The sequence below is a fragment of the Pseudomonas sp. KK4 genome (genome assembly GCF_001984065.1).
Classification (GTDB): Bacteria; Pseudomonadota; Gammaproteobacteria; order Pseudomonadales; family Pseudomonadaceae; genus Aquipseudomonas.
In genome coordinates, this window is record NZ_LYVP01000027.1 from 1 (window position 1) to 57,671 (window position 57,671).

The 57,671-nt window shown below is 52.7% G+C and carries 44 protein-coding genes (1 of these 44 running past the window's edge); 38 read left to right on the plus strand and 6 right to left on the minus strand.

Annotated features, from left to right (window positions below):
- Positions 1–773 precede the first annotated feature (773 nt).
- The 32 genes from B0W55_RS11955 to fabF all read left to right on the plus strand — a co-directional run bounded on the left by B0W55_RS11955 (position 774) and on the right by fabF (position 43,804).
- Positions 774–2,216 carry a mannose-1-phosphate guanylyltransferase/mannose-6-phosphate isomerase gene (locus tag B0W55_RS11955; RefSeq protein WP_077046205.1) on the plus strand — a complete coding sequence of 481 codons (1,443 nt, stop codon included), beginning with the start codon at positions 774–776 and terminating at the stop codon, positions 2,214–2,216.
- A 149-nt stretch (positions 2,217–2,365) separates the two neighbouring features.
- Positions 2,366–3,739: a phosphomannomutase gene (locus B0W55_RS11960; RefSeq protein ID WP_077046206.1), complete on the plus strand. Its 1,374-nt coding sequence runs from the start codon at positions 2,366–2,368 to the stop codon at positions 3,737–3,739.
- Positions 3,740–3,841: 102 nt separating this feature from the next.
- The gene (gene gmd, locus B0W55_RS11965) at positions 3,842–4,936 is read left to right on the plus strand and encodes a GDP-mannose 4,6-dehydratase (protein ID WP_077046207.1); all 1,095 of its coding nucleotides are present in this window, start codon (positions 3,842–3,844) and stop codon (positions 4,934–4,936) included.
- 10 nt (positions 4,937–4,946) lie between these two features.
- Positions 4,947–6,032, plus strand: a complete 1,086-nt coding sequence (locus tag B0W55_RS11970; RefSeq protein ID WP_077046208.1) for a DegT/DnrJ/EryC1/StrS aminotransferase family protein — start codon at positions 4,947–4,949, stop codon at positions 6,030–6,032.
- A gap of 101 nt (positions 6,033–6,133) precedes the next feature.
- Positions 6,134–6,916, plus strand: a complete 783-nt coding sequence (locus tag B0W55_RS11975; protein ID WP_077046209.1) for an ABC transporter permease — start codon at positions 6,134–6,136, stop codon at positions 6,914–6,916.
- Positions 6,913–7,683, plus strand: a complete 771-nt coding sequence (locus B0W55_RS11980; RefSeq protein WP_077046210.1) for an ABC transporter ATP-binding protein — start codon at positions 6,913–6,915, stop codon at positions 7,681–7,683. The genes B0W55_RS11975 and B0W55_RS11980 overlap by 4 nt, the downstream gene beginning before the upstream one ends.
- On the plus strand, positions 7,673–9,958 hold the full coding sequence (locus B0W55_RS11985; protein ID WP_077046211.1) for a glycosytransferase: 2,286 nt from the start codon (positions 7,673–7,675) through the stop codon (positions 9,956–9,958). The genes B0W55_RS11980 and B0W55_RS11985 overlap by 11 nt, the downstream gene beginning before the upstream one ends.
- Entirely contained in the window at positions 9,949–11,604 is a 1,656-nt protein-coding gene (locus B0W55_RS11990; RefSeq protein WP_256576276.1) for a glycosyltransferase, read from the plus strand. Before B0W55_RS11985 ends, B0W55_RS11990 begins: the two co-directional genes overlap by 10 nt.
- The gene (locus B0W55_RS11995; protein ID WP_077046213.1) at positions 11,601–12,230 is read left to right on the plus strand and encodes an acetyltransferase; all 630 of its coding nucleotides are present in this window, start codon (positions 11,601–11,603) and stop codon (positions 12,228–12,230) included. The genes B0W55_RS11990 and B0W55_RS11995 overlap by 4 nt, the downstream gene beginning before the upstream one ends.
- The gene (locus B0W55_RS12000; RefSeq protein ID WP_083743179.1) at positions 12,227–13,336 is read left to right on the plus strand and encodes a glycosyltransferase family 4 protein; all 1,110 of its coding nucleotides are present in this window, start codon (positions 12,227–12,229) and stop codon (positions 13,334–13,336) included. Before B0W55_RS11995 ends, B0W55_RS12000 begins: the two co-directional genes overlap by 4 nt.
- Before the next feature lie 201 nt (positions 13,337–13,537).
- Positions 13,538–14,671: an acyltransferase gene (locus tag B0W55_RS12005; RefSeq protein WP_083743180.1), complete on the plus strand. Its 1,134-nt coding sequence runs from the start codon at positions 13,538–13,540 to the stop codon at positions 14,669–14,671.
- Between the two features lie 45 nt (positions 14,672–14,716).
- Positions 14,717–15,853, plus strand: coding sequence for an acyltransferase (locus B0W55_RS12010; protein ID WP_083743181.1), 1,137 nt, complete (start codon positions 14,717–14,719; stop codon positions 15,851–15,853).
- A gap of 328 nt (positions 15,854–16,181) precedes the next feature.
- The gene (locus B0W55_RS29925; protein WP_139340901.1) at positions 16,182–17,708 is read left to right on the plus strand and encodes a hypothetical protein; all 1,527 of its coding nucleotides are present in this window, start codon (positions 16,182–16,184) and stop codon (positions 17,706–17,708) included.
- Positions 17,709–17,818: 110 nt separating this feature from the next.
- Positions 17,819–18,817, plus strand: a complete 999-nt coding sequence (locus B0W55_RS12015; protein WP_305882510.1) for an NAD-dependent 4,6-dehydratase LegB — start codon at positions 17,819–17,821, stop codon at positions 18,815–18,817.
- Positions 18,818–18,824: 7 nt separating this feature from the next.
- Complete coding sequence (locus B0W55_RS12020) at positions 18,825–19,532, plus strand: sugar phosphate nucleotidyltransferase (RefSeq protein WP_077046216.1); 708 nt, start codon at positions 18,825–18,827, stop codon at positions 19,530–19,532.
- The gene (locus B0W55_RS12025) at positions 19,474–20,388 is read left to right on the plus strand and encodes an NAD-dependent epimerase/dehydratase family protein (protein ID WP_083743182.1); all 915 of its coding nucleotides are present in this window, start codon (positions 19,474–19,476) and stop codon (positions 20,386–20,388) included. The genes B0W55_RS12020 and B0W55_RS12025 overlap by 59 nt, the downstream gene beginning before the upstream one ends.
- Before the next feature lie 3 nt (positions 20,389–20,391).
- Complete coding sequence (locus tag B0W55_RS12030; protein ID WP_077046218.1) at positions 20,392–21,339, plus strand: glycosyltransferase family 2 protein; 948 nt, start codon at positions 20,392–20,394, stop codon at positions 21,337–21,339.
- A 132-nt stretch (positions 21,340–21,471) separates the two neighbouring features.
- On the plus strand, positions 21,472–21,846 hold the full coding sequence (locus tag B0W55_RS31535) for a GtrA family protein (RefSeq protein WP_077046219.1): 375 nt from the start codon (positions 21,472–21,474) through the stop codon (positions 21,844–21,846).
- A gap of 119 nt (positions 21,847–21,965) precedes the next feature.
- Positions 21,966–22,931, plus strand: coding sequence for an SDR family oxidoreductase (locus B0W55_RS12040; protein ID WP_077046220.1), 966 nt, complete (start codon positions 21,966–21,968; stop codon positions 22,929–22,931).
- Complete coding sequence (locus tag B0W55_RS12045) at positions 22,928–23,956, plus strand: glycosyltransferase family 4 protein (RefSeq protein ID WP_077046221.1); 1,029 nt, start codon at positions 22,928–22,930, stop codon at positions 23,954–23,956. The genes B0W55_RS12040 and B0W55_RS12045 overlap by 4 nt, the downstream gene beginning before the upstream one ends.
- Positions 23,957–24,061: 105 nt before the next feature.
- Positions 24,062–26,056 (plus strand): nucleoside-diphosphate sugar epimerase/dehydratase, encoded by a 1,995-nt coding sequence (locus B0W55_RS12050; RefSeq protein WP_077046247.1) that lies wholly within the window; start codon positions 24,062–24,064, stop codon positions 26,054–26,056.
- 577 nt (positions 26,057–26,633) lie between these two features.
- Entirely contained in the window at positions 26,634–27,788 is a 1,155-nt protein-coding gene (gene wecB / locus B0W55_RS12055) for a non-hydrolyzing UDP-N-acetylglucosamine 2-epimerase (protein ID WP_077046248.1), read from the plus strand.
- Positions 27,785–29,047, plus strand: a complete 1,263-nt coding sequence (gene wecC / locus B0W55_RS12060; protein ID WP_077046222.1) for a UDP-N-acetyl-D-mannosamine dehydrogenase — start codon at positions 27,785–27,787, stop codon at positions 29,045–29,047. Before wecB ends, wecC begins: the two co-directional genes overlap by 4 nt.
- A 14-nt stretch (positions 29,048–29,061) precedes the next feature.
- Complete coding sequence (locus B0W55_RS12065) at positions 29,062–34,221, plus strand: methyltransferase domain-containing protein (protein WP_077046223.1); 5,160 nt, start codon at positions 29,062–29,064, stop codon at positions 34,219–34,221.
- Positions 34,218–36,329 carry a DUF6270 domain-containing protein gene (locus tag B0W55_RS12070; protein ID WP_077046224.1) on the plus strand — a complete coding sequence of 704 codons (2,112 nt, stop codon included), beginning with the start codon at positions 34,218–34,220 and terminating at the stop codon, positions 36,327–36,329. Before B0W55_RS12065 ends, B0W55_RS12070 begins: the two co-directional genes overlap by 4 nt.
- A gap of 85 nt (positions 36,330–36,414) precedes the next feature.
- Positions 36,415–36,798 carry a hypothetical protein gene (locus B0W55_RS12075; RefSeq protein ID WP_077046225.1) on the plus strand — a complete coding sequence of 128 codons (384 nt, stop codon included), beginning with the start codon at positions 36,415–36,417 and terminating at the stop codon, positions 36,796–36,798.
- Between the two features lie 76 nt (positions 36,799–36,874).
- The gene (locus tag B0W55_RS12080) at positions 36,875–38,605 is read left to right on the plus strand and encodes a hypothetical protein (protein ID WP_139340903.1); all 1,731 of its coding nucleotides are present in this window, start codon (positions 36,875–36,877) and stop codon (positions 38,603–38,605) included.
- Positions 38,606–38,618: 13 nt separating this feature from the next.
- A complete protein-coding gene (locus tag B0W55_RS12085; RefSeq protein WP_077046227.1) occupies positions 38,619–39,851 on the plus strand; it encodes a glycosyltransferase family 4 protein in 1,233 nt (410 codons plus the stop codon).
- Positions 39,851–41,035: a glycosyltransferase family 4 protein gene (locus B0W55_RS12090; protein ID WP_077046228.1), complete on the plus strand. Its 1,185-nt coding sequence runs from the start codon at positions 39,851–39,853 to the stop codon at positions 41,033–41,035. Before B0W55_RS12085 ends, B0W55_RS12090 begins: the two co-directional genes overlap by 1 nt.
- Positions 41,036–41,156: 121 nt before the next feature.
- Positions 41,157–41,492: a helix-hairpin-helix domain-containing protein gene (locus B0W55_RS12095; protein WP_077046229.1), complete on the plus strand. Its 336-nt coding sequence runs from the start codon at positions 41,157–41,159 to the stop codon at positions 41,490–41,492.
- A 210-nt stretch (positions 41,493–41,702) separates the two neighbouring features.
- Positions 41,703–42,497, plus strand: a complete 795-nt coding sequence (locus tag B0W55_RS12100; protein WP_077046230.1) for an SDR family oxidoreductase — start codon at positions 41,703–41,705, stop codon at positions 42,495–42,497.
- Positions 42,498–42,529: 32 nt separating this feature from the next.
- Positions 42,530–43,804, plus strand: a complete 1,275-nt coding sequence (gene fabF / locus B0W55_RS12105) for a beta-ketoacyl-ACP synthase II (protein ID WP_077046231.1) — start codon at positions 42,530–42,532, stop codon at positions 43,802–43,804.
- Here the strand turns inward: fabF and B0W55_RS12110 are convergent.
- Positions 43,801–44,358, minus strand: a complete 558-nt coding sequence (locus B0W55_RS12110; protein WP_077046232.1) for a TetR/AcrR family transcriptional regulator — start codon at positions 44,356–44,358, stop codon at positions 43,801–43,803. The genes fabF and B0W55_RS12110 overlap by 4 nt on opposite strands.
- A gap of 177 nt (positions 44,359–44,535) precedes the next feature.
- On the opposite strand from B0W55_RS12110, the gene B0W55_RS12115 reads away from it, so the two are divergent.
- Entirely contained in the window at positions 44,536–45,384 is an 849-nt protein-coding gene (locus tag B0W55_RS12115; RefSeq protein WP_077046233.1) for a DUF1989 domain-containing protein, read from the plus strand.
- Between the two features lie 155 nt (positions 45,385–45,539).
- On the opposite strand, the gene B0W55_RS12120 is transcribed toward B0W55_RS12115, so the two are convergent.
- From B0W55_RS12120 to rfbB, 5 genes are all read right to left on the minus strand, one after another.
- The gene (locus B0W55_RS12120) at positions 45,540–45,707 is read right to left on the minus strand and encodes a DUF2897 family protein (RefSeq protein WP_077046234.1); all 168 of its coding nucleotides are present in this window, start codon (positions 45,705–45,707) and stop codon (positions 45,540–45,542) included.
- 117 nt (positions 45,708–45,824) lie between these two features.
- Positions 45,825–47,189 (minus strand): ethanolamine permease, encoded by a 1,365-nt coding sequence (gene eat / locus B0W55_RS12125; protein ID WP_077046235.1) that lies wholly within the window; start codon positions 47,187–47,189, stop codon positions 45,825–45,827.
- A gap of 188 nt (positions 47,190–47,377) precedes the next feature.
- On the minus strand, positions 47,378–48,244 hold the full coding sequence (gene rfbD / locus B0W55_RS12130) for a dTDP-4-dehydrorhamnose reductase (RefSeq protein ID WP_077046236.1): 867 nt from the start codon (positions 48,242–48,244) through the stop codon (positions 47,378–47,380).
- A complete protein-coding gene (rfbA, locus tag B0W55_RS12135; RefSeq protein ID WP_077046237.1) occupies positions 48,241–49,119 on the minus strand; it encodes a glucose-1-phosphate thymidylyltransferase RfbA in 879 nt (292 codons plus the stop codon). Before rfbA ends, rfbD begins: the two co-directional genes overlap by 4 nt.
- A complete protein-coding gene (gene rfbB / locus B0W55_RS12140; protein ID WP_077046238.1) occupies positions 49,116–50,198 on the minus strand; it encodes a dTDP-glucose 4,6-dehydratase in 1,083 nt (360 codons plus the stop codon). The genes rfbA and rfbB overlap by 4 nt, the downstream gene beginning before the upstream one ends.
- A gap of 352 nt (positions 50,199–50,550) precedes the next feature.
- Between rfbB and kdpF the strand changes: the two genes are divergently transcribed.
- The 5 genes from kdpF to B0W55_RS12165 all read left to right on the plus strand — a co-directional run.
- Complete coding sequence (kdpF, locus tag B0W55_RS12145) at positions 50,551–50,640, plus strand: K(+)-transporting ATPase subunit F (RefSeq protein WP_007899818.1); 90 nt, start codon at positions 50,551–50,553, stop codon at positions 50,638–50,640.
- A gap of 8 nt (positions 50,641–50,648) precedes the next feature.
- Entirely contained in the window at positions 50,649–52,343 is a 1,695-nt protein-coding gene (gene kdpA, locus B0W55_RS12150) for a potassium-transporting ATPase subunit KdpA (protein WP_077046239.1), read from the plus strand.
- A 10-nt stretch (positions 52,344–52,353) separates the two neighbouring features.
- Entirely contained in the window at positions 52,354–54,411 is a 2,058-nt protein-coding gene (kdpB, locus tag B0W55_RS12155) for a potassium-transporting ATPase subunit KdpB (protein WP_077046240.1), read from the plus strand.
- A 195-nt stretch (positions 54,412–54,606) separates the two neighbouring features.
- Complete coding sequence (kdpC, locus tag B0W55_RS12160; RefSeq protein ID WP_077046241.1) at positions 54,607–55,152, plus strand: potassium-transporting ATPase subunit KdpC; 546 nt, start codon at positions 54,607–54,609, stop codon at positions 55,150–55,152.
- Between the two features lie 138 nt (positions 55,153–55,290).
- Positions 55,291–57,671, plus strand: the 5' portion of a protein-coding gene (locus tag B0W55_RS12165; RefSeq protein ID WP_077046242.1) for a sensor histidine kinase KdpD. It continues 271 nt past the right edge of the window; the window shows 2,381 of its 2,652 coding nt (coding positions 1–2,381); its start codon is at positions 55,291–55,293; its stop codon lies beyond the right edge, outside the window.

The following is a 57,671-nucleotide window of genomic DNA, read 5'->3' on the forward strand; positions in this document are numbered from 1 at the left end:
GGGTGGGGGGGCTCGAGTTTCGTTCAGGTGATCGGACTGTGCTTATTTGCAAAAAGTATGTTCAACATCAAGCAGTCTGCAAAGTAGAAGTGATCGGCGCTGAATCAATCTTGCCTGCCTTAAGCGGAAACCTGCCCAGCTAGAGGATAAGGTTTAGTAGCTGACCCGATTGCGTCCGGTTGCGCGTTCTTTTCGTTGACAAGGCGCCGGAATCCCAACGTAGCAAGCCTTGATGGGGCTACGACAGCCGGGTGGTTGCCTCCAGCGAATGGGCTGCAGGCACCAATCTCCTGTTGAGAAGGCTCATACATGGATGCTCAAGCACCTGGGCTACAGATTGATGGTCGGGAATGGTTGATGTTACTTTGATGGCTCAAGGATAAAGCACCCGATTGTTTTGCAAATGATTTTTTTGTCTCTCGTCGGCGCATGAGTTATTAATTCCGGATACTCCCTGTAGAATGGCTGGCACAATATCTCACCGTATTCGGCAGTGCGTCCTGTTCTAATCTGACCTTGCATTTCTTCCAAAAAAGGTCTTTCTTTGCCAGCTGTTCCAATGGTGGAGGCTGAGAAAGCAGTGCCCGATTGGGGCGGCTGCACATTGAGGAGGCACGTTGGGGCGGGGTCGATAAACATGGATGGGGATTGAGCTGAATCTTTGCATCCGCTTTAAGCAAAATCGCGCTGATTACGATGCCAAACGACTGGATACATAACTGAGCCTCACTTGCTGGCCCATCTGCCAGAAGGGGGGGATTAAGGAATAGAGCATGGAACTGATTCCCGTAATTTTGTCTGGTGGAGTGGGTAGCCGGTTATGGCCGGTATCTCGAGAGGCCCATCCGAAGCCGTTCATGGAGCTGCCAGATGGCCAGAATCTGATCCAGAAAACCTTCCTTCGCGCAGCGCGCCTGGAAGGTGTCGTAGAGATTCTTACGGTGACCAATCGCGAGCTCCTGTTCAAGACTGAAGACGAATACAGTGCAGTCAACAAGGCCAAGCTTGCTCAAGGTTTTATTCTAGAGCCTTTCGGTCGCAATACTGCGGCCGCCGTCGCCGCCGCAGCGCTTCAGTTGGAAGCCACCCATGGCCCTGACGCCCAAATGCTGGTGTTAGCTGCCGATCATCTGATTAAAGATGAAGAAGCTTTTGCCGCCGCGGTCGCTAACGCCATGGCGCTGGCCGCCGAAGGTTGGCTGGTCACGTTCGGCATTCAGCCAACCTACGCAGAAACCGGTTTTGGGTACATTGAGGCGCAAAAAGCCGCACCATTGAAAGGTGGGCTCAAAGTGGCCCGTTTCGTCGAAAAGCCGGATCTTGATACCGCTCAGGCCTATGTCAGTGCCGGTAATTATTACTGGAACTCCGGTATGTTCTGCTTCCGCGTGGGCACAGTTCTCGACGAACTGCGCGAACATGCTCCGGACGTCGTAGCCGCCGTGAGCAAGACCATCGAGCAATCACGGCAGACATCATCTTCCAAGTATCGTTGCCTCACGCTCAATGCCGATGCATTTGGCGAGGTACCCGATATTTCCATCGACTATGCGTTGATGGAGCGTTCGAGCAAAGTTGCCACCATTCCTTGTGATATTGGATGGAGCGATATTGGCTCTTGGAATGCAGTCAGTGAATTGACTGATCCTGACGAGAACGGCAACCGATTTGAAGGCGAAGTGCTTTCTCATGGATCTCGTAACAACTATGTAAACAGCGAAGGTCGTCTGACGGCTTTGGTGGGTGTTGAAGATCTGTTGGTGATCGATACGCCCGACGCGGTGATGATTGCTCACAAAGATCATGCTCAAGACGTCAAACACATTGTCAACCAGTTAAAAGCATGTAGCCATACAGTCCATCTGCTGCATCGTACCGTGCATCGCCCATGGGGCACTTACACCACGCTTGAGAACGGCGAGCGATTCAAAATCAAGCGCATTGTGGTGAAACCAAAGGCCTCCTTGTCCCTGCAGATGCACCATCATCGTAGTGAGCATTGGATTGTCGTCAGTGGAACGGCAGTTGTCATCAACGACAAGCAGGAGCTGATGCTTCACACCAACGAGTCAACTTTCATACGTGCTGGTCATCAGCACCGCCTGATGAACCCAGGGGTCATAGATCTGGTGCTCATCGAGGTGCAAAGTGGCGACTACCTGGGCGAGGACGACATCGTGCGTTTTGAAGATAATTACGGTCGAACAGACGCGTAACAGCTTCTTGGTCATCGCGAGACAGTTAGGTGAATATCACTGAGCTGGCTTTTCTGTATTTTGCTCAAGCTTGATTAATTTCCATCCTTAAGCGTCGTCGGAGGTGTCTTTCGGCTTCGACGGCGCACATACCTCAGCAAGAGAGCGGTATGCACACCCCTATCAAAACCCAGTGTTTCAAAGCTTATGACATTCGTGGCCAGGTACCTTCGGATCTGAACGAAGATGTTGCGTACAGGATAGGTCGGGCGATGGTTGTTGAGTTGCAGGCCAGGAACATTGTGCTCGGGCGGGATATGAGACTCGAAAGCCCCATGCTGGCGGAGTCGATGGCTCGCGGACTGCGTGAGGCCGGTGCGAATGTCATCGATATTGGGTTATGTGGCACTGAAGAAGTCTATTTCGCAACAAGTGATCTGAAAGCGGATGGTGGTGTGATGATCACCGCGAGTCACAATCCCAAGGGCTACAACGGGATGAAGCTTGTCAAGGCGGAGTCCCGGCCTATCAGTGGCGATACCGGGCTCAATGCCATTCGCGATCGCGTGGAAAGTGGTGATCTGGGGGCTCTGGCACCCACTGTCGGTGAGGTTCGATTTGAACAGGATAAGACCAGGTACATCGCTCATCTGCTCACCTACGTCAATGTTGCTGATTTGAAACCCCTGAAAATTCTTGCGGACCCGGGCAATGGCGCGGCCGGTCCTGTGTTACAAGCATTGATTCCGATGCTGCCATTTGAATGGGTAGTGATCAATGCCGAACCAGACGGAAACTTTCCAAAGGGAGTGCCCAATCCGCTTCTTCCAGAAAACCGCAATCTTACTCGGCAAGCGCTGCTGGAAAATGACTGTGACCTCGGGTTGGCTTGGGATGGTGATTTCGATCGTTGCTTCTTTTTTGATCAGCATGGGCGCTTTATCGAGGGGTATTATTTGGTGGGGCTGCTGGCCGAAATGTTGCTCCTGCAGAACCCAGGCTCCCGAATCATCCATGACCCTCGCTTGACCTGGAACACCATAGATCAGGTTCGATTGGCGGGTGGGGTTTCAGTACAATGCAAAACAGGACACGCCTTCATAAAAGAACGCATGCGTCTGGAAGATGCAATCTACGGTGGCGAGATGAGTGCTCATCATTATTTCCGCGATTTCGCCTATTGCGACAGCGGCATGATTCCCTGGTTACTGGTAACTGCACTGATGTCTGTCTCTGGGAAACAGCTATCGCAACTGGTTGATGAGCGCATTGCCGCCTACCCATGCAGTGGCGAGATCAACTATCGGGTGAGCGACGTAGCTGCAGCGCTGGATGGAGTCTTGGAGCATTTTCTACCGCATGCGCCTCAGGTTGATAAAACAGATGGGATCGGGCTGGACTTTCCTGACTGGCGGTTCAATCTCCGGGGCTCCAACACTGAGCCTTTGTTGCGGTTGAATGTGGAGAGCAGAAGAGATCCAACGCTGGTCGCGTTGAAAGTCAAAGAAATTGAGGGACTGCTGAACAGTAAATTTATGGAATGAAAAAAACGGGTTTCACCTCCAGATGGAGAGTGAGGGGCAGCAACAAGTTGACTCTCTTATAGAGACTTACTGTTCGATTGATTAATTTAAATTGGTGAAAAAATGAGCGACAAGAAAGTAGCGTTGATTACGGGTATTACGGGTCAGGATGGTGCGTACCTTGCTGAGTTTCTGCTTAAAAAAGGTTACTCGGTGCACGGCATCAAGCGTCGCGCTTCCCTGTTCAATACTCATCGTATTGACCATCTCTACCATGACCCGCACAACCAAGGCTATGATCTGAAGCTGCATTATGGCGACCTCACCGATTCGAGCAGCCTGATCCGCATCGTGCAGGAAGTACAACCAGACGAGGTCTACAACCTCGGCGCGCAGAGCCACGTTGCCGTTTCCTTCGAATCACCAGAATATACGGCCGACACTGATGCGATGGGTACCTTGCGCATCCTTGAAGCAATCCGCATCGCTGGTCTTGAGAAAAAGACCAAGTTCTATCAGGCTTCCACATCCGAACTGTACGGCTTGGTTCAGGAAATTCCTCAGAAAGAATCCACGCCTTTCTATCCGCGCTCGCCTTATGCTGTTGCCAAGATGTACGCCTACTGGATCACCGTGAACTATCGCGAGTCCTATGGCATGTATGCCTGCAACGGCATTCTCTTTAACCACGAATCGCCGATCCGCGGTGAAACCTTCGTTACCCGCAAGATCACCCGCGCCTTGGCACGAATTAATGTTGGTCTGCAAGATTGCCTGTACCTCGGGAACATGGATGCCCTGCGTGACTGGGGCCATGCCCGTGATTACGTCGAAATGCAATGGCTCATGCTGCAACAGGACACACCAGAAGATTTCGTGATTGCCACCGGCGAACAGCATTCCGTTCGAGAATTTGTAGAAGTTGCAGCAAATGAAGCCGGTATCAAGATTCGTTGGGAAGGTACGGGTGTAGACGAAAAAGGCTACGACGTCGAAACCAACAAATGTATCGTCGCTGTCGACCCTCGTTACTTCCGTCCGGCCGAAGTTGAAACGTTGTTGGGTGACCCAAGCAAAGCCAAAGCAAAATTGGGCTGGGAGCCAACTACTTCTTTTACCGAACTGGTAGAAGAAATGATGCGTGAAGACATGAGTGAAGCCAAACGCGACAAACTGGTCGCTGAGCACGGCTTTAAATACTTCAAAGGCCAAGAGTAAGGGGGCGCGGATGATTCCGGTATATCAGCCCTTCTTGGGCGGCCGCGAAAAGGAATACGTAAACCAGTGTCTTGATTCGACCTGGATTTCCTCTCGTGGTGAGTTTATTTCCCGTTTTGAGAGCGAGTTCGCCAACTATATTGGGGCAGAACACGCTACCACTGTGAGCAACGGCACCGTCGCACTACACCTGGCAATGGCGGCATTGGGTCTAGGGCCTGGTGACGAAGTGATTGTTCCGACGCTGACCTACGTCGCGTCGGTCAACACCATCATGCAGACTGGTGCGAGCGTCGTTTACGCAGAATCCCTAGCCGATACCTGGAACGTCAGCGTTTCGGATATTCGTAGCCGTATCACGCCGAAAACCAAGGCAATCATGGTCGTGCATTTATACGGCTTGAGTTGCGATATGGATGAGGTCGTCGCACTTTGCAAAGAGCACAACCTACTACTGATTGAAGACTGTGCGGAGGCTTTTGGCTCCCTGTACAAAGATCAGCATGTTGGAACTTTTGGTGATGTCGCTACCTTCAGTTTCTTTGGCAACAAAACCATTACTACCGGTGAGGGTGGGATGGTAGTTTGCAAGAACAAGGAAATTCACGATCGAGCCTGCCACCTGAAAAGCCAAGGCGTGTCCAAGACCCGTGAGTACTGGCATGACGAGTTGGCGTACAACTACCGAATGACCAACATCTGTGCCGCCATTGGCCTCGCTCAATTGGAACGTGCTGACGAGATCATCGCACTCAAGCGGCAGGTCGCAGACTGGTACCGTGAAGCACTCGAAGGGCTTCCATTGCAGATGCACGCAGAGCAGCCAGGAACCCGTCACTCCTATTGGATGTGCTCGGTGGTGCTGGATGACGCGAGCCAGCGTCAGGCATTGCGTGATCATTTGAAGAGCAAGGGCGTCGAAACACGTCCGCTATTTGCTCCAGCTAACACCATGCCACATTGCAAGACGGATGAAACCTTTCCGGTCGCGCAGGACCTTAGCTCTCGAGGGATGAACCTTCCGAGCTATCCGACGCTGACTCGTGAACAGGTACAGCAAGTAGTAGACGAAATTCGATCTTACTTTGCCAGCTGATGTTGCTTTGGAATTGAGGTTGGAGACAGCCTCAATTCTCATAAAATTCAAAGAGGACAATTAATGTCCAGGCTTTCGAATTTAATTATTCAGGGGAAGTAATGTTTTCGTATTTTTCTCGCGTTTGGGCTGCCCGATATTTTTGGGTGCATCTGGCTTTAGCCGATTTGCGCTCCCGCTGGCGCAGATCGTTCATGGGGGTGACCTGGTCAATTATTCAGCCCCTGGGTATGACGTTACTCCTGACACTGGTATTCAGCCGACTGTTCAATACCGATGTCTTGACCTACGCTCCCTATGTTCTCTCCGGAATTATTGTATGGGAGTTCATTTCCGCTAATACAATCGGCGGCTCACTGTCTTTCGTTCAAGCAGATGCCTACATTAAGCAATGTAATCATCCCTTGGCTATTTATACCCTGCGAACTGTGCTTGGTAGTTCGATTGTGCTCATGCTCGCCAGCGTTTCCCTCTTTGTGTGGGTTGCGATCATGATGCCGCAGAATTTCGGATGGAGTTGGCTAGCGACTTTGACAATATTTCCTGTCGTCGCATTGATAGCATGGCCTGTGTCCACACTTCTGTCCTATATCAGTACTCGCTTTCGTGATGTGCCCCATGCACTTGGACTTGTAATGCAATCATTATGGTTCGTATCCCCCGTCTACTTTGAAGCGAAAATGTTTCAAAACGGTGGGCTCCACGCCTTGGTCGACTACAACCCGATTTACCACATTCTTCAGTTGTTCAGGGCACCGCTGCTGCAGGGCGAATGGCCGACGCTTGCCAATTACACGTTTAGTTTGGGCACCGCTTTGTTCTTTGGGCTGATCACGATGTACGTGGGCTACAAAGCCGAGCGGAAGGTGATTTTTTACCTATGAGAACGAACAAAATCAATCAGATCAATGTCAAGAACGTCAATCTTCATTATGCATCTGCGGCTTATAAAGAGCGTTCACTGAAGTCATTGATGGCAAATATGTTCTCGAAAAAGCAAGCTACCCAGCATGTAGCCGATATTCACGCGCTCAAGAACATAAACGTTCGAATCGTAAGCGGGGAGAGGGTCGGGTTACTGGGGCACAATGGCGCAGGGAAAAGTACGTTCCTGAAGACTGTGGCCGGTTTGTACCCCATCTCCAGTGGCGAACTGGTAGTAGAGGGGCAGGTTCGTTCTTTGTTTGACTTGAGCCTGGGTTTCGAACCAGATGCGACGGGGCGTGAGAATATTCTTTATCGCGGCTTGTTATTGGGCCTGTCCCCAAAGTTCATGCGAGAAAAAATTGATGAAATAGTAGCCTTCGCCGATCTTGGCGAGTTCATCGATTACCCGATAAAAACCTACTCGGCCGGGATGCAAGTACGCCTGGCGTTTGCAATTTCAACCACTGTCGGCGGAGATATTTTGCTGCTGGACGAAGTGATCGGTGCGGGTGATGCAAATTTCATGGCGAAGGCCAAAGTACGCATTACCAGCCTGATTGAGAAAGCTGAAATTCTCGTGTTGGCATCTCATGACTTTGGAGCTTTGCAATCCATTTGTACTCGTGGATTGGTGTTCCACCATGGTGAACTGTTGTATGACGGTGACATATCTAGCGCTATAGCTGAATACAAAAAGATAAATGGACTAGCTGATGCGAACTAAACCGTTTCGTGTGATGTGGCTGCTGAACCATGGTGCGGCTCGTAAGTTTGAACTTGAGATGCTCAGGTCTTTAGGTGTTGAAGAGTTTTTTCTACCTAAGTCATTTCCACAGGAAATCGGTTTTCGTTCGGCGAGCATCGATTATTCGGAGGATGCGAACCTTACTATCCCTATTGAAGATCTAGAGGTTCTGAATCAGCAGAACTGGTACGTGGCGCCATCTAAAGAAGCCTGGGATATAGCCAATAAATATTTTGATGTCTGTTTTTTTATCTGTCATTCGAAAGGTTTCATGAGTGAGGTCTCACGGTCATTCACCGGCGCCGCCATTTGGCGTGCATATGGTCTCGATAAATCACTAAGTTACTCAGAGGTCGTGAAGGTCTTAACGTTAGGTACGCAGTCGGTAAAGAAACTCGGACGGCGTCTTTGGTTAGGTATCGCTTATGATCACCTCGCCGATTCAGAGCCCATGTACCTGCAAAAGAGAAAAGCTTTTTTGCCTCTCGGCCTCAATAACTGTGCGATCAACGACATTTGGGACGGTAAACAGAAGCATATTTTTTTCGTATGTCCGGATATTGGTTTTAGTAGCTATTATAAAAAAGTATACGAAGACTTTATATCGGACATGCAAGGCTTGCCCTATAAAATTGGCGGTTCGCAGCCAATAGTGGTGGATGATCCAAATGTGTTGGGGTTTGTCACACACGAAGAACATGAACGCAATATGAGAGAGTCGCGAGTAATGTTTTATCATTCGAGCGAACCCAATCATATTCATTATCATCCGTTCGAAGCCATTCGCGTCGGCATGCCATTGATTTTCATGGGTGGCGGCATTCTGGATCGCATGGGGGGAGCGACCCTTCCAGGCCGATGTGAGTCTGTCAAAGAGGCGAGAGAGAAAATTCGTCGCATTTTGAATGGTGATTCGAAGTTTATCGAGCAGGTTCGTAAAAGCCAGACAGTTTTGCTTGAGCCGATGCGAGCAGAAAACTGTGAAGCCGCGTGGATACGTAGCTTTAAGGAAATCTTGCAAGAACTGGAAGTCAGTCGCTTGGAACAACGACAGCGACCAGTCAAGCGCAAAAAAATAGCGGTTGTAGTCCCTGTCGAATATCGAGGGGGAAGCCTTCGTGGGGCTCATTTGCTAGCGGAAGCTTTGCATGTAGGTAGCAGGCAGTGGGGGGAGGATGTCGACGTTGTTCTCCTGCATTTGAAGTCTACTGATGATGAAGCGGGAGATCTGCTCCATCAGGATGAGAGAATTCAACTGCGTAGTTTTCATTGGAAAACCCTCGATGCGCAAACCGCACGCAGGGCCATGCGATATGCAGGCCACGACGGTTGGGAACCCGACTCTGTAAGATATGTTGTTCCGGATGATGGAATTAAACAGCTTTTGGACTGCGATGCGTGGATCGTAGTTTCTGATCGCGTACAGGCCCCTCTGGTGCCTCTACGACCCTGCATATTCATGGTGTATGACTACTTGCAGCGCTATGAGAAGGTACTTTCGAAAAGCGGGGACGAACAATTTATTAGCGCTGTGCGTAGGGCGCAGAAACTTCTTGTAACGACGGAGTTTACGAAGCAGGATGCCATTCAGTACGCAGGTGTTGAACTAAATCGAATCGCAAAAGTGCCGATGCTTGCTCCTGACTTTTCAAAAAATGGACCTGGGATTTTGTCGAAACCGGAGCATCCATATTTCTTGTGGACAACTAATGCCGGTGCGCATAAGAATCATGTGAATGCTCTGAAGGCGCTTAAATTTTACTATGAAACTCTAGGAGGCCAATTCTCCTGTCATGTCACCGGTGTGAATACTGACAATATGCTAGAAAGCACTGAGGCTCACCTTAAGTCTCTTTCAGTATTAGTCAATGCGAGCGACGCTTTAAGAGAAAAAGTTAAGTGGCTTGGCGAACTCCCTGAATTTGAATATCGTTGCACCTTAGCCAACGCAACGTTTCTTTGGCATGCAGGCAAAATCGACAACGGGTCATTTAGCGTAGTTGAAGCCGCCAGTTTAGGTGTGCCGTCATTAAGTAGTGATTATCCCGCTATGCGTGAAATGGATGCTCAGTTTTCGTTGCAACTGTCGTGGATGAATGCCTCCGACTATAAAGAGATGGCGCACCAGTTAAAAGATATGGAGTTGACTTACTTGTCCAAGAAGGCCCTGCTTCCATCGCCTGAGGTTTTGGCAGAACAAGGCGTTGAGAAGTTGGCGGCACAATATTGGGGAGTCATACGCGAGTGTCTATAAGTAAATATGGTATTTACCTGGCCTACGCGCCAGGATTGGATTTGCGCCATGAAGGATTGGGTAGATACCTCGCTGCCTTTCTGAAAGGCGCAAGTGATCGTCATGACGTAGGTTTTGTGCTTGTGTGCCCAAGTTGGTCGAAAGAAGGTCTTGAAGATCTATTTCGCAGCGAAGGTGTCTCACAAGAGCGCTTTGAAGTTTTTTCCCCCTCGAAAAAACCGATGGTTTTACGCATTTATGAAGCCTACATAGCTCGAAAAAAACGTAAGCGGAAGCCTGGTCTTTTAAAAAGAATTTCCAAGGGCGTGTCGGTGATCAAAAAAGCAGCCATTGATCACGTTGAGCAGCAATTAGTGACAACTAACTCCTATTTTGGATTGATGTTGTTGATTATAGAAGGTGTCTTCCTTGCTGGGCTTGCTCTTTTAATTAGCCCAATCATTATCTTGGCTTTGGTGGTTATTTTTTTTGTAAAATTCAAGTTTGTGTTTAAGCGATTTGCACGACCTTTTCGGCGCTACTTATCTCGCGCACAAGTAGCTGTTGGGCAGCCAAAGGACGATGCTTTTATTTTTCGACTTTATAAGCGAATGGAGCGAATTGAGTCGGAACGTATGCTTGACTTGATTCATTCCCTACCTGATGTAAAAGCTTGGTACAGTCCTACAGCGTTTTGGCCGGCTTTCAATAAAATAGATCGTCCACGTCTGATGTGTGTTCCCGATGTGGTGCTATCGGACTTCCCAGTTGGTTTCTCAAGTGTGGGAGGTGAGCGTTTTTTACAAACTTATGAGGATGTTCGTCGATCGATTCAGAATGGACAGCATTACGTTACATACAGCAATGCGATCAAGTGGGACACATTGGTTGAGCAATATTCGATACGCGCCTCTAATGTATCGGTTATCCACCATGCTCCAAACATGCTGAACCAGTGGGTCACAACTAGAGGGTTTGCGGACCTGGAGGCTACGTCGCTCCATTACTCACAAACGCTTCTAGGTAGTGCGATGCGTAAATCTTCCAACAAAAACTATACAGTAGGTTTTTCGAATAGCTCGTTCAAATTTTTATTCTATGCTAGCCAGTTCAGGCCGAACAAAAACCTCTTGGTTCTATTGCGCGCTTATGAATTTCTCCTCAGGAAAAAGTATATTAGTCACAAACTGGTATTGACTGGTGATCCCGATCGTTTTCCGTCGGTTCAAAAGTTTATTGAAGACCATAATTTAGAAAACGATGTTCTATGTTTGCATGGTTTGACAGTTCAAGAACTTGCAGCATGTTACAAATTGGCGGATTTGGCGGTAAATCCTAGCTTGAGCGAAGGTGGTTGCCCATTTACCTTCACCGAGGCGCTATCTGTTGATACCCCCGTGGTTATGGCACGAATTCCAGTTACCGAGGAAATTCTCCATCACCCACAACTTCAAGACACTACTTTCTTTGACCCATATGATTGGGAGGATATGGTACGCCGCATCGAATGGGCTCTTTCGCATAGAGACGCGCTACTAGAAGTACAGAAAAAAATCTATCAGGGATTGGTTCAGCGTACTTGGACGGATGTTGTGAACGAACATATTTCAGTACTTGAAACCATTTCCGCAGGTGGTAGTAGCAATGCTGCAGAGGCATATCTATGAGTTCTATAAAAGGAATGCTTATCTTGGGGTTTGGAGGTCATGCTCGCAGTGTGGCTGACGTAGCACTCGCTTCGGGTATAAAGCAACTTTACTTTCTCGACAACAACGCTAAACCTCATGAATCATTTGCATCTTTTCCAGTTAAATCGACTATGGATTTTGAACTGCCTATGGATTGGGTTGTATTTCCGGCTGCCGGAGACAACAAGAAACGGTCGGAACAGTGTGATTGGGCTATCGAACAGGGCTTGCGTTTGGGCACTCTCATCTCGCCTACCGCAACATTAGGGATCGGCGCCCAAGTTGGTGAAGGAAGTTTTATTGCGCATCACGCACATCTGGGACCGATGGCTTTAGTAGAGCGCGGTTGTATTATTAATACCGGAGCCGTTGTCGAACATGAGTGTTTTGTTGGCCAATTCAGTCATGTTTCCATCGGTGCTTTGGTTGCGGGTCGTAGTCGTATTGGCGCTCGCTGTTTTTTGGGGGCCGGTTCAACAGTAATTGACGGCCTTCGGTTAGCGGAAGAAGTCACGCTAGGCGCAGGTGCATGTGCACATCGTAATCTCGACTTGTCCGGGACGTACGTGGGAGTTCCCGCGAGATTTTTAGGTAGCAAAGATTGAAAATTCTACATTTTTTTAAGACGTACTACCCAGATACTATGGGTGGAGTGGAACAGGTTATCTTTCAGCTAAGTGAGGGAGGCATCCGTCACGGTATTGAGTCTGAGGTTTTGTATCTCAGTCCCCGTGGCGCAATGCGCGATGAAAAACTATCGGACCATTTTACGCATCGTTCTTATGAGAATTTTCAGTTTGCTTCCACCGGATTTTCGATTGGAGCGTTCAGGGATTTTGCCCAGTTGGCCGCGAAAGCCGACATTATTCACTACCATTTTCCTTGGCCCTTTATGGATTTAGTGCATTTTCTAACGCGGGTTAAAAAGCCAACGGTAGTTACGTACCACTCGGATATTGTCAAGCAGAAGTGGTTGTTAAAACTGTATAATCCTTTACTTCATGCTTTTCTGAGAGATGTAGACATCATTGTTGCTTCTTCTCCTAATTATGTCGCAAGCAGCGGCGTATTAGGAGCATATGTCGATAAAGTTAAAGTAATTCCAATCGGAATAGATCGCAGCACATACCCTGAAGTGAGCGAGACATTGCTGGCGCAATGGAGGGGAACTATAGGTTCTCGGTTTTTTCTTTTCGTAGGCGCGCTTCGTTATTATAAGGGATTAGAATTTCTTCTAGAGGCCGCTCAGCAGACAAAGTTGCCAATTGTGATCATGGGTAAAGGCCCGATGGAAATGTCTCTGAAACAAAGAGCGAAGGACGAAAACCTAGAGAATGTGTATTTTGTCGGGGCATTATCCGATAGTGATAAATCAGCACTCATGAGTCTATGTTTTGCATTAGTTTTTCCATCACATTTGAGATCCGAGGCGTTTGGTATATCTCTATTAGAAGGTGCGATGTATGGAAAGCCGCTCATTTCATGTGAAATTGGCACAGGTACGACGTATATAAATATAGATGATGAAACCGGCTATGTAGTAGCGCCTGGCGATAGTGCGTCTCTATCCCACGCAATGCAGAAGTTATGGGACAACCCGGAGAGAGCGAGTGAAATGGGAGCAGCCTCTTTACGTCGATACAATGAAAAATTTACAGGTCAAGATATGGTTAAATCTTATGCTGAAATTTATAAGTCGTTATTGGACTAGTTTAAGCCTGCTAAAAAATAGCGTGGCGACACAGAATATGTAAAACTATTATCGAATATGCTTCGAACTTTTTTTGCCTCAGAGGGGAAGGATGTTTGAATATTTAGATGCTGCCCATTAAATCAAGATTGGGAGGGGGCATAATTTGTAAAATGACTGATCTAATAAAAATCACTATTCGAATATAAGGTAGAAATAGTAGTGTCGCAGTCCACGAAAATTGAGTTTGCGAATACGCTCCGAGGGATCGCAGCGCTTATGGTGATGTTTGGTCATTATTACTTAATTTTTTGGCAGCATAGGGATATTGCGACAAACTTACCAAATGCTATGCCCTTGCCAACCAGTATTGTTACTCCATCATATATTTATACCCTTAATTTTCTTGAGCCATTCAGTTTTGGGATTTTCGGTGTTGCAATTTTTTTTCTAATAAGTGGTTTTGTAATTCCATTTTCCTTTGACAAAACAAGTTGGAAAGGTTTTTTGATTGGGCGAGCTATGAGGATTTACCCGACATATGCTGCTGGACTAACTTTTTCCATTTTAGTAATTGTTGTTTGTGGTATTCATTATGGTCGACCGTTTCCTTTTGAATCTCATGTAGTCCTTATTAACTATTTTCCAGGGATACGTGACGTGATATGGGTGGCTGGTATTGATGGAATAATTTGGACGCTTGATATTGAGATTAAATTCTATATCGTATGTGCTTTAGCTTCTCGGCTGATATTAAATAGCCGAACATCCGTTTTTATAATTCCATTGGCTCTTTCTATACCGGCATACCTCTTAGCTCCTAGTGTAGATGAGGCAATGAAGTCAGGCGCATTGTTCTCTGGGCAGTTATACACTTTTTGTGCATCAATCCAATATCTTAACTTCATGTTCATTGGCGTCGCATTCAATTATCTTTATAGGAACGTAATAAAGGCGGACATTTTTTTAGTTGTCGTCGTGGCGCTGTTTATGTTGATGGCTGCAATTTGCTGGAGGGCTAAAACTGTTCCGATAACACTTGTTTGGACGTATGGTTTCGCGGTTCTTGTGTTTGCATTAGCTTTTACTTTCCCAAAAATTCTTAAAGCGCGAGCCATTACAGATTTTTTTGCAGATATTAGTTTTCCGTTGTATATAATCCACGGTGTTTTTGGTTACGCGCTTCAGCGCGTCCTGGCTGGAATGTATGTGCCCGCATGGCTATGTATCCTGCTTGCGATGGCAGCATCCGTATTGATCGCGACGATAATGCATAGCACTATAGAATCAAAGGCTCACTCGTTAGGTCGCGCTATGGCGCGCCACTTTACTATAGCGCATCGTATAACAACTTAATTTAGAATTATAATAATTTAATTTAGGCGTTCTAAGGGGAAGCCGGTGATATCAAAAAATACAGCATATCTTTCGCGCCTTGATCATTTGCGTTTTTTTGCCGCTCTACTTGTAGCGGCATACCATTTTCATGGAGGACCAGCTCTGGTCGCTTCACTCAATCCATTAACGGTATTCGTAAAAGAGGGAGAAACAGGCGTCAGCTTATTTATGGTTCTAAGCGGTTTTATTCTTACAGTTATTGCTTCTGGTAAAGAGCTTGATTACAAAAAATTTGTTTATAATCGTTTTATCAGGATTTACCCTCTATATTTAACGATGATTTTTTTGGCCGCTTATGCCAGTAATAGAACCGTTGATTTTTTACAGTTTTTACAGTTGATTTCTCCGGTTGCGAATGTTGGTCATTTTATGGGGTCGACTAAGTTTCCGCATTTGTGGACTATAGCTGTTGAATTTCAATTTTATTTAATATTTCCTTTTTTTGTTGGATTTTTGGCTAAGTATGGTGCGCGTTACATCTTCGGCGTGGTTTTATTGGCGTTGTCTGTCAGAACGATGCTGTTTATTCGCGATACTACAGTAATTGACGCGGCCTATTCGACCATCGTTGGTCGCATAGATCAGTTTTGTGTTGGTATGATGATGGCGCTGATTTTCAGAACCAGGAGTCGTTTGTTTTCATCACCTATTGCATTAATAATCTCATTAGTTGGGGCCTATTTGTGGTTTGTATTTTTTTCCAAAATTACTCTTGGTGGTTATTATGGTGAGGCATCGGCATACAACCCAATATGGATTATCTCGCCAACGATAGAGGCTTTAGTATGGGCAGGCGTCGCTCTCGCCTACTTGCAACAGAAATGGCAAATGCCCCGTTTCCTTGATACTAGTTTGTGCTATTTGGGAGGTATTAGTTTTTCTATGTATGCATGGCACTTTCCTATCGTTCAGCTTTTTGGCAGGCTTACTCCTGAACTAAGCGTGTCTTGGTATTGGAGTTTTCTGTTTGTAGTATTACCAGCAATCATTGCTGTTAGCAGTCTTTCTTATTACATAATTGAGAAGCCATTTTTTAGCCTTCGGACGTCCTATGTAAAAAAGCCTAGCCAATCCTTGAATGGTTTGTTTGTAGAAAATAACTCTTTAGAAGTATCTAAGCAGGAATCGGCGCAGAATTAGCCAAAAAATTGCCAGACTCGTGCTGCCGAAAATGCTGCGCAGATTCTAAGTGGCACTCTTATTTTTGACTTCGTGAGGTTGTTGGCAGGTGATTAGGAACATGTACACGTTCTGTTCTTCGGCAGCGCACTCAAGCGTCTCAAAGCCCTGCGAGGTTGAGCGGAGCGCCCTACATTTGGCGGATTTGTGCCCTAGATCGGCTGCGGATCGATTGAATGAGGGATGAAAAATGTGACATCGCTTCCCTTGTATATTAAAGTGATTCAGCTATGCGCAACCGCGTGGCCCTACGCCCCCTTAAGGGTAATTGATTTTAAAAGGATTTCGAATGATCGATGTTGCAGCTAAACCGGAAAAATTGATACCGGTGCCATCGCCTTTTGAAGCTGTGAACAAGCGGAATCTGATAGTTATCGAATTCTTGACTATTCTGATTTTGGTGACATTGACCTTTTGGTCTGTAGGTCCATTGATTGAAGAATGGGGCCTATTCCGCGCTTTTAATGAAAACGGTCTTGCCTACTTTCAAACTTTTGCACCATCTATTCCGATGCGACCGCTCCACTTGGTTGCATACGCGTTCCAATGGATGATTGGTTGGGGGCATCCGGTTGGAGTTGCACTTGGCACTGCATCTTTAATGATAATTCGTTATTTCGTTGCAAGGTGGGCCGTGTCGCCCTTTATTGGGGGATATAAGCGCTGGTTGTTAGCTGTATTGGCGGCGACACTTGTGTTTTGGCCCGGCGCCTGGATGGGGCGTTACGGGTCTGCTCAATTATCCGCCATCCTGTTTTTTGTCTCGCTCGGATTCTCAATACGCTTATACGGCGAATGGTCCATCAAATGGGTTGTTGGAAGCGCAGTAAGCGTCGCGTTGTTGCTGTCTATCTATCAGGGTTTAACTCTATGTCTGTTTGCTATTCCGGTTCTAGCGATATTCTGGAAGCACGAAAGTTCCTCAGGTGTGTTTATAAATAAAGCGAGATTTCTTAGTGTAACTCGTATATCTTTCGCTATTGGTGCTGGCTTTTTGATTTATGGTTTATATTGGATAATTGTTTCCAGTAAGTTTGGGAATTCAGGTTATGAAGGGGCGTTGGCTTCGGATAGCGCTCGATTGCTGACGGTAGTAGGATTAACTGCACATATTAAATCGGCCTACATAACCGCATTTGGACAAGAGACTTATCTACTACCGTTTTTACTTGCGCTGGCTTTTTTTATGTCATGGGGCGCGCTGCAAAATTTTGAAACGTTGGGTGAAAAAATTTCGGGCGCCACACTGATTTTTCTTTTTGTGACTCTTCTACCAATCTTGTCGATGATTTACGTCAATGTATTGCATATAAGAGATTTGGATAGAGTGCTATACCCTGTTTCTGTGGGGTTCGTTCTTGTCTGCATATCATTGCTAGCAAGGTTTCGTGAGCATGGTTCTTTTAAAAGTGATTTACTGAACTCATCGGTAGTGGTGGTAGTTGTATTGACTTCAAGTGTCGTGGTTGCTCATGGCGTCCGGCACTATGTCCAGTTACAAAGAAGTGTGATAAGTCAAATGTGGGCAGCTCTAGAAACCCACGATGCAAGCACAGTACTAGTCCGTGATTACACTGGTACCCTCGGCGATGTGTACACTTTTTTGAGTACAACTCTTGGAGATGCTAGCACTGTTCTAGGCCGAAAACTGGTCGCTGATATTTGTACGCCAGCGGCGGTAGATCGAATACATCCGGTTGCGCAGAGATTTCCAATTACGACTACCCCGCGTTGTGAAGATTTGCCGGTAATTCCCGAAACCACACTCGTACTGACCGCGCGGTGGCTCAACGGAGTACTCGTTGTTACACCGTGACTTGAGCCTGGGCGGTGGTTGGTAATAGAGATTAATTGAGGTTTAGCGGGGATTGTGCGTGAGCCTGCTGTGAACATTATTAACAGTTCATTTTTACAAAGGTGAATCAATTGAATCTTATAGGAAAGAAAGTACTGGTGACGGGTGCCGATGGATTCATCGGCAGTCATCTTGTCGAAGCATTACTTGCGCACGGATGCGATGTGCGCTCTTTCGTGTTCTACAACTCTTTTAACAGTTGGGGGTGGTTGGATTCGTTACCTCTGGACATTGTGAAAGGACTTGATGTTTTTGCAGGTGACATACGGGATCCCAATGGCGTCGAACAAGCTATGCAAGGGTGCGACGTTGTATTCCATTTAGCAGCACTTATTGCGATCCCTTTCTCCTATCATTCACCAGACTCTTATGTCGATACGAATATCAAGGGCACGCTAAACGTTTTGCAAGCCGCGAAGAAATTGAACGTTGAACGTGTTTTAGTGACTTCTACGTCTGAAGTGTATGGTACTGCGCGATACGCTCCCATTGATGAAAAGCACCCGTTCCAAGGACAGTCTCCGTACAGCGCAACTAAAATTGGAGCTGACCGACTTGCGGAATCATTTTATCGCTCGTTCCAGACACCTGTTACGACTGTGCGTCCTTTCAACACCTACGGACCGCGGCAGTCTGCTCGTGCAGTGATCCCTACGATTATTACTCAGCTTCTCCTAGGTACGACAGAATTAAAGTTAGGCAGTTTGGCGCCAACTCGTGACTTTAACTATGTCAAAGATACAGTACAAGGTTTTATCGCCTTAGCTACTTGCGATGAGGCTGTTGGACAAGAAGTAAACATTGCGACTAATTCTGAAGTTTCCGTTGGTGATATAGCACAAGTTTTGATTGACGAACTTAATCCTAGTGCCAAAATTGTCACTGAGGATGATCGCCTGCGTCCGGATGCATCTGAAGTTTTTAGATTGATTGGTGATAATACTCTTATTAAGTCTCTGACTGATTGGACACCTAAATACGACTTGCGTCTTGGATTGCAAGATACCGTTCAGTGGTTTAAGAACCCCGAAAACCTGGCTCGCTACAAAGCTTGGCTTTACAATATTTGAGGTGGATATGAGAGCGATAATTCTAGCAGGCGGTAAAGGAACACGGCTTCGTCCCTATACTACTTTGATTCCGAAGCCACTCGTTCCATTGGGTGGAAAATATTCGATTCTAGAAATAATTATTTTGCAACTCCGCAAAGGTGGATTTACGCACATTACCTTAGCAGTTAATCATCTTTCACATCTGATTATGGCCTATTTTGGGGACGGGTCTAGATTTGGACTGAAGATAGATTACTCTATAGAGGAAACAGAATTAAGTACAATAGGGCCACTTACCTTAATTCCTGATCTACCAGATAATTTTCTAGTAATGAATGGCGATATCCTATCAGATTTGGACTATCGTAAGTTTTTTGACGTTCACGTACAGACTGAGAGCAAGGTTTCAGTTTCTGCATATCGCCGCAATGTGAAAGTTGATTTCGGGGTGCTCCAATATGATGAGAATGGCAGTCTGACGGCATTTGTTGAGAAGCCTGTATATGATTTTGATGTAAGCATGGGTATCTACTGCATTCATAAATCGGTGATTGATTCTCTAGTCAAGGGGCAGTCGTACGGTTTCGACCATCTTATGATTGATGGACTGGCGGCAAATAAGCCAGCAACTATTCGCCCTTTCTCAGGTTATTGGCTTGATATCGGCCGGCCTGATGACTATCAATACGCTGATGAAAATTTCGAAGAGCTATCAGTTAAACTGGGGCTTTGACCGGATGACGACCGTACTATTAACAGGTGGTGGTGGTGCACTCGGAAAGCAGGTTGCGGAGCGTTTTCGTTCTTGCGGTTATAGTGTTGTTTGTGGGTCGCGGCGTACTGCTAAATCCGATTATGAATGCATTTTAGACGTTACTGATGCGGATAGCGTGGTTGATGCCTTGTTGTCAGTAAAGCCTACGTTGATTGTTCATCTGGCTGCCACTTTTGTTAATAATTACGATCTCGCATACTCCACAAATGTTCTCGGTGCAAAAAATATACTTACGGCAGTACAGAAGTCGGGGCAGCCAGTACGCGTAGTTCTGGCTGGCTCGGCTGCCGAGTACGGATTGGTTGCTCCAGAAGAGAATCCAATTTCAGAGGATCGAATCCTTCGTCCAGTATCGATCTATGGGATGACAAAATCTTGGCAAAACAGTTATGGACTAATGTGTTCTTATCAAGGTATGGACGTCGTTGTTGCCAGGATTTTTAACCTTGATGGTGAAGGTGTATCCAGTAGTCTTTTTGTAGGTCGAATCAACGAACAAATTAAAGAAGTTCTAGCTGGTTTGAGAAAACGTATTGAAGTCGGCTCGCTTTCTGCTATTCGAGATTACATTTCAATGAAGGATGCTGCATTGCAGCTCGTAGCTATAAGCCAACGGGGCCAATCTGGTCAGATTTACCATGTGGCAAGTGGGCTCCCAATTTCAATGCGCGATTTTTTGAAGAAGCGGCTTAGTCGAGCTGGGTTAGATTTCAGTATTGTGGATGAAGCCCCTGCGCTCAGCTTTCGTAGTGGCTATGATGTCCCAGTTATCTACGCAAATATCAGCCGAACCATTGCGCTCCTGGATGAGTAAAAAATGACTGTAACAAAACTTACTATTGTTGCTCCAGTCTTCAATGAAGAGGCTGTTATAGCTCAATTTCACGCTAGAGTGTCCGACACGTTATCTGTGTTGGAAAGTGTAGATTCTCAGATTATTTATGTTGTTGATAAATGCACTGACAATACGCTAAACGTACTTCGCGGTATCGCCGAAGGTGACCAGCGCGTAAAAGTTTTGGCGATGTCCTCTCGTTTCGGGCATCAAATGTCTTTGCTTGCCGGAATAGAGCAATCGCTGGATGCGGACGCTATCATAATGATGGATAGCGATTTGCAGCATCCACCGGAGTTAATTCCCGTTTTACTGAAAAATTTTCATGAGGGCGCAGATGTTGTTTATACCGTGCGCACGGATACTGAAAATGTTAATCCTATACGAAAGGCGATGGGAAACTTGTTTTACAAGTTTCTAAATCGACTCTCTGATGTTGCGATAAATCCTAACGCTGCTGACTTTCGACTTATTTCCAAGCGCGTAGCAAAGATACTTGCGGAGGGTTTTGCAGAACGCAATATGTTTCTTAGAGGCTTGTTTTCATGGATTGGCTTCAAGCAGGTCGGCGTTGAGTATATAGCTGAAAAACGTGCGGCAGGCGTTTCTAAATATTCTTTGTCACGTATGGTTCAATTGGCAATTTCAGGAATTCTTTCCTTTAGTACAAAACCTTTGCAGATCGGGATATTTATTGGAGTATCTTTTTCAGTAGTGGCGTGTTTACTGATGATTCTTACTCTTTTTACTTTCTTGTTTGATCGTTCGTTGCCTAGCGGCTGGACGACAATTGTAATGCTTCTCTTGCTTTTTAATGGCATCCAACTTTTTGTAATTGGGGTCTTAGGTGTGTATTTGGGGGGGATTTATGAAGAGGTGAAGTCCCGTCCAAGGTATATCCTTGAAGAAGAGATTTCACATCGTAAGTAAATTCTCGCGGTTTTGAGTATAGAGCTGAGTCGAGAGATAAGGCTCTTTTCTCGTTTTGCGTTAATTTGCTGGTGAGAATTTTGTTGTCGATGTTCAAATGGTTTTGGCGATATTGTATGGTGTGTATAACAAATGAAGCAGCTAATAAAATTTGTGATAGTTGGTGTGTTAAATACGATATTGGGTTATTCAGTAATTTTTGGTTGTATGTACATATTGGGTATGGATCCAGTAATTAGTAATGTGGTTGGCTATTTGATTGGTCTTATGCTGTCGTACACTTTGAATCGCAAAGTTACTTTTCAGAGCACCTCAAAGTCCAAATCAGAAGTAGTTCGATTTTTAATTGTTTTTTTGATTGCCTATTTTGCTAATTTGGCAGTTCTTATGATTTTGATTAATGTTGGTGTTTTTCATGAGGTCGTTAATCAGATCGTCGCTGGCGCAGTTTATGTGGTTTTCTCGTTTTTCTTGAATAAGTATTATGTTTTTTATCGGTCTTCATAATGACGGCGAATTCCTTTGGCGATTGGTGGGCTTCTATATTGTGTCTCCATATAGCTTTTTGGTTTGCGACATTTTTCGTAATAAATAATTCTAGATCTGTGTTTTAAGGGCAGTTTTAGATGTCAAAGAAGATATTGGTTACCGGAGCGACAGGGTTTCTTGGGCACGCGCTGTTACAGCGAATTTGTGCTATGCCGGATTCTAAAGTTGTAGCACCGATTAGAAATATTAAATGTAATTTCCCAGGATCGGTGGAGACGTTACACATAGGTAATATTGATCATGCTACCGATTGGAGTACGGCTCTCGATGGTGTTGATACAGTTGTCCATGCAGCGGCGCGTGTGCATGTAATGCACGAAAACGCGGAATCGATTGAAAAATTCAGAGCAGTTAACGTCAAAGGAACTCTGCGGCTTGCTAACCAAGCCGTTGAGGCCGGAGTGAAAAGGTTCATATTTATTAGCTCCATAAAAGTAAACGGCGAATGTACTCCGCCGGGCAAACCCTTCCACGCCGACGATAATCCGTTACCGTTGGATGCTTATGGAGTGTCTAAATATGAGGCAGAACAACAATTACTCAGTATGGCTGATCAAGGACTTATTGAGGTTGTGATTATTCGTCCGGTGCTTATTTATGGCCCTGGCGTAGGTGCGAATTTCCAGCAAATGATGCGATGGCTTTCAACGGGGATTCCACTGCCATTTGGTGGTGTGGATAATAAACGAAGTCTTGTATCTTTGGATAACGTCGTCGATTTAGTTGTTACCTGTATCGATCATCCTCGCGCGGCGAATCAAATATTTTTGGTAAGCGATGGCGAGGATGTTTCAACAACTCAATTGATGAACTGTCTTGTCACCTATCTGGGGGCGAATACTTGGCTTTTCCCTATTTCAACCAAAATCCTAATTTTATTTGCACAGTTGACTGGCCGCAGATCTGTTGCGCAGCGTCTCTTTAGCTCGTTACAGGTCGACATCAAAAAAAATGAGGAGTTGCTCGGCTGGCGGCCGCCTGTGCGGTTGGCTGATGGACTAAAGTCAACTGCAACGTTTTTTCTGAGGTCTCGTAAGCAATGAGTTTCGTGTGGTTCATTCCGGCAGCCTTTTGCATTTCCTATTTGCTGACTGCGGCATTGCGACGGTATGCCATATCACGAAGCATGATCGATGTGCCCAACGCACGTAGCTCTCATACGGTTGCGACACCGCGTGGAGGCGGTGTCGCAATTGTCACGTCATTCTTTATATCGTTGATTTTTCTTTACGCCGCTGGTCTTACGGGCACTGCTTTTTTTGTCGCCAATGCGGGCGCTGGATTCGCGATTGCTTTGATCGGTTTCATGGATGACCACGGTCATATTGACGCACGTTGGCGTTTGTTGGGGCATTTCGTGGCGGCGACGTGGTTGCTGAGCTTGACCGGGGGGCTTCCCCCCATAGTGGTTTTTAGCATTTCTATCAACTTAGGTTGGTTGGGTCATGGCATTGCAACTCTTTATCTGGTGTGGTTGCTCAATCTCTACAACTTTATGGACGGTATTGATGGCATCGCCAGTGTTGAGGCTATTTCAACCTGCCTAGGGGCCAGTCTGCTGTATTGGTTTTCCGGTCTAGACAGTTTGATCTGGGGGCCACTCCTGCTGGCCTCTTCCGTGGCCGGTTTCCTTTGCTGGAATTTCCCTCCGGCACGGATATTCATGGGCGACGCCGGAAGTGGCTTCCTTGGTATCGTTTTGGGCGGGCTATCCCTACAGGCCGCCGCGGTGAACCCATCTCTGCTTTGGGCATGGTTGATTTTGCTTGGTGTGTTCATCGTCGATGCAACATTCACGCTCTTTCGTCGCTTGCTTCGCGGAGACAGAATCTATGAAGCACATCGCAGCCATGCGTACCAGTTCGCATCACGCCGTTTCGGCAAGCATTTGCCTGTAACGCTTGCGGTGTGCTTGATCAATTTTCTTTGGCTATTGCCGATAGCGGTTTGCGTTACACGTTTTGGTCTGGACGGCGTCTTGGGACTGATTATGGCGTACGGACCTCTGATCGCGTTGGCGATCAAGTTCCACGCCGGGGAGCTGGAAGTGCCGGTCGCCAAGAACTAAGCAGTCACCAGTATGTCATTTAGGTTTAGAGTGACGTGAGTGCCCTAGAGCTTTCATTTCGGCGAGAGGGCGCTGGACGGAGCGATTAAGGTGTTTGAGGACTTTATGGATAAAATCAGAGGGTATCTGGTAGGGCTCCCCCGACGCCGAAAAAGGCTGATTCAGGTTGCCACTGATATTGTGCTGGTATGGGCTGCATTGTGGTTGGCCTTTATTGTCCGCTTGGGGCTGGATGACATGTACAACCCTCTGAAGGTGCATGCCTGGCTCTTTGTTTCTGCGCCTCTTGTTGCTATTCCCTTGTTCATCCGTTTCGGCATGTACCGCGCAGTCATGCGCTATTTTGGTAATGACGCGCTTGTTGCCATCATCAAGGCTGTAAGCCTTTCCTCTTTGATTTTGGCCCTGGTGGTCTATTGGTACAGCAATCACGAAGCTGTCGTGCCACGCTCCATCGTCTTTAACTACTGGTGGCTGAGCCTCGTCATCATCGGTGGGCTACGTCTTTGCATGCGTCACTATTTTATGGGCGATTGGTTCGCAGGAGCGCATAACGTTCCGTTTAGCAATCGTGATGACAGTCTCACCAAGGTGGCCATTTATGGTGCCGGCGTGGCTGGCAATCAACTGGTCGCGGCGCTTCGCATGGGCCGGGTCATGCGTCCGGTGGCGTTTATCGATGATGACTCAAGCATCGCAGACCGGGCCATTGCGGGCCTACAAGTCTATAAACCCAAACATATCCAGCAGATGATCGATGAGACTGGGGCACAGGAAATTCTCCTGGCGCTGCCGTCATCCACCCGCGCGCGACGTCGAGAAATTCTGACGTTTCTTGAGCGTTTTCCGCTGCACATTCGCAGCGTTCCCAACTTCACCGACTTGGCCAGTGGCCGGGTGAAAGTCGAAGATATCCAGGAAGTGGATATCGCCGACTTGCTCGGGCGGGATTCGGTGCCGGCGCAACCGGATTTGCTTCAGCGTTGCATCAAAGGCAAAACAGTCATGGTCACTGGCGCCGGTGGATCGATTGGCGCGGAACTTTGCCGCCAGATATTCGCCCTTGGCCCGACTACTCTGTTGCTGTTCGACCACAGTGAGTTCAACCTCTACAGCATCCTGACGGAACTGGAACAAAGAGGCTCCCGAAAGTCTGCTCCTGTTCAGCTATTGCCTATTCTCGGCTCCATTCGTCATCAGGAAAAACTGCTGGATGTCATGAAGACGTGGAGGGTGGACACGGTTTATCACGCCGCGGCTTACAAGCATGTGCCAATGGTTGAACACAATATCGCCGAGGGTGTGCTGAACAACGTCATCGGTACACTTAATACCGCACAGGCTGCGTTGCAATCGGGTGTATCCAATTTTGTGTTGGTCTCCACCGATAAGGCGGTTCGTCCGACGAATGTAATGGGTAGCACCAAGCGCCTGGCCGAGTTGACGCTGCAAGCGTTGAGTCGCGAGATCGCGCCTGTTCTGTTTGGCGACAAGGCCAATGTGTCCCGGGTCAACAAGACACGTTTCACGATGGTTCGTTTTGGCAATGTGCTGGGTTCGTCCGGATCGGTGATTCCTCTGTTTCACAGTCAGATCAAGTCCGGGGGACCGCTGACCGTAACGCACCCGAAAATTACCCGTTACTTCATGACCATTCCAGAAGCCGCGCAATTGGTGATCCAGGCGGGTTCCATGGGGCAGGGCGGTGACGTTTTCGTGCTCGACATGGGGGAACCTGTGAAGATTGTCGAACTGGCGGAGAAGATGATTCATCTGTCAGGTTTGAGTGTGCGGTCGGAAAAAAACCTGCAGGGTGACATCTCGATCGAATTCACTGGGCTGCGTCCTGGCGAAAAGCTTTATGAGGAATTGCTGATTGGCGACAACGTATCGGCTACGCAACACCCGATGATCATGAGCGCCAATGAGGACCATCTGCCGTGGGATCTATTAAAGGTTCGTTTGGCTGAGCTCTTGAATGCGGTTGAGCAAGATGACTACGCTCTGGTGCGCCAGTTATTGCGAGCGACCGTCAGCGGTTACACCCCTGATGGCGATATCGTTGACTGGATCTACCAACAGCGTCGCCTCGAAACCTGACTACTCTCTCAAGTAAATCCGATTTCCACCGCCCCGATAGGGGCGTTTCGTTTCGTATTTGAAGGTTTTGTTACATTTAGACATTAACTTTTTCTGCCGGCTTTTTCGCTCATTCATCGTTTTCGGTGTGACAGGCTAAACGCAAATGTCGGGGCACGAAAAGTGCCGTGTACGAAGCTTCCTACAGTAATTTTCGCCATTTCCCGCAGGCTACAAAACCTTCCCTGTCTCCCCTCCAACTATCAAAAAAATTCAGTTTTTCTGAACTTTTCCAAAAAACCGCTGTTGCAAAACCGCCATTTCAGGATGCCATTCAGCCATCCGTTTGCTATCCTCCGCGCCCTGCGACACCCAGATGAATAATTTTTCATCATTGCTCCACCCGCTGTGCACGGATTTTTTGGAAAGTCGGCGATGGAATGCCCTGCGTGAACCCTGCCTCTCTCCTTTTATGACCCTTGTTCATTCCCGGGCGCCGTTTTTGGTCCCGTGCATCGCCATTCCTTGGATTTGATGATTGTGCCGCGCGAGCGACCCAGACAAGTTCAACGTCGTATTTGTTGAAGTAGAGGATTTTGTGACTATCAAGACTTTGTCCATTTTTGGAACCCGCCCCGAAGCCATCAAGATGGCTCCTCTTGTGCTGCGCCTCACTGAAGATGATCGATTCGATTCGAGAGTCTGCGTGACCGCACAGCACCGGGAAATGCTGGACCAAGTCCTCGATTTGTTCGAACTGACACCCGATTACGACTTGAACATCATGAAGCCGGGCCAGGACCTGACGGACGTGACGTCGGCGATCATCCAGGGGCTCAAGCCTGTCCTGGAGGACTTCAAGCCGGATGTCATCCTGGTTCATGGAGATACCGCCACAACATTCGCTGCAAGCCTTGCGGCGTATTACCAACAGATCCCGATCGCACACGTCGAAGCGGGCCTGCGCACCAATAATCTTTATTCACCATGGCCTGAAGAAGGCAACCGTCGGCTTACTGGCAGCCTGGCTACGCTTCATTTTGCGCCTACGCCGACTTCCCGACAGAACCTAATCAATGAAGGCATCGCCTGCAAGGCTATCCATGTAACGGGCAATACCGTTGTGGATGCCCTGCTGGAAGTGGTGCGGAAGCTGAACGCGCCTGAATCCGTTCTGCTCAACCAGTTCAAGGAAACGTTCTCTTTCCTGCCTGAGGGCAATCGCATGGTGCTGGTCACCGGGCACCGTCGGGAAAACTTCGGCGGCGGGTTTGAGCGCATTTGCTATGCACTTCTGGAAGCTGCCGAAAGATTTCCCCAGGTCGAGTTCGTGTATCCCGTTCACCTCAATCCCAACGTGCGTGAACCGGTTCAGCGCATGCTGTCCGGTGTCGGCAATGTGCACTTGATTGAGCCTCAGGATTACCTGCCATTTGTTTATCTGATGACGCGTTCTCACATCATCCTCACCGATTCGGGCGGCATCCAGGAAGAGGCGCCTGCGCTCGGCAAGCCTGTGCTGGTAATGCGTGACACCACTGAGCGTCCGGAAGCTGTGGAAGCGGGCACGGTCAAGTTGGTCGGTACCGAGGTCCATTCCATCGTCAATCACCTGAGTGAGCTCCTGACTGATGAGGACGTCTATCAAGCAATGAGTTATGCCCATAACCCTTACGGGGATGGAACGGCCAGCGCCAATATCAGTGAGGCGTTGGTGAGTTGGAAGAATGTAACCAGTGAGGCGGCAGCATGAGTTTTGAAACGGTTTCAGTCATTGGCCTCGGTTACATCGGGTTACCTACAGCCGCCGTTTTCGCTTCCCGTCGCAAGAAAGTCATTGGCATCGACGTCAACCAGGCTGCGATAGATGCAATTAACCGGGGCGAAATCCACATCGTTGAGCCTGAGTTGGACATGGTTGTTCACGCAGCGGTGACCGAAGGTTATTTGCGTGCTTCGATGACGCCGGCGCCTGCGGATGCATTTCTGATTGCAGTGCCTACGCCATTCAAAGGACAGCACGAACCGGATCTCTCCTATATTGAGGCGGCGAGTAAATCCATTGCATCAGTTCTGAAAAAAAATGACCTGGTGATTCTTGAATCCACGTCGCCGGTCGGCGCGACGGAACAGATGGAAACCTGGTTGGCTGAAGCACGCCCGGATCTGACTTTTCCGAGCACCCATGGCGAGGACTCCGACATTCGAATCGCGCACTGCCCTGAGCGAGTGCTCCCGGGGCACGTCCTGCGTGAACTGGTGGAGAACGATCGAATCATTGGTGGCATGACGCCCAAGTGTTCGGCCGCGGCGGTGCGGCTGTACAGTTGTTTCGTCGAGGGTGAGTGCATCATCACCGATACTCGCACTGCCGAGATGTGCAAGCTGACCGAGAACAGCTTTCGCGACGTCAACATCGCGTTTGCCAATGAGCTGTCGATGATCTGCGACAAGCTCGGTATCAACACTTGGGAGTTGATTCGCCTCGCCAATCACCATCCTCGGGTGAACATCCTTCAGCCTGGCCCGGGCGTTGGTGGCCACTGCATCGCCGTCGATCCGTGGTTCATCGTCAGCCGCACGCGTGAACTGGCACGCCTGATTCGCTCCGCCCGTGAAGTCAATGACAGCAAGCCGCAGTGGGTCATCCAGCAAGTGAAGCTGGCGCTGGCTGATTTTCTGTTGAAGCACCCTGATCTCTCTGCTCGTCAGGTTCGAGTGGCCTGCTACGGTCTGGCCTTCAAGCCCGATATCGACGACTTGCGTGAGAGCCCGTCATTGCACATCGCGCGGCAGTTGGGCGAAGAGCTGGGTGTCGAGTTGTTGTTGGTCGAGCCGAACATCGAGAAGTTGCCATCCGATCTTGTCCAGCACCAACTCGTTGATACCGATTACGCCACTGACAGCGCTCATATTCACGTTCTGCTCGTTAAGCATCGTGAATTCAAGAAGATCGTCTCGTTGCGTGATAACGCCGTTGTAATCGATGCCGCCGGCGTGTTCGCGGCCTGAAAAGAGTATTGAAGATGAGTAGCACTCAGCTGGCCGAACTGGCGCCGCAAACGGATGTGCCGGCGCCTCTGGCCGACATTCATGACCGAGTCATGGAGGCTTACTACGGAAAGCTGGGTGAGCATTTCATGCGGGAGACCCAAGCGCGTATCCATTGGATCTGTGCGCAGGTGTCTGGCAAGCAAGTGCTTGATGTCGGATGTTCGCAGGGCATAGTCCCGCTTTTGCTGGCCCGCGAAGGTTGTTCCGTCACCGGGGTCGATACCAGCCCGCAGGCTATTGCCGAGGCGCAGGATTATCTCCGGGCCGAGCCGGCCCACGTCCAGCAGAAGATCACCTACGTCAATGCTGACTTTCTGTCTCTGGATATCAACGCTACAGAACCAGACACCATTGTGATCAGTGAAGTGCTGGAACATCTGGTGCGTCCGGAAATGTTCGTTGAGAAAGCGGCATCACTGCTCAAGCCCGGTGGACGGCTGATCATCACCGTCCCATTTGGCGTCAATGATTTCATCGATCACAAACACACGTTCTACCTCCTCGCGCCTTACCGGATGCTGAGCAAGCACCTGCGCGTCATCGAAGTCAAAGTGCTGGGCAAATGGCTTGGTATGGTCGCGCAAAAAAGCGAAGAGGGTGGCGTCGTATCCGACTTGAGTCTGAACATCGATCAGATTCAGGGGCTGGAAAAAGCATTTGAAGCGGTAGAGCGAAACTTGAACGCCAGCCTGTCGAGTGCAAGACAGCGGCTGGAGGAGGCCAACAACAAGTACCGCGCGGCCACTGAACAAATTGCTTTGCTTAAACCCGAAGTGCAGAAAGTTGCCGAGCTGAAAAAAGCCCTGGTCGCGCATGAGAAGACTTTGATTGAGCTCAGTGACGCCAGGCAGCGTCTTGACGAGGCCAATACGAAATATCGGGCGGCTACAGAGCAGATTCACGCGTTGAAGTTGCAAAACAACGAGCTCAACGTTCTGAACGCCGGAATGCAGGAAAGTGGACGGCAGGCCGACGCACTCAAGCATCAACATGAACTCATGCTCGCCAGCCTGGAACAGGAAAAGTGCGCGCTGCTGGCTCAATTTGAACAAGACTTGCAGGCGAGCGCTGATCAGTCTTCGATGGTCAGCGCTCAGCTGGATGAAGAGCGTACAGCCAGGCAGGCGCTGGAAATCCAATTCAATGCAGCGCAGTCTCAGTTTGAACAAGAATGCGGAGTGTTGGCAGAACAGCTGCTGAACGAAAAGGCCAGTCATCAGGCTACCGAACGTTTGTTGACCGCTGTTCAGGAGCAGTGCCAGGAAACTCTTGGGCAACTGGACAATGAGCGGGCTGCCCGGCAAACGTTGGAAGTTCAGGTCAAGGATCTGCAGCAGCAGGCTGCACAGGAACGCGAGTTACTGTCAGAACAGTTGTTCCACGAGAAGGCGAGCCATCAGGCTGCCGAGCAGTTGCTGTGCACGACCCAGGCGCAGTGGCAGGACATTCGCGAGCAACTTGAGCGTGAATTGAGTGCCTCCAAAGGCTGGCTGGAGACGGCTAATCAGAAGTATCGAGAGGTCACGGGCAAGCAGATCCCGCATCTGAAACAGAACTTCAACGACTTGCTGGAAAAGACCGCTGCGCAGCAAAGGAAAATCGAAGAGCTCAACGACAATCTTGAGCGCGCCAACACTCAGCGCCACCTGGCTGAACAGCGCTTGATCAAGACGCGATCCAGCATGACCTACCAGTTGGGTTACCAGATCAAATCCAACGCCAGTTCCCTGAGTGGCCTGGTGCGACTGCCCACCGCGCTGTTCAATCTGTATCGCAAGGCTGCCAAGCAACGTAAGCAAACTGCCCAGAAACGCATTGGCGTCGAACACCCGGTGGCAGAGCCGGTCGCACTTCTCCAAATACCTGCGCAGCCCCATTCGCCGCCTGCGGTCGTTGATACATCTGAACGGATCCGTAGCACATTGATTAATCAGGCCGACCAATCCCGCGCGAGCCTGAAAGTAGCCTGCGTGATGGACGAGTTCACCTATGGCTCGTACCGGTACGAATGCAATCTGCTGCAGCTTACTCCTGACAATTGGCAGTCCGAACTCGTCGAGTTCCAGCCCGAGTTGTTGTTTATCGAGTCGGCCTGGCGTGGCAAGGATGATTTGTGGGGCAGCAAGATTGGCCATAACGCCCAGGAGCTGCAGAGCATCCTGGCATGGTGTGCGGAGCGTGACGTCCCGACTGTTTTCTGGAACAAGGAAGACCCGATTCACTTCGAGACATTCCTGACCACTGCCAAACAGTTCGATTTCGTGTTCACCACCGATATCGATTGTATTCACCGCTATAAAGGCGCGCTGGGTCACGAGCGTGTTTACTTGCTGCCGTTCGCTTGCCAGCCGGCGGTACATAACCCGATCGAGTTATACGAGCGTAAAGATGCGTTTTGCTTCGCAGGGGCTTACTACGCCCGCTACCCAGAGCGCACTCGTGATCTGGGCAACTTCGTTCAGGCGCTACCGAAATTCCGGCCACTGGAAATATTCGACCGAAATTTCGGCAAGGACGATGCCAATTACCAGTTCCCAGCCGAATACCAGCCCTACATTGTCGGCACTCTGAGGTTTGATCAGATCGATACCGCCTACAAAGGCTATCGCTACGCAATCAACCTCAATTCAATAAAACAATCGCAAACCATGTTTGCCCGGCGCGTATTTGAGTTGCTCGGCTGTAACACCATTACCGTCAGCAACTTCTCCCGTGGCGTACGTTTGTTGTTCGGTGACCTCGTGGTGACTACGGACGACGGGGGTGAGATGGTCCGCCGTCTCGAGACCTTGGCTGGCGATGAAGTCAACAGCAGCAAACTGCGCTTGGCAGCCCTGAGAAAAGTCATGCAAGAGCATACCTATGCTCAGCGCCTGGCTTATGTGATGACTAAAGTATTGAACAAGGCTCCGTCTGATGCCTTGCCCGAAGTCAGCGTGGTCGCCATTGCTGCCAATAAAGCTGAACTCGCAACGTTGATCGGACATTTGCAGCGTCAAAACTATGCGAATCTGCGCATGACTATTGTCCTGCGCGGCTCGCTGGCTGACATCGGCGAAGTGGATGATCCACGCCTGTCGCTGGTCGCTCTGGAAGACGCTGGAAAAATGCGTCTGGCTCAGATCGTTGGCGACGCGCCGTTGCTGGCAGGTATGGTGTCCCAGGACTACTACGGCCCCAACTACCTGTTGGACCTTGTGCTTGCGACCCGCTACAGCCAAGCCAAAGTGGTCGGCAAAAGCACGTTTTATGAGAACGGCCCCAGCGGGATCCAGTTGCAGAATAACGATCAGCAATATCGTCCAGCGGCTGAAGCAGCGGCCCGAAGTTCGATAATCAGTGCGTATTTGCAAGCCGACGAGAGACTGAGTGACTGGGCTCTGTCCTTGTCCGACCGTCGCTACACCCATGAACAGATTCTGGGCATCGACCCGTTCAACTACTGCAGAAATGCCACAGGTCTTGGCGATGCGGATATCGGTGAAGTCGTTGACGACCTCAAACTGGATACCGGCCTCAGCATCCAGGAACTGCAGGCGCGTGCCGAAGCCATCGAGCCGATGATCGAGGAGCATATCGCACCTGAAATCACAGGCCGCGGTCTTGCCGACATGTTCGGGCCGGTTCGCAGCAAGTCGCTGCGGACAAACGTAGATTTTGACGCCTGGCATTTCGCTTCGGATCTTACCGATGGCAAGCACGAATACATTTATGCGCAGCAGGATCTGAGTATCGCCCAATTCGTCCAAGGCCAGCAGCTCAAGCTCTACCTGGACGTTACACCGGGCTTGAACGTGCAGTTGGTGGTGCTGTTCCTTGATGCGCAAAAGCAGCGCATCAGCCACGTCATGCAACACGCCAATCGCAACCATACTTCGGATATTCCACCTGAAGCGGACTTTATCCGCCTGGGCGTGCGCGTTTATGCCAGTGGCCAGGCTGAAATCAAGGCACTCGTGCTGGGACACCGTGATCTACAGCCTTCAGATATGTTGGCGAAGGCTGATCACCTGCTGGTCACTAACCACTATCCCTCATACGACGATCTGTATCGAAATGGTTTCGTTCACACCCGCGTCCGCGCTTACCAGCAGCACGGGCTGGACGTCGATGTGTTCCGTCTGCGCAAGAATGAATCGGTGAGCTACCACGAGTTCGAAAACATCAACGTGGTAACCGGCTCGCAGTCGACCCTGGCAAAGATGCTCGAAAAGGGCCGGTACAAGACCGTTCTGGTGCATTTCCTCGACGCTGAAATGTGGCATGTCCTGAGTCAGCACCTGCATACCACGAAGGTGGTCGTATGGGTTCACGGCGCGGAAATTCAGCCGTGGTGGCGTCGTGAGTACAACTACAGCACCGAAGACCAATTGCAACTGGCCAAGCTCGAAAGCGAAAAACGCCTGGGCTTCTGGCGTGATCTGCTGCAGCCGATGCCAGGCAACCTCAAGTTGGTGTTCGTTTCTCATTACTTCGCTGAAGAGGTGATGGAGGATTTGGGGTTCCGCCTGCCGGACAGCCAATACGAAATCATTCATAACCCGATCAACACAGAGCTCTTTTCCTATCAGGAAAAACCGATTGAGCAGCGCAAGAAAATCTTGTCGGTAAGGCCGTATGCATCGCATACCTACGCGAATGATCTGAGCGTCAAAGCCATTCAATCTCTGGCACTCAAACCCTGGTTTAGCGAGCTGGAGTTCCTGATGGTTGGAGACGGTCCGCTATTTGAAGAAACGCTTGCTCCGCTCAGACAGTATCGAAATATCCGTATTGAGCGTGGCTATTTAAAACAGTCCGATATTGCAAAACTTCATAAGGACTTCGGCTTGTTCCTTTGCCCGAGCCGCATGGACACTCAGGGCGTTTCTCGTGACGAAGCCATGTCGTCGGGCCTGATACCTGTGACCAACGCTATCGCAGCCATCCCCGAATTCGTGGATGGAGATTGCGGCATTCTGGCACCTGGAGAGGACCATCTGGTGATGGCTGCCGGTATTGCGCAGCTTGTCGAACAACCTCAACTATTTACAACGATGTCTAAAGCTGCTCGCGTCCGCGTTGAAAACCAGACGTCTATTGTTAGAACCATTGGTCACGAGTTGAATGTTATCAATGAGTGTGTCCAGTGACTGAGCGAACTCTCATCGGCAGGGAAGTTAAGGTCGCAACAAAGAACGCCGTGAGAATCATTGTTTTTGGAAGTTGCGTAAGTCGGGACGTCCTCAACTACGACGTGAATCACGCGTTTGATTTAGCGGCCTACTATGCCCGCAGCTCGTTTGCCAGCGCCTTCACTTCACACCCGACTGTTGATATATACAGCGCTAAACTGAGTTCGAAGTTCCAAGCGGCAATTGTCAAGGCGGATCTCGAAAAAACGCTGTTGGGTAAGATCGATGATTTAAAATTTGATATCTTCCTTATCGACTTGATTGATGAAAGGTTCAATATTTTCTCCGCCGGTAGCGGCGGCATTTTCACGGTTTCAAACGAGTTGCGAAGTGCTGGATTCGATGAGGAAAATGAACCTGGTAGATTGATAATTTCGGGGTCTGAAGAGTTTTTTTCTCTTTGGGAAACGGGCTGGGAACGATTTGTTAGCATAATGAGTGCGGCGGGTAACCTCTCGAAGGTTGTGGTGAATCGAACTCTATGGAGCGCCCAAACAAAAAGCGGAATGACTTTCGGTTCGGCTTTCAATCCCGCGTATATTCGCGAATCGAACATGTTCCTATTGCGCCTTTATGAGCGGATGGCGCGTGATTTGGCGCCAAATCAATTTCTACACCCCCCAGTAGAATGTGTATATGGCAATGAAGAGCATCGGTGGGGATTGAGCCCCTTTCACTATGTCGATGATTTTTATTTGTTTCTGTTGGACAAGTTGTCGAGCTTCCTTCCGAATGAAGGTTCGAATCCTGGTTCGGGCTTGAAGACCGTCGGTGCGATACACCCGGATAGGGTATTGGATTTTGCAGTTTTATTCAGCAATAGCGCCTCTTCCGTCGGCGCAATTCCGTTTGACCCAAAACGATTCAAAGGTAATGCGTCATCAACTCGAATAGAAGATGGGATGAAGTTTACCTTTTCAGGTCCGGAATCCAATTATCAAATTCGCTTTGCATTGCCTGAACCCGCATCTGCAAATGGTCTCAGCGTTAGAATTAAAATGTCAGGCTGGGATTCACTTCGCTCCGTATCTTTAGGGTATGGCGAAGGCTCCAGGTTTATTGGTGTCACAAGTGTTAACCCCAGAACCGAGCACTGGGTGGATTTTTCATTTGCACAGTCTGATTTGTTGTTTGAGCTTTACAATAAGCCTGGCGATTTGCAAAGTGGCTGCATAACTGAAATTAGAATATACCTGAGAGGTGCACCTTCTCCAATCGGCGCAACTCTTAAAGTAGAAAGCATTTCGGTTTGGAGTGAAAAGCCATTTTCAGCCATAGAGTATTTGCAAAAGCAAGATTGCGAACGCGGATATTCGTCTTTCTTACCAACGCCGCCAGCGCTTGGTGAAAGATTGTACGAGTGCTTATCTGCAAGATTTCCACACGCTACGCTGCAAAAAAAGGGCTTCTTTGATGAGGGCACCTGCCTTCTGGATGAAGGAGTTTCTTTACCCTGGTCACCCAAGAAGCGTTTGCCAGAGAACATTGGTTTTCATAAGCATCTTGTTTCCTGGCACTCGTTTCACCATGCAACCATATTGATGTTGCACGCAACGGATACCAATGATTTTTCCGCCCTTATGCCGGCTCGAGAGTTTGTAAGTGATTGGCTTAATCACAGCTTCAAACAATGGTCTGAAAAAGATCATGTTGTCTGGCAGAGCCAAGTCGCAGGCGACCGGCTTCTAGCTCTTTTAATGCTGTGGAATTTTGGAATCACGCACGCATTTGATAGACGCTTCATGATAAGGCTGAATGACTGCATGTTCGAGCATGCTCGGTTTCTGAGCAGTGACATTACGTACTTCTCACACCATGAAGATACGTTCGCATGTTTACAGAACCTGTTGACGCAGAGTGTCGCGTTGTACGTGGTTAGTTTTACGATGAAACACTGGCAGTCTTCCGATTATTGGCGAGAGATTTCACTGGAGCGGATTGTCGAGCTTTCCCCTGCTGAAAGATTTGATACTTATTGCTCTGGCTCAGAGCAAAATCAGAGTGCAAGTTATATAAGGCAACTCGTTGCGCTGGCTGGCGCGCTTGGTGACAAAAGAGTTCAGTAGCAAGGAGAGCATAACTTGTAAGATGTGACAACAGTGATATGAATTCGATAAAACTGAGTCTGTATTAACTTTCCGAGAAAAAAGTATGAAGCGTAAAATTTTGGTTTTAGCGGCGGCCTTTATGCTTGCTGCATGTGGTCAAGGCGACAAGTCAGTTCAAGTGTTGCTGGATGATGGCGCAAAACTGAGAATCAACGGTACGTTGGTTAAGGAATACAGCAAATCCAGCAGTGAAGGAACGCTGAAAGTTAATAATGTCCTGGTCGATGACAGCCCGAAAGAAGCTGAGGAGGCGATTGCGAAGGAGTTCAAGCGTCTAGGGTATCGTCGAAAAATAATTGATAGCTCGGACGGAGTGTACAAGGTTCACTACTATAAGCAGGATCGCCCGGTCGTAGGCGGTATTTATACACAGCCCAAAGGATCAGTAAGCTCAGGGGCCCATGTTTCTATTTATTGGGAAATTTAGATTTTCTAATAATTTCTTACCTGGCGAAATGTGGAAATAATATGCGACGTGTTTCAACCCTGATAGGTTATAAGTGATGACTGGTCTACTGGATCTCATAAGAGTGACTATGGGGTGGTGCTTTTCGCTGGGTGGGAAATTCTTAAAGGTTGTTCCATTTACAAGTTTGACTCTTCAGGCGGCGCATTTTTTCTCGCAAGTGTTACTGTTGCTCACCTTTTTTTTGCCATTGAAGGTTCTCATACTTTTGGGCGCTGAAAAAGTGCCACATTACTTTCCCATGTACCTGCAGAGCTTGAAGAAGACGCATCTCATTATAGCGTTCAGCTTGCTCGCGGTTATCTGTTACGGCCTTTATATTCTGTCGAATTTCATCATTGCCTATTTTTCCCGCAGAGGTGCAGATCAGCTTTTAAAAAATAGCGCTAAGCTGAAGTTGTTCGACAACCAGCGAAAAATAGCGACGCAAGTCTATTCCAAATACACGCGTGGACTGGCAGCGGGCACGTTCGTATTCATTGCTGTATCCATCCTGATTTATATCTACCCTTTACTCATATCGGCCTTGCTAGGTTATTGTGTCGTCGTCGGCGCTATCATTGTTGTGTTATATGATCGCCTTCCAAAAGTAAGGCGACTTATTCAACAAAACTATGTTGACGTATTGAATACCCTATCGTCTGTCGGTTTTTTGGTTACTTTTTTTTGTATGGTGGCGGATTATTTGTTCTTTACACCGCCAAAAATATTCCCAGCGCTTATAGCTCTTTTGCTTGTGCGGCAAGGCCTGTCAAGATTGTCCACCCTGATTCAGGATGTCACCTCTCTGCGGTTGCAATATCGGCAAATCAACGCGATGTTTTTTCACGATAAGCCGCTCGTGGTCACGGACTCCGTTTATACGGCCGAAATAAAATCCCTTCTCAACGAAGATTTCAGGGGGGAATGGATGACTGCAATGATGACGTATCTATCGTCCCCGTACACAATTTATCTATCCAGTACGTGGAGTCAAATCGGGCAACCCCACATATATTCATTTGAATCGCGTTTTGCCAACAAAGACGGCGATCAGAAAACTTTTCTATTTAAACTATACGACGCGCCTGCAGAATTTTTGGCAATGCGTGAAAGTTTGCTTTTGCAGACCGTGCCGCTGATCCCAGTTCCTCAATTTAAAGGCTCAAGGAAAGTGCGTGGATACAGTTGCCATGTCTTCGAGTTTGACAAGGTACGCAAGGTCACACTGCGGGAGCAGGGCTCCAGCCTGATTTCTATAGCGCAGAAATTAATGTCCATGGAGCCCGTGGAGACATTTGTTCAACAGTTCAGGCGTTCGCATCTTTACCTTGAGCAACGCTTGACCAATGAATTAATTTCTAATCTATCGTTAGTCGTTTCACGGGAGAAATCCGCAGTTCTGCAAGCGTTTCGGGATCGTTATGCTGGAATAATTTCGCTTCTGGAAGGGTTGCCAAGGCAGTGGGTATGTGCAGATGTCAGCCCCAATACGTTATTTCTGTCGGAAGCGGGCGACGCATTCGTGAGTCACTGGCCAAATTGGAAAATTGAACCGGTAGGTGCCAACTGGCTTATTATTGACAGACCTAAATTTTTACTCGCCATTGAAAGCGCTCGAGCTTCTCGCGAAAGTTTAAAAGACGTTCCGAGTGCTGCAATCATGGTTTCAGCCTTGGCTTACGCGTTTGAGCGTCTGTGTTCACGTGGTAACTATGAAGACGCCTTCACGCTTTTGCCTGATCTTCTTGAATATTATGAATCGCTTGAAACTACCGACGCGCTGTAAAAGGAATTCGCCCATGTCGCGCATTGCAATGATCGTCTGGAACGAATTTCGTAACGACGCCCGTGTGCTCAAGGAAGCACAAACACTTCAGGGTGCCGGGCATGACGTCACGGTATTCGCCTTGCATACCCCGGGTGTAACGTTGGAGCACGAAATTCTGGAGGGTGGAATAAAGGTTTCGCGTGTTGCCCGTAGCCCGTTCTGGAAACTGCGCAAAACCAAGGTAAGTTCCGGGCAGGTGGGCGGTAACGCATCTATCGGCCGTTTAAGCCCCGCGAGGCAAGTCCTGCGCATCGTCGCGCGCCTGTGGACTCACAGCGTTCTGCTTGCCCGCATTGCCAGGTACCGTGCCGATGTGGTCCACGCCCATGATGTCAATACGTTGCCGACTGCCTGGCTCGCGGCCAAGGTCAGCGGTGCAAGGGTGGTCTACGACGCTCACGAAATCAGCACCAGCCGTGAGGGTTACAACAGCTTTCGGCGATTGGTCGGTGTTGTCGAGAAATACCTGATGCCACGGGTTCAGGGAACGATCACGACGACCGATGCACGGGCGAAGTTTTTCGCCCGTGCATACGGGATACCTCGCCCGGTGGTATTGCAGAATCGGCCACGGCTGACATTCACCCAGTCGTCACAACGTATTCGCAAACAGCTGGGTCTGAGCGAAGCCTGGCCGATCATTCTTTATCAGGGCGGATTGCAACAAGGTCGCGGATTGGAGCGGTTAGTGCGGACCGCGGCGTTGGTACCCGAGGCATATTTTGTGTTTATCGGTGGAGGACGTCTCACGCAGCCTTTGACAACCCTAAGCCAGGAGCTGGCGCTGGCGGATCGGGTGCATTTCATACCTACCGTTTCATTGGCGGATCTACCCGATTACACCGCCTCGGCGGACATTGGTGTCCAGCCAATCGAAAATACCTGCCTGAATCATTTCACAACGGACTCCAACAAACTGTTCGAGTATCTGATCGCCGGATTACCCGTAGTCGCGACCGATTTTCCGGAGATCCGTCGAATTGTTCGCGCTCACGAAGTGGGTTTGCTGGTTCGAGAGGGTGACGATCAAATGTTGGCAGACGCGTTGAAGTCGCTGGTCAATGATTCAAGCCTCCGTTCCAGGCTGGCGAACAACTCCAAGAGCGCTTCGATGAGTTTGAACTGGGAAGACCAGGAGGCGTTGCTGATTGATCTTTATCATCGGGTTCTGCCCGCTGAATCGGCCAGCGTAGTGGCTCGATAATGACCATTCGCGTGCTTGTTCTGAGCTTCTATTATCCTCCGGATCTGGCCGCTGGATCGTTTCGGGTTGAAGCATTGGTAAAGGCATTGCTGGCTGAGCCCTGCGCCAACGTACGTGTAGACGTCGTCACTACGCAGCCTAATCGCTACCACTCTTTCGGCGCCGCTGCAGCAGAGTTTCAAGAATGTTCGCGCCTGACGATTCGGCGCATTGCCTTGCCGATTCATAAAAACGGGCTTTTGGACCAGGCCCGGGCTTTCGCCTCTTATGCGCTGGGCGTGAGCAGGGCGATAAAAGGCAAGGATTACGATTTGGTCGTGGCCTCGTCTTCGCGGCTGATGACGGCGACGTTGGGGGCGTGCGTCGGGTTCTTTACCAAGACCCCGCTTTACTTGGATATACGCGATATTTTTGTAGACACCTTGCCAGAGCTGTTCCCTAGCCGTCTCGGAAAAATAGCCACTTGGATATTCTCCAGGATCGAACGTTTGACGATCGGCCGGGCGGCTCGGGTCAATCTCATATCGCCTGGTTTTCTGAGCTACTTCTCGGCCCATTACCCCAGGCTCAGTTTTTCGACCCATACCAACGGCGTCGATGAGCTGTTTTTCAAAAAGCTGCCGGGAAAACACGGTGATGCTGACAGCGAGAAATTATTGAAGGTCGTATACGCCGGCAATATCGGAGCTGGGCAGGGACTTCATCTCATCCTTCCGGCTTTGGCTAAACGGCTGGAGGGTGTGGCACATTTCTGCGTTATTGGTGCGGGTGGCCTGTTGGGGCACCTTCAATTGGCGCTAAAAAATAGCGATGTCTCCAATGTCGAGGTTATCGCGCCCGTTCAGCGCAAAGACCTGCTGAAGTTTTATCAGGAAGCCGACGTTCTGTTTTTGCACCTGAACTCATTCAAGTCATTTCGTCGGGTCATTCCCTCAAAGCTTTTTGAATATGCCGCGACGGGCAAACCAATTCTTGCGGGGTTAGCGGGATACTCCGCCAGGTTCACCAACACCAAAATTTCAAACGCCTCAGTGTTTGAACCCTGCGATGTCGAAGGGGCCATAGAAGCGCTATTCGAGCTGAGTCTTGAACCGGTGACCCGTGAAGCCTTCATGAATGAATATTCGCGGATATCCATCCAGAAGCGTATGGCGATGGATGTCCTGAGCACACTCGAACGCTGACTCTCGCCATTGTTTCACATCCCGTAACGACCCCATTTTTGACAACCTCCATCCATAACCTAAATTCGAGAAGCAGCTTCGGAAAAGCTGCTTCCTCAATCGATGTCATGGAGCGTCATTTATGCGTACAGGTTTTATCTCTTCCCTGGTTTTCGCCCTTCTCACCACTCTCTCAACCGCAACGTTTGCTGCGCCTGCGGCCAAGCCTGAGAGTGGTCCTGCTCCAATGGCGCAAGTGGTGTCAACAAAGGAGCAGAGCGCCAAGATCGATTTGAACGCGGTCGATGCGCCCACCCTGCAGCGCGAGCTGTCCGGTGTGGGTGAAGCCAAGGCCAATGCGATTGTTGCCTATCGTGACATCAATGGACCGTTTGCCTCGGTTGACGAGCTGCTGGAAGTGAAGGGCATCGGCAAGGCGATTCTGGATCGCAACCGCGAGAAGCTGGAAGTGAACTAAGCTGATTATTCAACGCCAAGGGGCCGGTCATTGACCGGCCTTTTTCTTTTCCGGTGCAAGCGGCCGATCGTCACTCTCTATCGACGTAATCGAAATTACGACTATCATATTCAAATTAGATTATGCATATAATAAATGACTTTACCGTCGAAGCGATCCGGTGTTCCGGCGCTTGGCATTTCCTTGAGCATGTTCACCAGGAGCGCAGTCATGACGTCCACCCAATCCCAAGGTACAGCCCTCGTCACCGGTGCTTCCTCCGGTATCGGCGCAATCTACGCGCAGCGTCTGGCGGCGCGGGGTTTCGATCTGCTGCTGGTCGCCCGTGATCAGCAGCGTCTGGACGAAGCCGCCACCAAGCTGCGCGCCGAGCACGGCGTCCAGGTCGAAGTCCTCAAGGCCGACCTCACTCAAAAAGACGAGGTACTCAAACTTGAGCAACGCCTGCGCAGCGACTCGAGCATTACCCTGCTGCTGAACAACGCCGGCGTGGCGGCGGACGGTTTGTTGGCCAATGCCGATACCGATCAGCTGGAGAAAATGATCCAGTTGAACGTCACTGCGGTCACCCGCCTGGCATCGGCCGCCGCGGCCAGTTTCGCCAAGGCAGGCCGTGGCACGATCATCAACATCGCGTCGGTGGTGGCCCTGTTCCCTGAGCGCTTTAACGCGACCTACAGCGCCAGCAAGGCTTATGTGCTAAGCCTGACCCAGTCACTGAACGCCGAGCTCGATGGCACCGGTGTGAAGGTCCAGGCTGTGTTGCCCGGTGTAACCCGCACCGAGATCTGGGAGCGTTCCGGGATCGATGCGACGCAGATTCCGGCAGACATGGTGATGGAGGCGGGGGAGATGGTCGACGCGGCGCTGTCGGGTCTGGATCAGGGAGAGCTGGTCACCATCCCTTCGCTGCCCGATGCCAAAGAATGGGACGCTTTCGTCGCCGCGCGTCACGTGATGGCGCCCAATCTTTCCAAAAGCAGAGCCGCTTCGCGCTACAAGTGAATGCGGGAAAAATCGGTTAGAGGTGTTGCGGTATGAGTGATCGTCGAGTGGTTGTTACGGGCATGGGCCTGGTGACTCCGTTGGGTAGCGGTGTGGAGGCTGTGTGGAAGCGTCTGCTGGCCGGGCGTTCCGGGTTGCGCAATTTGCCGGAGGAGGTGGTTGCCGATCTGCCGGCCAAGGTCGGAGGTGCCGTGCAGACGGTGGCGGATGACCACGAGGCGGGCTTCGATCCGGACCTGGCAACGCCGCCCAAAGAGCAGAAGAAGATGGACCGCTTCATCATGTTCGCCATGGAAGCGGCGCGGCAGGCGATCGAGCAGGCCGGTTGGCAGGCGCAGACGGCCGATGCCCAGGAGCGCACCGCCACCATTATTGGATCTGGCGTCGGTGGCTTCGGTGCGATTGCCGATGCGGTGCGCACCACGGATACCCGGGGACCACGGCGTCTTTCGCCTTTCACCATTCCGTCGTTTCTGGTCAACCTGGCGGCGGGGCATGTGTCGATTCAGCACGGTTTCAAAGGGCCGCTGGGTGCGCCGGTAACGGCCTGTGCCGCCGGGGTTCAGGCGATTGGTGATGCGGCGCGGATGATTCGCGCCGGCGAGGCGGACATCGCGGTGTGTGGCGGGGCGGAGGCGGCGATCGATCGGGTCAGCCTCGCCGGGTTTGCGGCGGCTCGCGCGTTGTCCAGCGGTTACAACGACACGCCGGAGCGCGCTTCACGGCCTTTCGACAGCGGGCGCGATGGCTTTGTGATGGGCGAGGGTGCTGGCCTGCTGGTGATCGAATCCCTTGAGCATGCCTTGGCCCGCGGCGCTACACCTCTGGCGGAAATCGTCGGTTACGGTACCACCGCCGATGCTTATCACCTGACGGCCGGCCCTGAAGACGGCAGCGGTGCACGTCGGGCCATGTCGTTGGCGTTGGCCCAGGCGGGCGTAACGCCGCAGCAGGTTCAGCATCTCAATGCCCATGCCACGTCGACCCCCGTCGGCGATCTGGGTGAACTGGCGGCCATCAAGGCGTTGTTCGGCACGGATAACAAGATCGCCGTGACATCGACCAAGTCCGCCACCGGGCATTTGCTCGGCGCAGCAGGGGGGATCGAGGCGATTTTCACCCTGTTGGCGATCCGCGATCAGATCGTCCCGGCGACACTCAACTTTGAAAACCCGGACCCCGCCAGCGAAGGCGTGGACATCGTCCACGGTCAGGCCCGGCCGATGGCCATCGAGTACGCGTTGTCCAACGGCTTCGGGTTTGGCGGGGTCAATGCCAGCGTGTTGTTCAAGCGCTGGCAGGGTTAACCCTGGGGCTGTTTGAGGTGTGCGCGAGTCACGTCGAGTATGCGTTGAGCAAGCTCGACGTCGGCGACGCTTCGCGACAGAAGCAGGGCGCCGGCCAGCGCAGCCATGATGACGATGCTGCGATCGTCGGCGTTTTCGCCTTCAAGGGTGCCCTTGATTTGCTCCAGCCGTGCCTTGAGCACCCGATCGCTGGTGGGGCTCGGCTGGCCCCGCAGGCCCAGTTCTGAAGAAATGGTCACCAGTGGGCAGCCCTGGTGGGGTGAAGTCTGGTGCCATTCGGACAGGTATGTGTCGATGAACGCATCCAGAGGCCGCTCCTCTGCAAAAATCTGTGCACATAACCCGTCCACCTGCTCGCAAGCAGCCTGTAACGCTTTTTCCACCAATTCATCCTTGGACTTGAAGTGCGAATAAAAGCCACCGTGAGTCAAGCCCAGCGACTTCATCAATGGTTGCAGCCCGGTCGCGCCAATGCCGTCGCGGCGAAAACGTTCTGAAGCTTCCTTGATGATGCGTTGGTGGGTCTGGGCTTTATGGTCCTGCGAATAACGCATCTGATATCTCCAGTATCAATGCGACATCTTACCCAATGAAAATTGCATGGTGACTGTACTTCTACTGCTGAAAAGCACACAGATGCGTCGAACGGCCATGAAACGCACCTGGCCAGTGGCACGAATCGTGTTTACTGCAAGCGCTGAAGATTGTTGATCAATCCGGAGGCAATGAGCATGTACAAAGACTATCCAGCGGCCTATCAGGTCAGCAAAGGTTCGGCCTTGCAGGTGGACAAGGCCTTCTATGAGCGGGTGCGGGATTCAAAGGGCGGGCGCACGTTGATCGAGTCCTTCGAGGTGCCGATTCGCACGGGGCGGGCCTGGGAGGTCCCGGCCGGGCATGTGTTCCGAGTGACCACGCCTGTGGGCCCGCAAGTCGGGGATTTCAATGTCTGGAATGCCCACGATCCTCGGGAACGTCTGTGGGCTGCGCGCACCCGGCAGTTGCAGGGCGCCCACGTCACCACCCACGATCGCCTCTGGTCGAACCTGCCGTTTCTGCGCCCGCTGGTGACCATCACCGACGACAGCCTGGCCGGTTATGGCATCGATGAGCATGGCGGTCGCCTGCACGATCTGCTCGGCACCCGCTGTGATCCCTATGTGAACAAAATGCTCACCGGCGAAGATTTCCACCATCACTGCCATTCCAATCTGACCCGGGCGGTATTGCCCTATGGGCTGACCGAGTTCGATGTGCACGACGTGTTGAACATCTTCCAGTGCACAGGGCTGAACCACGACGACATGTACTTCATGAAAGCCTGTCCGGCGCAGAAGGGCGATTACCTGGAGTTCTTCGCGGAGATCGATCTGCTATGCGCGCTTTCGACCTGCCCGGGCGGGGATTTGTCGCTGGCGATGTGGGGGCCTGATGCGCAGGATCCGCTGAGCGTGTGTCGGCCGCTGGGGGTGGAAATTTATCGTCTGGAGGAGGCGTTGCTGGAGGGCTGGAGCCCGCCGGAGCGTGCGGCGTACAAGGGGCTGCATGGCCTGCATATCGCAAAAGCCGATTGGGAATGATCTGAAGCACAAGAAGCACAAACTATAGCGAGACCTGTGGCGAGGGAGCTTGCTCCCGCTGGGCTGCGCAGCAGACCCAACCTAAAGGGCCGCTACGCAACCCAACGGGAGCGAGCCCCCTCGCCACAGGTCAATGATTCGTCCTTGAGTGCTATCTAGCGGTCCTGCGCATCCTTGGCATCCGCTTGTGCATTGCGTTCAGCCACGCGGGCGCGTTGTTCATCGGTCAGCTCAACCTTGCTGGCGGTGTCGCGCAGCATCATCAAACCGCCAACGATCGAGCCGATGGCTACGATCAGAATCAACCAGGCATACCAGGGCATAGGGCTCTCCTTAAGCGCAGGCCGATTGACGGATTTCGCCAATCGATCCTGCATACCACTATTGAGCGATTTGTTTTCGCAGTGGTTCCATTCTAGGCCTGATATGTCGAGGTCACCCTACAAACCCGTCAACATCGCATCCGCCGGCGCATCCGCCCGCAATTGCGCGGTCAGCATGAAGTACACGAAGCCCACCACCATGAAGCCGAGGAAAATCAGGCCGATCAGCGCGTTGAACCAGGCCATGGCCACCAGGCACACCACCGCCAACACCAAGGCAATGAACGGCACCAACGGATAGCAGGGCGCGCGGAAGGTGCGCTCCAGGTTCGGTTCGGTTTTACGCAGTTTGAACAGGCTGAGCATGCTCATGATGTACATCACGATCGCGCCGAACACGGCCATGGTGATCATCGCCGCCGTCAGCGTCATGCCGCCCAGGTTGATCAGGCCATCACTGTAGATCGCAGCGATACCGATCAGGCCGCCGGCGATGATGGCCCGGTGCGGGGTCTGGAACCGCGACAGCTTGGCCAGCGACGCCGGCAGGTACCCGGCGCGGGCCAGGGCGAAGAACTGTCGCGAGTAGCCGAGGATGATGCCGTGGAAACTCGCCACCAGACCGAACAGACCGATCCACACCAGCATGTGCAACCAGCCAGAGCTCTCGCCGACCACGGTTTTCATCGCTTGCGGCAGCGGGTCGTTGATGTTCGACAGGGTGCGCCAGTCACCCACGCCACCGGCAAAGAACATCACGCCCATGGCCAGCAACACCAGGGTCAGGATGCCGCTGATGTAGGCCTTGGGAATCGTGCGTTTCGGGTCTTTGGCCTCTTCGGCGGCCATCGCCGCGCCTTCGATGGCCAGGAAGAACCAGATCGCGAACGGAATCGCCGCAAACATCCCGGCAATCGCCGGTGCGCCGAACACATCGGAACCGGCCCAGCCATTGAGGGCGAAGTTGCTGAAGCTGAACGCCGGAGCGACCACGCCCATGAACACCAGCAGCTCCGCCACCGCCAGCACGCAGACCACCAGTTCAAAGGTCGCCGCCAGCTTCACCCCGAGGATGTTCAGGCCCATGAACACGATGTAAGCGCCCACCGCCGCGTGTTTCGGATCAAGGGCGGGGAACTGAACGTTGAGGTAGGCACCAATCGCCAGGGCAATCGCCGGTGGCGCGAAGACGAACTCGATCAGCGTGGCGAGACCTGCGATCAACCCGCCTTTTTCGCCAAAGGCGCGGCGACTGTAGGCAAAGGGCCCGCCGGCATGGGGAATGGCGGTGGTCAGTTCGGTGAAGCTGAAGATGAAGCAGGTGTACATGGTCGCGACCATGAATGACGTCACCAGAAAGCCCAGCGTCCCGGCCACGCCCCAGCCATAACTCCAGCCGAAATACTCCCCGGAAATCACCAGCCCCACCGCAATGCCCCACAAGTGCAGCGTGCCCAGCGTGGGTTTGAGTTGTGTGTTCATGCGTTTGCTCCCTGAACGGTTTGGAAAGCTCGGGGGAGGGCGTTTGCAGCGGGCGTGCCATTTTCGCATGACAGGTCGTAAAGGGCGGAAAGCTGTCGTATCGAGGATGATCGACGCGGGATGCCAGCATTTTTATGCGCCAGTTGGGGGCGATGCTGGCTGTATTGCCGTCTTCTCGGGCAGGTTTTTCAAGGTTGCCCGGCGAGGCACGCCTGCAGCGCGGTTTGCCAGTCAGGTTGGCTGACGCCCCATTCACGCGCCAAGCGACTGCAATCGAGGCGGGAGTTGAGCGGTCGAACAGCGGGCGTTGGATACTCGCTGGAAGGAATCGGAATCAAGGTTGCACAAGGCTTGCCCTGTTGGCGCAGCGCTTCACCAATGGCCTGGGCGAAGCCAAACCAGGAGGTTTCGCCTTGGGCGGTCAAGTGATAGGTACCCCAAGCGGTTCCACCGGCCTGCCAGCGCTCGATCAACGCCAGGGTGCTGTTGGCAATGGTGCCGGCCCAGGTCGGTGCGCCGATCTGATCGGCGACGATGCGCAGCTCGGGTTTCTCTTGCAGCAGCCGTTGCATCGTCAGCAGAAAATTGCGGCCATGGTTGGAGTAAACCCAACTGGTGCGCAGGATCAGGTGCTTGCCCGACACTTCGGCAATGGCGCGTTCGCCCGCCCACTTGCTCTTTCCATAGACGCCGAGCGGATGGGGCGTGTCGTCTTCGGTGTAAGGGCCGACTTTCTCACCGTCGAAGACATAATCGGTGGAGTAATGAATCAACGGCACATCGAGGGTTAAAGCTTCTTCAGCCAGGATGCCTGGGGCGGTCGAGTTGATGGCAAAGGCCAGGTCTGGCTCGCTTTCGGCCAAATCCACCGCCGTATGGGCCGCCGCATTGATGATCAGATCGGGACCAACGCTTCGCACCTGTCGACGAATCTGCTCGGGTTGCGCCAGGTCGAGTTCATCTCGACCCAGCACGATCAGCTCGCCGACTGCGCCCAGCCTGCTCTGCAGTTCCCGGGAAACCTGCCCATGCCGGCCGATGATGAGCATTCTCATGATTCGTGTTCGCCTGCCAGCTTGGCTAGGTATTGACCGTAACCGGTCTTGCCGAAGTAGTGCGCCCGTTCCAGCAACTGCTCGCGGTCGATCCAGCCGTTGGTGTAGGCGATTTCTTCCAGGCAGGCGATCTTCAGGCCCTGGCGATGCTCGATGGTCTGCACGTACTGGGAAGCCTCGAGCAAGCTGTCGTGGGTGCCGGTGTCTAGCCAGGCGAAGCCACGTCCGAAGCGCTCGACCTGCAGGTCGCCGCGCTTGAGGTAGGCGTTGTTGATGTCGGTGATCTCCAGTTCGCCCCGTGCTGACGGCTTGACCGCCTTGGCGATGTCGATCACGTCATTGTCATAAAAGTACAGCCCAGTGACGGCGTAGCTGGATTTTGGTTTTTTGGGTTTCTCTTCGATGGACAGGGCGCGGCCTTCGCTGTCGAAGTCGATCACGCCAAAGCGTTCGGGGTCTTTGACCCAGTACCCGAAGACCGTTGCGCCGGATGACCGTTTGGCTGCGTTTTGCAACTGCGCACCAAAATACGAACCGTGGAAAATATTGTCGCCGAGGATCAGGCACACCGGGTCGCTGCCAATGAACTGCTCGCCAATCAGAAAGGCTTGGGCCAGGCCATCGGGTGATGGCTGTTCGGCGTAGCTGACATTGATCCCGAACTGGCTGCCATCACCGAGCAGGTTACGGTATTGCGGCAGGTCCAAAGGGGTCGAGATCACCAGGATCTCCCTGATCCCGGCCAGCATCAGCACCGAGATCGGGTAGTAGATCATCGGTTTGTCGTAGACCGGCAACAGCTGTTTGGACACACCCAGCGTAATCGGGTGCAGGCGCGTGCCCGAGCCCCCCGCCAACACGATACCTTTCATCAAGCGAGAAGCTCCTTGGGGTTGATGGCGCCAAGGCGTTCGCCTTGATAACTGCCGTCCTGGACGCGGCGGCACCACTCCAGATTGTCCAGGTACCACTGCACGGTCTTGCGCAGCCCGGTTTCGAAGGTTTCGGCAGGCACCCAACCCAGGTCGCGCTGGATTTTGCCGGCATCGATCGCGTAACGCACATCATGGCCCGGGCGATCCTGGACGAAGGTGATCAGGTCGGCGTATTGCGCCACACCTTCGGGTTTTTCCGGTGCCAGTTCTTCGAGCAGGGCGCAAATGCCACGCACTACATCGATGTTCTTTTGTTCATTGTGACCGCCGATGTTGTAGGTCTCGCCGACGGTGCCCTCGTTCACCACTTTGATCAGCGCCCGGGCGTGATCTTCGACGAACAGCCAGTCGCGCACTTGCAGGCCGTTGCCATACACCGGCAGCGGTTTGCCCGCCAAGGCATTGAGGATCACCAGCGGGATCAACTTCTCCGGGAAATGAAACGGGCCGTAGTTGTTCGAGCAGTTGGTCAGCAACACCGGCAAGCCGTAGGTGCGGTGCCAGGCGCGGACCAGATGGTCGGACGCGGCCTTGCTGGCAGAGTAGGGCGAGCTCGGCGCGTAGGGCGTGGTTTCGGTAAACAGGTCATCGACCCCGTGCAGGTCGCCATAGACCTCGTCGGTGGAGATGTGATGGAAGCGGAAGGCGCTCTTTTCCGGCTCGGCCAGGGTTTGCCAATAGGCACGGGTCGCTTCCAGCAGGCTGTAGGTGCCGACGATGTTGGTCTGGATGAAATCCGCAGGCCCGTCAATGGAGCGATCGACGTGGGATTCGGCCGCCAGGTGCATGATTGCATGGGGTTGAAACCGCGTAAGCACCGCGCTGACCGCCGCCTGATCGATGACATCGGCCTGGACGAATTCATAGCGAGTGTCCGTGGCGATGCTGGTCAGTGACTCGAGGTTGCCCGCGTAGGTCAGCTTGTCCAGGTTGAGCACTTCATGGCTGGAATGGCGAATCAACTCGCGAATCAGGGCAGAACCGATGAACCCGGCACCGCCGGTGATGAGGATACGCATGTGGGCCAGCCTTTTTCAGTGAGTCGATGACACAGAGTGGCATAGCTTGTCGGCATGAGTGAGGGAGTGCAATAGAGGCGGCGATCTGATCTTGCTCCATTGGCCTTTATCCCGCCTTCGCGAGCAAGCCCGCTCCCACATTTGGAATCGCCTTCGCTCGAATGACTTCGTTCAACTGTGGGAGCGGGCTTGCTCGCGAAGAGGCCCGTCCAGACACCGCTGTAACAAACCCATAAACCCACTCTTTACACATTCTTTATACCCCGCACCCCCCCTCGATCTCGCGCCTTTACACCCTCCCTCCGGACAATGACTCCACACGCGGCAATACGCCGTAACACGGAGATCTTCCATGAGCGTTCTGGACGGGGTGTCACTGCTGTTGGCAGTGGGGCTGTTCATTTATTTGTTGGTTGCGCTGTTGCGCGCGGACCGGAACTAGGAGCGGCTATGCACAGTTATGACTATTGGCTGATCCTCGCGTTTTTCGCGGTGGTATTGGTCCCGGCGCCGTTTCTCGGGCGCTTCTATTACAAGGTGATGGAAGGCCAGCGCACCTGGCTGACGCCGATCCTCGGGCCGGTGGAGCGGGGCTGCTACCGCCTGGCCGGGGTCGACCCGCAGGCCGAACAGACCTGGCAGAAATACACCCTGGCCTTGCTCGCCTTCAACCTGGCGGGTTTCCTGTTGCTGTTCGCGATCCTGCTGTTCCAGGACCACTTGCCGCTCAACCCACAGAACCTGCCGGGCCAGGAGTGGACGCTGGCGTTCAACACCGCCATCAGTTTCATGACCAACACCAACTGGCAGGCCTACAGCGGTGAAGCATCGCTGAGCTACCTGAGCCAGATGGTCGGTCTGACCGTGCAGAACTTCGTCAGCGCCGCCACCGGCCTGGCCGTGCTGGTTGCGCTGTGCCGTGGCATCGGTCGCAAATCCACCCAGAACCTCGGTAACTTCTGGGTCGACATGACCCGCGCCACACTCTATGGCCTGCTGCCGCTGTGCCTGCTGCTGGCGCTGTACCTGGTGTGGCAGGGCGTGCCGCAAACCTTCGCCCAGTACGTGAATGCCGTGACCGTGCAGGGCGTCGATCAGGTGATCCCGCTGGGCCCGGCTGCCAGCCAGATTGCGATCAAGCAACTGGGCACCAACGGCGGTGGCTTCTTCGGCGTCAACTCGGCGCATCCGTTCGAGAACCCGACGGCCTGGGCCAACCTGTTCGAACTGGCGTCGATCATCCTGATTCCGGTCGCCCTGGTGTTCACTTTCGGCCATTACGTCAAAGACCTGCGCCAGAGCCGCGCAATTGTGGCCTGCATGTTCGCCTTGTTCCTGATCGGCGGCGCCACCTCGCTGTGGGCCGAATATCAGCCAAACCCTGCGCTGAACAACGTCGCCGTGGAACAGACCGCGCCGCTGGAAGGCAAGGAAGCGCGCTTCGGCACCACCGCCACTGTGTTGTGGTCGGTGACCACCACGGCGGCGTCTAACGGTTCGGTCAACGGCATGCACGACAGCCTCAACCCGCTGAGCGGCATGGTGGCGCTGGTCAACATGATGGTCGGCGAAGTGATCTTCGGCGGCGTCGGGGCCGGGCTTTACGGCATGTTGCTCAACGTGTTGATCGCGGTGTTCCTTGCCGGCCTGATGATCGGCCGCACCCCGGAATACCTCGGCAAGAAACTGCAGGCCAAGGAAGTGCAATTGCTGGTGGTGACCTTGCTGGTGATGCCGGTGGGCGTGCTGGTGCTCGGCGCGATTGCCGCCAGCCTGCCAGGGCCTGTGGCCTCGGTAAGCAACCCCGGCGCCCACGGTTTCAGCCAGTTGCTGTACGCCTACACCTCGGCCAGCGCCAACAACGGTTCCGCGTTCGGTGGTTTCAGCGCCAACACGCCGTTCCACAACCTGATGCTGGGCCTGGGCATGTTGATCGGTCGCTTCGGTTACATCCTGCCGGTACTGGCCCTGGCGGGCAGCCTGGCGATGAAGAAAACCGCGCCGATCGGCCAGAACAGCTTCCCGACCCATGGCCCGCTGTTCGTGACATTGCTGACCGTGACCATTTTGCTGGTGGGCGGCCTGACCTTTCTGCCGACCCTGGCGCTGGGCCCAATCGCTGAACACCTGAGCATGGGCTTCTAAGGAGTCAATGATGAATATGCCCGCAACAAAACCGGTCGCCGTGAAGGCGCCGGAACAACCGAAAACCGCGATCTCGGCCCTGTGGCGTCCGGCGCTGGTGCAAGCCTTCGTCAAGCTCGACCCACGGCAGCTGCAACGCGCGCCGGTGATGCTGGTGGTGGAGCTGACCGCGATCCTCACCACCGTGCTGTGCTTCGTGCCCGACACGGCGGTGCCGACCTTCGTCGCTGCGCAAATCGCGTTGTGGCTGTGGTTCACCGTACTGTTCGCCAACTTCGCCGAGGCCCTGGCCGAAGGTCGCGGCAAGGCCCGTGCCGACAGCCTCAAGGCCGGCAGCGAAGGCTTGAGCGCCCGGCGCAAGACCAGCAACGGCACCTTCCAGGTGGTGCCCGCCACCAGCCTGCGCAAGGGTGATGTGGTGCGGGTCGAAGCGGGGGAGATGATCCCCGGTGACGGCGAAGTGATCGAAGGTATCGCGGCGGTGAACGAAGCGGCGATCACCGGTGAGTCCGCGCCGGTGATCCGTGAATCCGGCGGCGATCGCTCGGCGGTCACCGGCAATACCCGACTGGTGTCCGACTGGCTGCTGGTGAAGATCACCGCCAACCCCGGTGAGTCGACCCTCGACCGCATGATCGCCCTGGTCGAAGGCGCCAAGCGCCAGAAAACCCCGAACGAAGTGGCCCTCGACATCCTGCTGATCGGCCTGACCCTGATCTTCCTGCTGGTGGTCGTCACGCTGCAGCCTTTCGCCCACTTCGCCAACGGCAGCCTGCCGCTGGTGTTCCTGGTGGCGTTATTGGTCACGCTGATCCCGACCACCATTGGCGGTCTGTTGTCCGCCATCGGTATCGCCGGCATGGATCGTCTGGTGCGCCTGAACGTGATCGCCAAATCCGGTCGCGCCGTGGAAGCGGCGGGGGACGTGCACGTTCTGCTGCTGGACAAGACTGGCACCATCACCTTCGGTAACCGTCGTTGCACCGCTGTAGTAGCGGCGCCGGGCGTGACCACCAAGGAACTGGCCGAGGGCGCCTTGCTGGCCTCCCTGGCCGATGACACGGCCGAAGGTAAATCCATCGTCGAATACCTGCGGACCACTCAACCGCAGCCGGAACCTGCCAGCGAATTGCTGACTGCCGTTCCGTTCAGCGCCGAAACCCGGTTGTCCGGTGTCGACTATCAAGGCCGCGTGTATCGCAAAGGCGCGGTGGATTCGCTGCTGGCGTTCGTTGGCTTGAAACGCGCTGACCTGGCCGCACCGCTGTCCCGGGAAATCGACAAGATCGCCCAGAGCGGCGGCACGCCGTTGCTGGTCTGTGCCGATGGCAAGTTGCTCGGCGCCATCCACCTCAAGGACGTGGTCAAGCCCGGCATCCGCGAGCGTTTCGCCGAGCTGCGCAAGCTGGGCATTCGCACGGTCATGGTCACCGGCGACAACCCGCTGACCGCCGCCGCGATCGCTGCCGAAGCCGGTGTGGATGACGTGCTGGCCGAAGCCACGCCGGAGAAAAAACTGGCGCGCATTCGTCACGAGCAAAACGACGGTCGCCTGGTTGCGATGTGCGGCGACGGCGCCAACGATGCCCCGGCCCTGGCCCAGGCGGACGTGGGCATGGCGATGAACGACGGCACCCAGGCGGCGCGCGAGGCGGCCAACATGGTCGACCTCGACAGCGACCCGACCAAGCTGCTGGACGTGGTGCAGATCGGCAAGGAATTGCTGGTGACCCGCGGCGCGCTGACCACGTTCTCCATCGCCAACGACGTGGCCAAATACTTCGCGATCCTGCCGGCGCTGTTCGCGGCGATCTACCCGCAACTCGGCGTGCTCAACGTCATGCACCTGAGCAGCCCGCAGAGCGCGATCCTCTCGGCGATCGTGTTCAACGCCCTGATCATCGTCGTGCTCATTCCCCTGGCGCTGCGTGGTGTGCGGGTGCAGGCGGCGAGCGCGGCGGCATTGCTGCGCCGCAACCTGCTGATCTATGGCCTGGGCGGGATTCTGGTGCCGTTCGTGGGCATCAAGGCGATCGACATGCTGTTGACGGCGTTGCATTGGGTTTGAGGCCAGGTGGTGCCAGGGCGCCTTTGTGGCGAGGGAGCTTGCTCCCGTCGGGCTGCGTAGCAGCCCCACCCCAGGCACCGTATTTGTTCAGACACACCACATTCACCGGGTTGGCGACTGCTTCGCAGCCGAACGGGAGCAAGCTCCCTCGCCACAGGTGATGTGTCCGTTTTTGAAGAGTTCGAGGATTCCAAAATGTCCACAATGATACGCCCGGCCCTGAGCCTGCTGGTCCTGATGACGCTGATCACCGGCGTCGCCTATCCCCTGGTGGTCACCGGCGTGGCCCAGGTCGCGTTCCCGGATCAGGCCAATGGCAGCCTGGTGCACGATGCCGAGGGCAAGGTCCGCGGCTCGTCCCTGATCGCCCAGGATTTCGTCGGTGATGCCTGGTTCCATCCACGGCCATCGGCCGGTGCCTTTGCCACCGTGTCCAGCGGCGCCAGCAACCTGGCACCGAGCAACCCGGCCCTGGCCACCCGCGTGATCGACGATGCCAACAAACAATTGGTACCCGGCCAGGGTCCGGTACCGCTGGCATTGATCACCACTTCCGGCAGCGGCCTCGATCCGCACTTGCCACCGGCGGCGATTGCCTATCAACTGGCGCGTGTCGCGGCGGCGCGGAATGTGCCGGTGGCGACCTTGCAAAACCTGCTGAATGCGCACATCGAGCAACCATTGGTGGGCCCACCGGTGGTCAATGTGCTTGAGTTGAATCTGGCGCTGGAAAAGCTGTAAATCAGCGGCGCGGCCATTCGCGAGCAAGCCCGCTCCCACAGGTTATGTGAACGCTGGAGAACCCTGTGGGAGCGGGCTTGCTCGCGAAGACGGCTTCAAAATCAACGCACCACTCCCTGTAGATAAGAGACCCAAAGCATGAGCGACTCCGGCCGCGCCGACGCGCTGTTAGCAGACCTGCCCCGCGATGGCCGTGGCCGGCTCAAGGTTTTCCTCGGTGCCGCGCCCGGCGTCGGCAAGACCTACGCCATGCTGCAGGCGGCCCACACCCAACTGCGCCAGGGCGTGAAACTCATCGCCGGGGTGGTCGAGACCCACGGTCGCGCCGAAACCGAAGCACTGCTCGGCGGCTTGCCCCAGCAACCCCTGGTGCGCTCCGAATACCGCGGCGTGATGCTCGAAGAAATGGACCTCGACGGCCTGCTCGCCGCTCAACCGAAACTGGTGCTGGTGGACGAACTGGCCCACTCCAACGCCCCTGGCAGCCGCCACGCCAAACGCTGGCAAGACATTCAGGAACTGCTCGCCGCCGGCATCGACGTCTACACCACGGTCAACGTCCAGCACCTGGAAAGCCTCAACGATCAGGTGCGCGGCATCACCGGCGTTCAGGTGCGCGAAACCCTGCCGGACTGGGTGCTGCAGGAAGCCTACGAACTGTTGCTGATCGACTTGCCACCGCGAGAACTGCTCGAGCGCCTGCGCGATGGCAAGGTCTACGTGCCGGAGCAGGCGCGGGCGGCGATCGATGCGTTTTTCACTCAGACCAACCTCACCGCCCTGCGGGAGCTGGCGATGCAGACCGCCGCGGCCCAGGTCGACAACGATCTGGCCCAGGGTTATCGCCAACTCGGTCAGGCCGCGCCGGCGGTGCGCGGTCGTTTGCTGGTCGGGGTCGATGGCGATCATCAGGCCGAACGCCTGGTGCGTCACGCCAGCCGCGTGGCCCAGCGTCGGCACCTGCCGTGGAGCCTGGTGCACGTGGACAACGGCAGCGTGCGCGACGAGCAGTCCCGGTTGCGCCTGCAGAGTGCCCAGCAACTGGCCGAGCGCCTGGGTGGCGAAGTGGTGTTGCTGCGCGCCGGTGAAGTGGCGAAAACCCTGATCCAGCATGCCGCCGAACGCCGCGCCACACTGGTGCTGGTCGGTCAGTCCCGGCCGCGATTGCGTCGGCGTCTGTTCGGCGGTGGCCTGGCCGCGCGATTGCTGCGCAGTGCCAGCGGCCTGGAAATCAACGTCCTGGACAGCGAGCACGAACTGCATCAGCCACGGCCGCGTTCGATACAGCCGCTGGTGTGGTTCGACTATGCCCTGGCGGTGGTTGCGACATTGATGGCCAGTGCCCTGGCCTGGGCGGTGGCGAGTGTTCTGCCACTGCCGAACATCTCACTGGTGTTCCTCGCGGCGGTGCTGCTGGTGGCGGTGCGCAGCAGCCTGGGACCGGCGCTGGCGTGTGCCGCGCTGTCGTTTCTGACCTACGACTTTCTGTTCATCCCACCGAATTTTTCCTTCAGCATCCAGCGCGAAGAAGACGTGCTGACCCTGCTGTTTTTCCTGCTGATGGCCGCGCTCACCGGCAATCTCGCGGCACGGCAACGCCGGCAGCTGCAGGCCCTGCGCGACACCCAGGAAGAGACCAGCGAATTGCTCGACCTGTCGCGCAAACTCACCGCTGCCACCGACCGCCAGGCCGTGATCAGCGCCGCCGCCCAGCACCTCAATGGCTGGAGCGAGCTTCAACTGTGCCTGCTCAACCGCGATGGCCAGCACGGTTGGAAAGTCGAAACCGGCGGCCCGCTGGAATTCACCGAAGCCGAACGCGCCGCCGCCGACTGGGCCTGGCAACACGATCAGCCGGCGGGGGCGGGCACCGGCACTTTGCCGTTCGGCCGTTGGTGGTGGTGGCCGTTGTCGGCGGAAGAGGGCCCGCTGGCGCTGCTCGGCGTGTGCGCCAAAGAAGGCCAGACCTTGAGCGGTCAGCGGCGGCGCTTGTTGACCGCGTTGAGCCAGCCGCTGGCCCAGGCCCTGGCCCGCGCGCAATTGGCCGACGACCTGGAAGCAGCGCGGCTGCACGGCGAAACCGAGCAATTGCGCAGTGCCTTGCTGGCCTCGGTGTCCCACGACCTGCGGACCCCGTTGACCTCCATGCGCGGCAGTATCGACAGCCTGCTGGCCCTGGGCGAAGCGATCCCGCTGGAAGATCGCCGCGAGCTCCTCGAAGGCACCCGCGACGAAGCCGAACGCCTGGACCGCTACATCCAGAACCTGCTGGACATGACCCGCCTCGGTCACGGCGCGCTGAAGCTGGCGCGGGACTGGGTCTCGCCGGCGGACATCGTCGGCAGCGCGCTCAATCGGCTGCGCGCGGTGCTGGCGCCCTTGCAGGTCAGTACCGAAGTGCCGGCGGAGTTGCCGCTGCTGTTCGTCCATGCCGCGCTGATCGAGCAGGCCTTGGTCAATGTGCTGGAAAACGCCGCACGTTTTTCACCGTCCCACGGGCGTTTGCAATTGCGCGCCGG

Bases quoted from the DNA above. Each gene is read 5' to 3' on its own strand.
- B0W55_RS12120 (WP_077046234.1), bottom strand. From the start codon at position 45,707: ATGCCCTGGTATGCCTGGTTGATTCTGATCGTAGCCATCGGCTCGATC.
- B0W55_RS12050 (WP_077046247.1), top strand. From the start codon at position 24,062: ATGGATAAAATCAGAGGGTATCTGGTAGGGCTCCCCCGACGCCGAAAA.
- B0W55_RS12085 (WP_077046227.1), top strand. From the start codon at position 38,619: ATGTCGCGCATTGCAATGATCGTCTGGAACGAATTTCGTAACGACGCC.
- B0W55_RS12115 (WP_077046233.1), top strand. From the start codon at position 44,536: ATGTACAAAGACTATCCAGCGGCCTATCAGGTCAGCAAAGGTTCGGCC.
- kdpF (WP_007899818.1), top strand. From the start codon at position 50,551: ATGAGCGTTCTGGACGGGGTGTCACTGCTGTTGGCAGTGGGGCTGTTC.
- kdpC (WP_077046241.1), top strand. From the start codon at position 54,607: ATGTCCACAATGATACGCCCGGCCCTGAGCCTGCTGGTCCTGATGACG.
- B0W55_RS12025 (WP_083743182.1), top strand. From the start codon at position 19,474: ATGACTATCAATACGCTGATGAAAATTTCGAAGAGCTATCAGTTAAAC.
- rfbB (WP_077046238.1), bottom strand. From the start codon at position 50,198: ATGCGTATCCTCATCACCGGCGGTGCCGGGTTCATCGGTTCTGCCCTG.
- B0W55_RS12045 (WP_077046221.1), top strand. From the start codon at position 22,928: ATGAGTTTCGTGTGGTTCATTCCGGCAGCCTTTTGCATTTCCTATTTG.
- rfbD (WP_077046236.1), bottom strand. From the start codon at position 48,244: ATGAGAATGCTCATCATCGGCCGGCATGGGCAGGTTTCCCGGGAACTG.
- B0W55_RS11995 (WP_077046213.1), top strand. From the start codon at position 11,601: ATGAGTTCTATAAAAGGAATGCTTATCTTGGGGTTTGGAGGTCATGCT.
- gmd (WP_077046207.1), top strand. From the start codon at position 3,842: ATGAGCGACAAGAAAGTAGCGTTGATTACGGGTATTACGGGTCAGGAT.
- B0W55_RS29925 (WP_139340901.1), top strand. From the start codon at position 16,182: ATGATCGATGTTGCAGCTAAACCGGAAAAATTGATACCGGTGCCATCG.
- B0W55_RS11955 (WP_077046205.1), top strand. From the start codon at position 774: ATGGAACTGATTCCCGTAATTTTGTCTGGTGGAGTGGGTAGCCGGTTA.
- B0W55_RS11975 (WP_077046209.1), top strand. From the start codon at position 6,134: ATGTTTTCGTATTTTTCTCGCGTTTGGGCTGCCCGATATTTTTGGGTG.
- B0W55_RS12090 (WP_077046228.1), top strand. From the start codon at position 39,851: ATGACCATTCGCGTGCTTGTTCTGAGCTTCTATTATCCTCCGGATCTG.
- B0W55_RS12030 (WP_077046218.1), top strand. From the start codon at position 20,392: ATGACTGTAACAAAACTTACTATTGTTGCTCCAGTCTTCAATGAAGAG.
- eat (WP_077046235.1), bottom strand. From the start codon at position 47,189: ATGAACACACAACTCAAACCCACGCTGGGCACGCTGCACTTGTGGGGC.
- B0W55_RS12100 (WP_077046230.1), top strand. From the start codon at position 41,703: ATGACGTCCACCCAATCCCAAGGTACAGCCCTCGTCACCGGTGCTTCC.
- B0W55_RS12075 (WP_077046225.1), top strand. From the start codon at position 36,415: ATGAAGCGTAAAATTTTGGTTTTAGCGGCGGCCTTTATGCTTGCTGCA.
- B0W55_RS11960 (WP_077046206.1), top strand. From the start codon at position 2,366: ATGCACACCCCTATCAAAACCCAGTGTTTCAAAGCTTATGACATTCGT.
- kdpA (WP_077046239.1), top strand. From the start codon at position 50,649: ATGCACAGTTATGACTATTGGCTGATCCTCGCGTTTTTCGCGGTGGTA.
- B0W55_RS12110 (WP_077046232.1), bottom strand. From the start codon at position 44,358: ATGCGTTATTCGCAGGACCATAAAGCCCAGACCCACCAACGCATCATC.
- wecC (WP_077046222.1), top strand. From the start codon at position 27,785: ATGAGTTTTGAAACGGTTTCAGTCATTGGCCTCGGTTACATCGGGTTA.
- B0W55_RS31535 (WP_077046219.1), top strand. From the start codon at position 21,472: ATGAAGCAGCTAATAAAATTTGTGATAGTTGGTGTGTTAAATACGATA.
- B0W55_RS12080 (WP_139340903.1), top strand. From the start codon at position 36,875: ATGACTGGTCTACTGGATCTCATAAGAGTGACTATGGGGTGGTGCTTT.
- B0W55_RS12020 (WP_077046216.1), top strand. From the start codon at position 18,825: ATGAGAGCGATAATTCTAGCAGGCGGTAAAGGAACACGGCTTCGTCCC.
- fabF (WP_077046231.1), top strand. From the start codon at position 42,530: ATGAGTGATCGTCGAGTGGTTGTTACGGGCATGGGCCTGGTGACTCCG.
- kdpB (WP_077046240.1), top strand. From the start codon at position 52,354: ATGAATATGCCCGCAACAAAACCGGTCGCCGTGAAGGCGCCGGAACAA.
- B0W55_RS11980 (WP_077046210.1), top strand. From the start codon at position 6,913: ATGAGAACGAACAAAATCAATCAGATCAATGTCAAGAACGTCAATCTT.
- B0W55_RS11970 (WP_077046208.1), top strand. From the start codon at position 4,947: ATGATTCCGGTATATCAGCCCTTCTTGGGCGGCCGCGAAAAGGAATAC.
- B0W55_RS11985 (WP_077046211.1), top strand. From the start codon at position 7,673: ATGCGAACTAAACCGTTTCGTGTGATGTGGCTGCTGAACCATGGTGCG.
- B0W55_RS12095 (WP_077046229.1), top strand. From the start codon at position 41,157: ATGCGTACAGGTTTTATCTCTTCCCTGGTTTTCGCCCTTCTCACCACT.
- B0W55_RS12040 (WP_077046220.1), top strand. From the start codon at position 21,966: ATGTCAAAGAAGATATTGGTTACCGGAGCGACAGGGTTTCTTGGGCAC.
- B0W55_RS12065 (WP_077046223.1), top strand. From the start codon at position 29,062: ATGAGTAGCACTCAGCTGGCCGAACTGGCGCCGCAAACGGATGTGCCG.